Origin of the sequence: Hydrogenophaga sp. OTU3427 (genome assembly GCF_038440225.1) — a bacterium.
Taxonomy (GTDB): Bacteria; Pseudomonadota; Gammaproteobacteria; order Burkholderiales; family Burkholderiaceae_C; genus Hydrogenophaga.
Genome location: NZ_JASATI010000032.1, coordinates 1 through 53,676, shown reverse-complemented (window position 1 = coordinate 53,676; position 53,676 = coordinate 1). Strand labels below are relative to the sequence as shown.

General features: G+C 67.5%; 60 protein-coding genes and 1 tRNA gene. 45 read left to right on the top strand and 16 right to left on the bottom strand.

The annotated features are described in order from the left end of the window. On the top strand, positions 1 to 280 hold a 280-nt coding region (locus tag AAHB17_RS17310), incomplete at its 5' end, for an FIST C-terminal domain-containing protein (RefSeq protein ID WP_342131908.1). A gap of 39 nt (positions 281 to 319) precedes the next feature. Here AAHB17_RS17310 and AAHB17_RS17305 read toward each other — a convergent pair. Further along, entirely contained in the window at positions 320 to 598 is a 279-nt protein-coding gene (locus AAHB17_RS17305; RefSeq protein ID WP_342131906.1) for a cupin domain-containing protein, read from the bottom strand. 123 nt (positions 599 to 721) lie between these two features. On the opposite strand from AAHB17_RS17305, the gene AAHB17_RS17300 reads away from it, so the two are divergent. Then, positions 722 to 1,588, top strand: coding sequence for a transglutaminase-like domain-containing protein (locus tag AAHB17_RS17300; RefSeq protein ID WP_342131905.1), 867 nt, complete (start codon positions 722 to 724; stop codon positions 1,586 to 1,588). Between the two features lie 63 nt (positions 1,589 to 1,651). Then, entirely contained in the window at positions 1,652 to 2,134 is a 483-nt protein-coding gene (locus AAHB17_RS17295) for a Crp/Fnr family transcriptional regulator (RefSeq protein WP_342131904.1), read from the top strand. 3 nt (positions 2,135 to 2,137) lie between these two features. On the opposite strand, the gene AAHB17_RS17290 is transcribed toward AAHB17_RS17295, so the two are convergent. After that, positions 2,138 to 2,887: a metallophosphoesterase family protein gene (locus AAHB17_RS17290; protein ID WP_342131903.1), complete on the bottom strand. Its 750-nt coding sequence runs from the start codon at positions 2,885 to 2,887 to the stop codon at positions 2,138 to 2,140. A gap of 155 nt (positions 2,888 to 3,042) precedes the next feature. Between AAHB17_RS17290 and AAHB17_RS17285 the strand changes: the two genes are divergently transcribed. Beyond that, positions 3,043 to 4,128 (top strand): serine endopeptidase, encoded by a 1,086-nt coding sequence (locus AAHB17_RS17285; protein ID WP_342131901.1) that lies wholly within the window; start codon positions 3,043 to 3,045, stop codon positions 4,126 to 4,128. On the opposite strand, the gene AAHB17_RS17280 is transcribed toward AAHB17_RS17285, so the two are convergent. The 3 genes from AAHB17_RS17280 to queA are packed head-to-tail and all read right to left on the bottom strand — an operon-like array spanning position 4,044 to position 7,086. Further along, complete coding sequence (locus tag AAHB17_RS17280; RefSeq protein ID WP_342131900.1) at positions 4,044 to 4,856, bottom strand: ProQ/FINO family protein; 813 nt, start codon at positions 4,854 to 4,856, stop codon at positions 4,044 to 4,046. The two genes, AAHB17_RS17285 and AAHB17_RS17280, sit on opposite strands and share 85 nt — an antisense overlap. Positions 4,857 to 4,874: 18 nt before the next feature. Further along, entirely contained in the window at positions 4,875 to 6,047 is a 1,173-nt protein-coding gene (tgt, locus tag AAHB17_RS17275) for a tRNA guanosine(34) transglycosylase Tgt (RefSeq protein ID WP_342131899.1), read from the bottom strand. Beyond that, positions 6,034 to 7,086, bottom strand: a complete 1,053-nt coding sequence (queA, locus tag AAHB17_RS17270; protein ID WP_342131898.1) for a tRNA preQ1(34) S-adenosylmethionine ribosyltransferase-isomerase QueA — start codon at positions 7,084 to 7,086, stop codon at positions 6,034 to 6,036. Before queA ends, tgt begins: the two co-directional genes overlap by 14 nt. A 56-nt stretch (positions 7,087 to 7,142) precedes the next feature. Here queA and recG point away from each other — a divergent pair, with 56 nt between their 5' ends. Genes recG through ubiA form a run of 3 tightly spaced genes read left to right on the top strand, consistent with a single transcriptional unit; the run spans position 7,143 to position 11,060 of the window. Beyond that, positions 7,143 to 9,215, top strand: coding sequence for an ATP-dependent DNA helicase RecG (gene recG / locus AAHB17_RS17265; protein ID WP_342131896.1), 2,073 nt, complete (start codon positions 7,143 to 7,145; stop codon positions 9,213 to 9,215). 16 nt (positions 9,216 to 9,231) lie between these two features. Then, a complete protein-coding gene (locus AAHB17_RS17260; protein WP_342131895.1) occupies positions 9,232 to 10,197 on the top strand; it encodes a LysR substrate-binding domain-containing protein in 966 nt (321 codons plus the stop codon). Positions 10,198 to 10,202: 5 nt separating this feature from the next. Beyond that, positions 10,203 to 11,060 carry a 4-hydroxybenzoate octaprenyltransferase gene (gene ubiA, locus AAHB17_RS17255; RefSeq protein WP_342131894.1) on the top strand — a complete coding sequence of 286 codons (858 nt, stop codon included), beginning with the start codon at positions 10,203 to 10,205 and terminating at the stop codon, positions 11,058 to 11,060. A 3-nt stretch (positions 11,061 to 11,063) separates the two neighbouring features. On the opposite strand, the gene proC is transcribed toward ubiA, so the two are convergent. Further along, positions 11,064 to 11,891: a pyrroline-5-carboxylate reductase gene (proC, locus tag AAHB17_RS17250; protein ID WP_342131893.1), complete on the bottom strand. Its 828-nt coding sequence runs from the start codon at positions 11,889 to 11,891 to the stop codon at positions 11,064 to 11,066. A gap of 270 nt (positions 11,892 to 12,161) precedes the next feature. Between proC and rplN the strand changes: the two genes are divergently transcribed. From rplN to AAHB17_RS17100, 30 genes are all read left to right on the top strand, one after another. Then, positions 12,162 to 12,530, top strand: coding sequence for a 50S ribosomal protein L14 (gene rplN / locus AAHB17_RS17245; RefSeq protein WP_342131892.1), 369 nt, complete (start codon positions 12,162 to 12,164; stop codon positions 12,528 to 12,530). Between the two features lie 9 nt (positions 12,531 to 12,539). After that, the gene (rplX, locus tag AAHB17_RS17240) at positions 12,540 to 12,860 is read left to right on the top strand and encodes a 50S ribosomal protein L24 (RefSeq protein ID WP_342131891.1); all 321 of its coding nucleotides are present in this window, start codon (positions 12,540 to 12,542) and stop codon (positions 12,858 to 12,860) included. Between the two features lie 2 nt (positions 12,861 to 12,862). Continuing rightward, a complete protein-coding gene (gene rplE, locus AAHB17_RS17235; protein ID WP_342131890.1) occupies positions 12,863 to 13,402 on the top strand; it encodes a 50S ribosomal protein L5 in 540 nt (179 codons plus the stop codon). An 8-nt stretch (positions 13,403 to 13,410) separates the two neighbouring features. Next, complete coding sequence (gene rpsN / locus AAHB17_RS17230; protein ID WP_342131889.1) at positions 13,411 to 13,716, top strand: 30S ribosomal protein S14; 306 nt, start codon at positions 13,411 to 13,413, stop codon at positions 13,714 to 13,716. A gap of 18 nt (positions 13,717 to 13,734) precedes the next feature. Further along, positions 13,735 to 14,130: a 30S ribosomal protein S8 gene (gene rpsH / locus AAHB17_RS17225; protein ID WP_342131888.1), complete on the top strand. Its 396-nt coding sequence runs from the start codon at positions 13,735 to 13,737 to the stop codon at positions 14,128 to 14,130. A 24-nt stretch (positions 14,131 to 14,154) separates the two neighbouring features. Next, positions 14,155 to 14,688: a 50S ribosomal protein L6 gene (gene rplF, locus AAHB17_RS17220; protein WP_342131886.1), complete on the top strand. Its 534-nt coding sequence runs from the start codon at positions 14,155 to 14,157 to the stop codon at positions 14,686 to 14,688. Between the two features lie 12 nt (positions 14,689 to 14,700). Further along, complete coding sequence (gene rplR, locus AAHB17_RS17215; protein ID WP_342131885.1) at positions 14,701 to 15,066, top strand: 50S ribosomal protein L18; 366 nt, start codon at positions 14,701 to 14,703, stop codon at positions 15,064 to 15,066. 18 nt (positions 15,067 to 15,084) lie between these two features. Further along, positions 15,085 to 15,603, top strand: a complete 519-nt coding sequence (gene rpsE / locus AAHB17_RS17210; RefSeq protein WP_342131884.1) for a 30S ribosomal protein S5 — start codon at positions 15,085 to 15,087, stop codon at positions 15,601 to 15,603. 11 nt (positions 15,604 to 15,614) lie between these two features. Next, the gene (gene rpmD, locus AAHB17_RS17205; RefSeq protein WP_342131883.1) at positions 15,615 to 15,800 is read left to right on the top strand and encodes a 50S ribosomal protein L30; all 186 of its coding nucleotides are present in this window, start codon (positions 15,615 to 15,617) and stop codon (positions 15,798 to 15,800) included. Positions 15,801 to 15,815: 15 nt separating this feature from the next. Continuing rightward, positions 15,816 to 16,247 (top strand): 50S ribosomal protein L15, encoded by a 432-nt coding sequence (gene rplO / locus AAHB17_RS17200; protein ID WP_342131881.1) that lies wholly within the window; start codon positions 15,816 to 15,818, stop codon positions 16,245 to 16,247. Positions 16,248 to 16,282: 35 nt separating this feature from the next. Then, entirely contained in the window at positions 16,283 to 17,602 is a 1,320-nt protein-coding gene (secY, locus tag AAHB17_RS17195; protein ID WP_342131880.1) for a preprotein translocase subunit SecY, read from the top strand. Between the two features lie 2 nt (positions 17,603 to 17,604). Next, the gene (gene infA, locus AAHB17_RS17190) at positions 17,605 to 17,823 is read left to right on the top strand and encodes a translation initiation factor IF-1 (protein WP_342131879.1); all 219 of its coding nucleotides are present in this window, start codon (positions 17,605 to 17,607) and stop codon (positions 17,821 to 17,823) included. A gap of 28 nt (positions 17,824 to 17,851) precedes the next feature. Beyond that, entirely contained in the window at positions 17,852 to 17,965 is a 114-nt protein-coding gene (rpmJ, locus tag AAHB17_RS17185; RefSeq protein ID WP_013106894.1) for a 50S ribosomal protein L36, read from the top strand. Positions 17,966 to 17,985: 20 nt separating this feature from the next. Continuing rightward, on the top strand, positions 17,986 to 18,351 hold the full coding sequence (gene rpsM, locus AAHB17_RS17180; protein WP_342131867.1) for a 30S ribosomal protein S13: 366 nt from the start codon (positions 17,986 to 17,988) through the stop codon (positions 18,349 to 18,351). 18 nt (positions 18,352 to 18,369) lie between these two features. Next, positions 18,370 to 18,774 (top strand): 30S ribosomal protein S11, encoded by a 405-nt coding sequence (gene rpsK, locus AAHB17_RS17175; protein ID WP_342131865.1) that lies wholly within the window; start codon positions 18,370 to 18,372, stop codon positions 18,772 to 18,774. A gap of 132 nt (positions 18,775 to 18,906) precedes the next feature. Next, on the top strand, positions 18,907 to 19,530 hold the full coding sequence (gene rpsD, locus AAHB17_RS17170; RefSeq protein ID WP_342131863.1) for a 30S ribosomal protein S4: 624 nt from the start codon (positions 18,907 to 18,909) through the stop codon (positions 19,528 to 19,530). Between the two features lie 94 nt (positions 19,531 to 19,624). Continuing rightward, the gene (locus tag AAHB17_RS17165) at positions 19,625 to 20,611 is read left to right on the top strand and encodes a DNA-directed RNA polymerase subunit alpha (RefSeq protein ID WP_342131862.1); all 987 of its coding nucleotides are present in this window, start codon (positions 19,625 to 19,627) and stop codon (positions 20,609 to 20,611) included. Positions 20,612 to 20,696: 85 nt separating this feature from the next. After that, entirely contained in the window at positions 20,697 to 21,089 is a 393-nt protein-coding gene (gene rplQ / locus AAHB17_RS17160; protein WP_342131861.1) for a 50S ribosomal protein L17, read from the top strand. A 23-nt stretch (positions 21,090 to 21,112) separates the two neighbouring features. Further along, positions 21,113 to 21,189, top strand: a tRNA-Met gene (locus AAHB17_RS17155). A 96-nt stretch (positions 21,190 to 21,285) separates the two neighbouring features. Continuing rightward, the gene (gene yghU, locus AAHB17_RS17150; protein ID WP_342131860.1) at positions 21,286 to 22,170 is read left to right on the top strand and encodes a glutathione-dependent disulfide-bond oxidoreductase; all 885 of its coding nucleotides are present in this window, start codon (positions 21,286 to 21,288) and stop codon (positions 22,168 to 22,170) included. Further along, positions 22,167 to 22,799: a glutathione S-transferase family protein gene (locus AAHB17_RS17145; protein ID WP_342131859.1), complete on the top strand. Its 633-nt coding sequence runs from the start codon at positions 22,167 to 22,169 to the stop codon at positions 22,797 to 22,799. The genes yghU and AAHB17_RS17145 overlap by 4 nt, the downstream gene beginning before the upstream one ends. Before the next feature lie 378 nt (positions 22,800 to 23,177). Beyond that, on the top strand, positions 23,178 to 23,546 hold the full coding sequence (locus tag AAHB17_RS17140; RefSeq protein ID WP_342131858.1) for a glutaredoxin domain-containing protein: 369 nt from the start codon (positions 23,178 to 23,180) through the stop codon (positions 23,544 to 23,546). Then, positions 23,543 to 23,908 carry a hypothetical protein gene (locus tag AAHB17_RS17135; protein ID WP_342131857.1) on the top strand — a complete coding sequence of 122 codons (366 nt, stop codon included), beginning with the start codon at positions 23,543 to 23,545 and terminating at the stop codon, positions 23,906 to 23,908. The genes AAHB17_RS17140 and AAHB17_RS17135 overlap by 4 nt, the downstream gene beginning before the upstream one ends. Positions 23,909 to 23,952: 44 nt before the next feature. Next, entirely contained in the window at positions 23,953 to 26,190 is a 2,238-nt protein-coding gene (dinG, locus tag AAHB17_RS17130) for an ATP-dependent DNA helicase DinG (RefSeq protein WP_342131856.1), read from the top strand. Then, positions 26,171 to 27,064, top strand: a complete 894-nt coding sequence (locus tag AAHB17_RS17125) for a LysR family transcriptional regulator (RefSeq protein ID WP_342131855.1) — start codon at positions 26,171 to 26,173, stop codon at positions 27,062 to 27,064. The genes dinG and AAHB17_RS17125 overlap by 20 nt, the downstream gene beginning before the upstream one ends. A 107-nt stretch (positions 27,065 to 27,171) precedes the next feature. Continuing rightward, positions 27,172 to 28,170 carry a Bug family tripartite tricarboxylate transporter substrate binding protein gene (locus AAHB17_RS17120; RefSeq protein ID WP_342131854.1) on the top strand — a complete coding sequence of 333 codons (999 nt, stop codon included), beginning with the start codon at positions 27,172 to 27,174 and terminating at the stop codon, positions 28,168 to 28,170. Next, positions 28,167 to 29,135, top strand: coding sequence for a succinylglutamate desuccinylase/aspartoacylase domain-containing protein (locus tag AAHB17_RS17115; RefSeq protein WP_342131853.1), 969 nt, complete (start codon positions 28,167 to 28,169; stop codon positions 29,133 to 29,135). Before AAHB17_RS17120 ends, AAHB17_RS17115 begins: the two co-directional genes overlap by 4 nt. 72 nt (positions 29,136 to 29,207) lie before the next feature. Beyond that, positions 29,208 to 30,344 carry an MBL fold metallo-hydrolase gene (locus AAHB17_RS17110; RefSeq protein ID WP_342131852.1) on the top strand — a complete coding sequence of 379 codons (1,137 nt, stop codon included), beginning with the start codon at positions 29,208 to 29,210 and terminating at the stop codon, positions 30,342 to 30,344. Between the two features lie 225 nt (positions 30,345 to 30,569). After that, complete coding sequence (locus AAHB17_RS17105; protein WP_342131851.1) at positions 30,570 to 33,155, top strand: bifunctional diguanylate cyclase/phosphodiesterase; 2,586 nt, start codon at positions 30,570 to 30,572, stop codon at positions 33,153 to 33,155. Between the two features lie 19 nt (positions 33,156 to 33,174). Next, positions 33,175 to 33,999 carry a substrate-binding periplasmic protein gene (locus tag AAHB17_RS17100; protein ID WP_342131850.1) on the top strand — a complete coding sequence of 275 codons (825 nt, stop codon included), beginning with the start codon at positions 33,175 to 33,177 and terminating at the stop codon, positions 33,997 to 33,999. A 15-nt stretch (positions 34,000 to 34,014) separates the two neighbouring features. On the opposite strand, the gene AAHB17_RS17095 is transcribed toward AAHB17_RS17100, so the two are convergent. Beyond that, on the bottom strand, positions 34,015 to 34,902 hold the full coding sequence (locus AAHB17_RS17095) for a DUF6279 family lipoprotein (protein ID WP_342131848.1): 888 nt from the start codon (positions 34,900 to 34,902) through the stop codon (positions 34,015 to 34,017). Between AAHB17_RS17095 and glmU the strand changes: the two genes are divergently transcribed. Then, a complete protein-coding gene (glmU, locus tag AAHB17_RS17090; RefSeq protein ID WP_342131846.1) occupies positions 34,901 to 36,298 on the top strand; it encodes a bifunctional UDP-N-acetylglucosamine diphosphorylase/glucosamine-1-phosphate N-acetyltransferase GlmU in 1,398 nt (465 codons plus the stop codon). The genes AAHB17_RS17095 and glmU overlap by 2 nt on opposite strands. A 123-nt stretch (positions 36,299 to 36,421) precedes the next feature. Here glmU and AAHB17_RS17085 read toward each other — a convergent pair whose 3' ends face one another. Continuing rightward, positions 36,422 to 37,321, bottom strand: coding sequence for an EamA family transporter (locus AAHB17_RS17085; RefSeq protein ID WP_342131845.1), 900 nt, complete (start codon positions 37,319 to 37,321; stop codon positions 36,422 to 36,424). A 9-nt stretch (positions 37,322 to 37,330) separates the two neighbouring features. Beyond that, on the bottom strand, positions 37,331 to 37,825 hold the full coding sequence (locus tag AAHB17_RS17080) for an Lrp/AsnC family transcriptional regulator (RefSeq protein ID WP_342131844.1): 495 nt from the start codon (positions 37,823 to 37,825) through the stop codon (positions 37,331 to 37,333). A 139-nt stretch (positions 37,826 to 37,964) separates the two neighbouring features. On the opposite strand from AAHB17_RS17080, the gene glmS reads away from it, so the two are divergent. Further along, entirely contained in the window at positions 37,965 to 39,848 is a 1,884-nt protein-coding gene (gene glmS, locus AAHB17_RS17075) for a glutamine--fructose-6-phosphate transaminase (isomerizing) (RefSeq protein ID WP_342131842.1), read from the top strand. A gap of 15 nt (positions 39,849 to 39,863) precedes the next feature. On the opposite strand, the gene AAHB17_RS17070 is transcribed toward glmS, so the two are convergent. The 5 genes from AAHB17_RS17070 to AAHB17_RS17050 all read right to left on the bottom strand — a co-directional run bounded on the left by AAHB17_RS17070 (position 39,864) and on the right by AAHB17_RS17050 (position 44,847). Next, positions 39,864 to 40,238: a c-type cytochrome gene (locus tag AAHB17_RS17070; RefSeq protein WP_342131841.1), complete on the bottom strand. Its 375-nt coding sequence runs from the start codon at positions 40,236 to 40,238 to the stop codon at positions 39,864 to 39,866. Further along, positions 40,231 to 42,000, bottom strand: coding sequence for a GMC family oxidoreductase (locus AAHB17_RS17065; protein ID WP_342131840.1), 1,770 nt, complete (start codon positions 41,998 to 42,000; stop codon positions 40,231 to 40,233). Before AAHB17_RS17065 ends, AAHB17_RS17070 begins: the two co-directional genes overlap by 8 nt. A gap of 21 nt (positions 42,001 to 42,021) precedes the next feature. Continuing rightward, positions 42,022 to 42,738 (bottom strand): gluconate 2-dehydrogenase subunit 3 family protein, encoded by a 717-nt coding sequence (locus AAHB17_RS17060; protein ID WP_342131839.1) that lies wholly within the window; start codon positions 42,736 to 42,738, stop codon positions 42,022 to 42,024. Positions 42,739 to 42,879: 141 nt separating this feature from the next. Continuing rightward, on the bottom strand, positions 42,880 to 44,139 hold the full coding sequence (locus AAHB17_RS17055) for a DEAD/DEAH box helicase (protein ID WP_342131838.1): 1,260 nt from the start codon (positions 44,137 to 44,139) through the stop codon (positions 42,880 to 42,882). A gap of 60 nt (positions 44,140 to 44,199) precedes the next feature. Then, entirely contained in the window at positions 44,200 to 44,847 is a 648-nt protein-coding gene (locus AAHB17_RS17050) for an FMN-dependent NADH-azoreductase (RefSeq protein ID WP_342131837.1), read from the bottom strand. Positions 44,848 to 44,990: 143 nt separating this feature from the next. On the opposite strand from AAHB17_RS17050, the gene AAHB17_RS17045 reads away from it, so the two are divergent. Beyond that, complete coding sequence (locus AAHB17_RS17045; protein ID WP_342131836.1) at positions 44,991 to 45,902, top strand: LysR family transcriptional regulator; 912 nt, start codon at positions 44,991 to 44,993, stop codon at positions 45,900 to 45,902. A 21-nt stretch (positions 45,903 to 45,923) separates the two neighbouring features. On the opposite strand, the gene AAHB17_RS17040 is transcribed toward AAHB17_RS17045, so the two are convergent. Then, a complete protein-coding gene (locus AAHB17_RS17040) occupies positions 45,924 to 46,154 on the bottom strand; it encodes a glycine zipper 2TM domain-containing protein (protein ID WP_342131834.1) in 231 nt (76 codons plus the stop codon). A gap of 247 nt (positions 46,155 to 46,401) precedes the next feature. On the opposite strand from AAHB17_RS17040, the gene AAHB17_RS17035 reads away from it, so the two are divergent. Next, positions 46,402 to 46,533 (top strand): hypothetical protein, encoded by a 132-nt coding sequence (locus tag AAHB17_RS17035; protein ID WP_342131833.1) that lies wholly within the window; start codon positions 46,402 to 46,404, stop codon positions 46,531 to 46,533. Between the two features lie 6 nt (positions 46,534 to 46,539). Beyond that, the gene (locus AAHB17_RS17030; RefSeq protein WP_342131832.1) at positions 46,540 to 48,042 is read left to right on the top strand and encodes a methyl-accepting chemotaxis protein; all 1,503 of its coding nucleotides are present in this window, start codon (positions 46,540 to 46,542) and stop codon (positions 48,040 to 48,042) included. Here AAHB17_RS17030 and AAHB17_RS17025 read toward each other — a convergent pair. Beyond that, positions 48,000 to 49,058 (bottom strand): AraC family transcriptional regulator, encoded by a 1,059-nt coding sequence (locus tag AAHB17_RS17025; protein WP_342131830.1) that lies wholly within the window; start codon positions 49,056 to 49,058, stop codon positions 48,000 to 48,002. The genes AAHB17_RS17030 and AAHB17_RS17025 overlap by 43 nt on opposite strands. 233 nt (positions 49,059 to 49,291) lie before the next feature. Between AAHB17_RS17025 and AAHB17_RS17020 the strand changes: the two genes are divergently transcribed. The 3 genes from AAHB17_RS17020 to AAHB17_RS17010 form a co-directional block, all read left to right on the top strand. Further along, positions 49,292 to 49,786, top strand: coding sequence for a chemotaxis protein CheW (locus tag AAHB17_RS17020; RefSeq protein WP_342131828.1), 495 nt, complete (start codon positions 49,292 to 49,294; stop codon positions 49,784 to 49,786). A gap of 3 nt (positions 49,787 to 49,789) precedes the next feature. After that, a complete protein-coding gene (locus AAHB17_RS17015; protein WP_342131826.1) occupies positions 49,790 to 52,735 on the top strand; it encodes a bifunctional diguanylate cyclase/phosphodiesterase in 2,946 nt (981 codons plus the stop codon). Then, positions 52,732 to 53,676: Tar ligand binding domain-containing protein (locus tag AAHB17_RS17010; RefSeq protein WP_342131825.1), on the top strand; the 945-nt coding region annotated here is incomplete at its 3' end. The genes AAHB17_RS17015 and AAHB17_RS17010, both read left to right, overlap by 4 nt.

Here is a 53,676-nt window from a genome sequence, read left to right as displayed (position 1 = left end):
GGAGCTGCACCCCGAGGAATTGTCGGCCGCGGCGGCCGCGCGGGCCGGGGCCGCCGGCGCCGACGGCCCCCCGTCGGCGCCGCGCATGCGCGGCGCGGTCTACGTCAGCTGCGCGGGGCGGGGTGGCCCCCACTTTGGCGGCCCCAGCGCCGAGTTGCAGATCATCCGCCGCGCCCTGGGCGACGTGCCGCTGGTGGGGTTTTTTGCCGGCGGTGAAATCGCCCACCACCGGCTGTACGGCTACACCGGCGTGCTGACGGTGTTCACCGAGCCCGCCTGAGAGACCGGGGCGACGGGAGCATCGGCCGTTGCCGTGTTCTCAGCCGCGCCGCGCCACCCAGTAGCTGGCGCCCTGCGGGCCGTAGCGCTCGGCGTGGGGTTCGTCGCGCTCCAGGGCAAAGGTGTCGCCCGGGCGAAGGTGGCGGGTCTGGCCCGCCACGGTCAGCCACATCTCGCCCTGCGTCACCACCGCCCGCGCCGCAAACGGATGGGAGTGGGTTTCGAGCACGGTGTCGGGCGCCCAGTCGCGCACCAGCACCTCCTCAAAGCCTTGCGCCAGCCAACGTGTCTGGAATGCCTCAAAGGTTTCGGTGTTCATGGCGGCATTTTCGGCCCGCCGGTTCATCCCTGCCAGCCGCGCGGGCATGGCACTTGCAAGGACAGGCGCATACTCACTCTTTTACGCAAGGAGGGCAGGGGCGCATCGCGCCAGGCCCACACCATGATCCGCCTCGATTTGCGCATCGAGTTGAACTACGACATCGATGCCTTCGGTGCCGACTTCATTCTCAACATCCACCCCGCCCTCACCTCGCAGCAGCGGGTGGTGAGCGAAAACCTGTGGCTGAGCCAGCCGCTGACGCCGCTGCTGCAGACCGACCGCTGCACCGGCAACCGCCTGCTGCGCCTGCACGCCGGCCCCGGGCCGCTCAAGCTGGTCTACACCGCCCTGGTGGAGATCGACCACCACAGCGTGTTGCCCACCCAGCTGGGCGAGGTGCCGGTGGCGCAGCTTCCGCCCGAGGTGCTGGGCTACATCTACCCCAGCCGCTACTGCCAGTCCGACCGCCTGGGCCGCCTGTCCAACCAGGCCTTCGGCACGCTGTGGCAGGGCCACAGCCGGGTGCTGGCGGTGCAGCAGTGGGTGCAGCGCCACGTGACCTTCACCTCCAACACCACGAACGGCAACACCTCGGCGGTGGATACCCTGATCGAGCAGGTGGGCGTGTGCCGCGACTTCGCGCACCTCATGATCGCGTTGTTGCGTGCGCTCAACATCCCGGCGCGCATCGCCACCGGCACCGACTACGGCGCCGACCCGGCCCTGGGTCCACCCGATTTCCACGCCTACGTCGAGGTCTACCTGGGCGGGCGCTGGTTCATCTTCGACCCTTCGGGCACCGGCATTCCCATGGGCTTCATCCGCATCGGCACCGGGCGCGACGCCGCCGACGTCGCCTTTGCCACCATTTTTGGCGGCGTCAAGACGCAGGCGCCCGTCATCCGTGCCGTGCCCGCCGCGGGCAGCCCGGAGCCCCTGCACAGTGCCTACGCCTTGTCCACCGACGCCGGGCTGGTGCCGGCCTGAGCTGGGCCGGGCTTTCCTGGCCGGGGCAGCGGTGGCGCCCGGGTTTCGCGTACCATGACCGCCATGAAAGGCATGCTCGAGCGCTCGCGCCATCTGCCCGCGTACCCGTTTGCGGCGGGGGAGGTCGTGGTGCGCGAAGGCAGCCCGTCGGGCGGCATCTGGATCCTGGTCAGCGGTGCGCTGCAGGTGCGCAAGGGCGGTGAGCTGGTCAATGCGGTCAACCGCCCGGGCGCGATGATCGGCGAGATCTCGGTGCTGCTGAACAAGGCCTATGGCGCCACCGTCGAGGCCACGGCCCCCAGCCTGTTGCGCCACGCCGCGGATGGCCGCGCCTTCATCGCCAGCGATCCCGAGATCAGCCGCCTGGTGGCGGTGGGCCTGGCCGAGCGCCTCGATTTCGTGACCAGCTACCTGTCCGATCTCAAGCACCAGTATGGGGACGCGCCGGGCTTGATCATGGTGTCGGATGTGCTGAAGCAACTGGCCCAGCGCCAGGCCCCGCTGGCCCGACCGGGCTCCGCGCGCGATCCCGATCCCGACTACTGAGGATCAGAAAACGCTGCGCGCCGGCCTGGCCGCGTCGCGCAAGCTCAGGGTTTCCATGCCCATCATGGATTTCCAGACGGCATCTCCGGTGGCCAGGTCGATCTCGATGTGTGCCGGCACGGGGCCGATCTGGCGGCCAGCGTTGAAGACCCAGGTGTCGCCCAGCCTGTCGGCCCAGGCCCCATCGGGCTTGAACGGCGATTCGTGCACGTGGCCGGTGAGCACCATGTCGGGCCGGTGCTGGGCGATCCAGCCACCGACATCGGCATCCCCATAGTGGCGGCGGCCTGTCCAGCAGGTGGGCGAACCCAGGGGCGGCCAGTGGTAGATCCACACCCAGCGCGCGGGCCGGCGCCGCGCGTCGGTCTCCAGCTGGGCCTCCAGCGCCGCGCGGCCCAGTGGACCGTCCCACCAGGGGCACACCGTGACCAGGGTGTCGCCCAGCAGCAGCGAGTCGCCGTCGCTGGGCACCCCCGCCGCGCGCGCCTCGGCCAGCCACAGCGCGGCCTGTTCACCCCGCGCGTCGGGGCCGGTCAGGTCGTGGTTGCCCGAACTGATCACCACCCGGCCGGCCGCCTGCAACAGCGACAGGTAGCGCAGGATCACCACCGACTGCGCATCCAGCGACACCGGTGAACTGATGTCGAGCTGGTCCCCGGCCAGCACCACCAACTCAAAAGACGGCGCGACCCGAACCACCCAGTCGAGCTGCGGCAGGGTGTAGTGAAGATCGGAAACGAGCAGGATGCGCACGGTGCGGGCTCTGGATCGATGGACAGGTGCTTGTGTCGCGTGGGACCGGGTGGGGTGTCCTTGAGGTACGCCAGAATACCGTCAAAGCGCCGGCCTGGTGTCCCCCCTGGCCGGGCACCGTGTTGGTGCCAGCCTTTCCTTCAAGGACCCCGCCCATGAGCAAGACCCTGCGACTGTCGGAAAAGTGGTTTCACCGCGGCCTGTGGCTGGTGGCGCTGGTGTTCGCGTGGTTCCTCACCGGGCTGGGCAGCACCATCGTGGGCGACCTGCCGCGGGTGGAGCAGCGCCAGTCGCTCGAAGACTTCATGGACCCGCAGCGCACGCCCGCGCTCAAGGATGGCATCAAGGCGTCTGCCCGCGCCGCGAACGAGGCGCAGGCCGAGCTGGAGCAGGCCCAGCTGCGCCACCAGACCGCCCAGGCCAGCAACCGGGCCGCGCGCGAGACCTTCAACAACTGGCTGGCCACGCGCGGCGCGACCCAGCGTCCCGAGCAGGACGGTGAACTGATCCAGCGCACCCAGGCGCTGGACGCGATGCGCCAGGCCGAGCGCGAGGCCCTGGCGGCGGTGGAGCGTCAGCAGCAGGCCGCGTTGAACGCCCGCCAGGCGCAACAACGGGCGCAGGCCGAGCTGGCGACCCTGCAGGACCAGGCCCGCAGCGCCTACGCGGACGCGCAGCGCGCACAGGAACTGCGGGTCTTTGGCTACCGGCTGGCGCTCACCCTGCCGCTGTTGCTGGTCGCGGGCTGGCTGTTCGCCCGGCAACGCCAGAGTCGCTACTGGCCCTTTGTATGGGGGTTCATCCTCTTTGCGCTGGTGGCGTTTTTTGTCGAGCTGGTGCCTTACCTGCCCAGCTACGGTGGCTATGTGCGCTACATCGTGGGCATCGTGCTCACGGTGGTCGGCGGGCGTTACGCCATCCAGGCCCTGCAGCGTTACCTGGAACGCCAGAAGCTGGCCGAGGCCCAGCCCGCGCCGCTGCGCCAGCGCGAGATGGACTACGACCTGGCGCAGACGCGCATGGCCAAGAGCGTGTGCCCGGGCTGCGAACGCACGGTGGACATGAAGGACGGCAAGACCGACTTCTGCCCGCACTGCGGCCTGTGCCTGTTCGACCGCTGCGGGCAGTGCAGCACGCGCAAGAACGCGTTCGCGCGTTACTGCTTCTCGTGTGGGGCCTCGGCCGCCGCATCGGCGGCACCGGCGGATTCGGCGGTGGGTGCGGTGGCAACCGGCGCTTGAGCGTTGCGGCGCTCCAGCGCCCGCATGACGTCGCGCAGGGGCATGCCGTAGCTGCTGGCGAACTCGGCCTCGGACAGGCCGCTGGCCGCCAACGCGCGGCACAGGGCTTCATCGCGGGCGCTGCGGGCGGCCACGTCGGCCAGGGCCTCCAGCGTCAGCGCGTTGACCTGTTCGTCGCGGCCCAGCACCTTTTCGGCGTAGGCCTCGCGGCTCAGGCCCGACTGCTCGAAGGCCTGCGCCACGCGCTGCTGGAACTTGGGGCGCAGGTCCTCGGCCGTGCGGGTCTGGCGGCGGCGGAACACCTCCACCAACGCGTGGTGCACCTGCTCGGGCAGCAGGGCCTCCACCGGCTGGCCGCTCAGGTCGTGTCGCGGCGCGCCGCTGGCCACCACCGAGAGGTAGCGGGTGGAGCGGGTGTGCAGCGCCAGCGCCGCTTTCAGGCCGTCCTTGTCCAGCGCTTCGGGCTGGGCGGCCAGCAGGTCCTGGAAGATGCCGCGCTTGAGCGGGCGCAGCACCTCGCCAAAGAGCGCCGGGTAGAGCTCGGCCAGTTGGCCCAGCACCGGGTGCAGCGGCTGGGGCTTGGCGGCGGTGCCACGGGTGGGCGGGCCACCGGCCTGGGCGCGGCCACCTTGTGGGCCACGGGGGGGGCGGCCGCCCTGGGCTCGGGACCGGCGTGGGGGCTGCGGTGCTGCGCCTTCGGTGGCGGGTGTGTTGGGTTCTGTGGTCATGGGGTGGGGGGTGTGGGGTCAGATGCCGCGCGCGCGGTCGGTCTTGAACTGGGCGCGGAAGGCGCTGAACTGGCCGGCGTCCAGGGCTTCGCGCACCTCGCGCATGAGGTTGAGGTAGTAGTGCAGGTTGTGGACGGTGCTGAGCATGGGGCCCAGCATCTCGCCACAGCGTTCGAGGTGGTGCAGGTAGGCGCGGCTGAAGCCCTCGCGGCCGCCGTCGTTCCACGCCACGCCGCTGCCGCCGGCACAGGCGTGGCAGGTGCAGCTGGGGTCCAGCGGCTGCGGGTCGGTCTTGTGGCGGGCGTTGCGGATCTTGAGGTCGCCGTGGCGGGTGAAGATGGTGCCGTTGCGGGCGTTGCGGGTGGGCATCACGCAGTCGAACATGTCGACGCCGCAGGCCACGCCCTCGACCAGGTCCTCCGGCGTGCCCACGCCCATGAGGTAGCGTGGCTTGTGGGCCGGCAGGCGGTGTGGCGTGTGCGCCATGATCTGCAGCATCTGCGCCTTGGGCTCGCCCACGCTGACGCCGCCCACGGCGTAGCCGGGGAAGTCCATCTCCACCAGCGCCTCCAGCGACTCCTGGCGCAGGTGCTCGAACATGCCGCCCTGCACGATGCCGAACAGCGCGTTGGGGTTGCCCAGGCGCTCGAACTCGGCCTTGGAGCGAACCGCCCAGCGCCGGCTCATTTCCATGCTCTTGCGCGCCTCGGCCTCGGTGGTGAGGTGGCCGTTGGTCTCGTAGGGCGTGCACTCGTCGAGCTGCATCACGATGTCGGAGTTGAGCACCGTCTGGATCTGCATGCTGACCTCGGGCGACATGAAGAGCTTGTCGCCGTTGACGGGGCTGGCGAAGTGCACGCCTTCCTCGGTGATCTTGCGCATGGCCCCCAGCGACCAGACCTGGAAGCCGCCCGAGTCGGTCAGGATGGGCTTGTGCCACTGCTCGAAGCCGTGCAGGCCGCCAAAGCTCTTCATGATGTCCAGCCCGGGCCGCATCCACAGGTGGAAGGTGTTGCCCAGGATGATCTGCGCGCCCATCTCGTGCAGGCTGCGGGGCATCACGCCCTTGACCGTGCCGTAGGTGCCCACCGGCATGAAGATGGGCGTCTGCACCACGCCGTGGTTGAGCGTGAGCGCGCCACGCCGGGCGTGGCTGTCGGGGTCGGTGGTGAGCAGGTCAAATTGCAGCATCGGGGTTCCTGGTCAGCAGCATGGCGTCGCCGTAGCTGAAGAAGCGGTAGTTCTGGTCGATGGCGTGGCGGTACAGCGCCATGATGTGGTCAAAGCCCGCGAAGGCGCTGACCAGCATCATCAGCGTGCTCTTGGGCAGGTGGAAGTTGGTGACCAGCACGTCGATCACCTGGAAGCGGAAGCCGGGCGTGATGAAGATCTGGGTGTCGCCCTCGGCCTGGCCAAAGGCGGCCCAGCTCTCCAGCGTGCGCACGGTGGTGGTGCCCACGCCCACCACCCGGCCGCCGCGCGCGCGGCAGTCGGCAATGGCCTGTTGCGTTTCGGCCGGCACGCGGTACCACTCGGCGTGCATGGTGTGCTCGGCGATGTGCTCGGTCTTGACCGGCTGGAAGGTGCCAGCGCCGACGTGCAGGGTGACTTCCGCCGTGGCGATGCCCCGCGCCTTCAGATCCGCCAGCACCGCGGCGTCGAAGTGCAGGGCGGCCGTGGGCGCGGCCACCGCGCCCGGGTGCTTGGCGAACACCGTCTGGTAGCGGCGCTCGTCCTCGGCGTCGTCGGCGTGGGTGATGTAGGGCGGCAGCGGCACGTGGCCGTGGGCCGCCATCAGGGCGTGGGGCTCGTCCGAGAACCTGAAACGGAACAGCTGGCCGTGTTCGTCGGGCCAGCGGCCGGTCAAGGTCGCCTGGAAGCCGCCCACCATGTGCAGCACGTCGCCCACGCGGGGCTTTTTGCTGACCTTCATGTGGGCCACCACCTCGTGGTCCTGCAGCACCCGTTCGACCAGCAGCTCCAGCTTGCCGCCGGTGGCCTTTTCGCCGAACAGCCGGGCCTTGATGACCTGGGTGTTGTTGAAGACCACCAGGTCGCCGGCCCGCAGCAGGCCGGGGAGGTCGCGAAAGCCGCGGTCCAGCGGCGTGGCGCCGGTGCCGTCGAGCAGGCGCGAGGCGCTGCGTTCGGGCGCGGGGTGCTGGGCAATGAGTTCGGGGGGGAGAGCGAAATCGAAGTCGCTCACGGAGAAATGACGAGGCGCAGCGGACATGGGCTTGAGGGCCGGACGGACCCGTTCCAAGAAATTCGGGAAGGCACAATTGTCCCATGGCCGATGCCCCCACCGCTTCCCCACCCCCGTCGCCGGCCCAGAAGGCCATGCGCAAGCTGGGGCTGGTGCGCGACATCGACCTGGCCCTGCACTTGCCGCTGCGCTACGAGGACGAGACCCGCATCGTGCGGCTGGCCGACGCGCGCGAGGGCGACACCGCCCAGATCGAGGGCACGGTGGTCGACAGCGAGGTGACGTTTCGGCCGCGCAAGCAGCTGCTGGTCAAGCTCGACGATGGCAGCGACGTCTGCACCCTGCGTTTTTTCAGCTTCTACCCTTCGCACCAGAAGGCGCTGGCGGTGGGCGCGCGCATCCGCGCCCGGGGCGAGCTGCGCGGCGGCTTTCTGGGCTGGACCATGATGCACCCGAGTTTTCGGGTCGCGGGCGGCGAACTGCCCAACGCCCTGACGCCGGTCTACCCCACCAGCGCCCAGCTGCCCCAGGCCTACCTGCGCAAGGCCGTGCTCAGCGGCCTGCGCCGGGCGGATTTGTCCGAGACCTTGCCACCCGACGCCCTGCGCGACCTGCCCGGGCGCGAAACACGCGGCTGGACGCTGCGCGACGCCTTGCAGTATTTGCACCACCCCACGTCCGACGTGTCCCTGGCCGCGCTGGAGGACCAGAGCCACCCGGCCTGGCAGCGCCTCAAGGCCGAGGAGCTGCTGGCGCAGCAGCTCTCGCAGCTGACCGCCAAACGCGCCCGCGATGCCCTGCGTGCGCCGCCCCTGAGCACCCGCCCCGGCGGCCTGCACGAGCGGCTGCTGGCCGCCTTGCCCTTTGCACTTACGGGCGCCCAGCGCCGCGTGGGCGAGGAAATAGCCCACGACCTGGCCCGGGCCGTGCCCATGCACCGCCTGCTGCAGGGCGACGTGGGCTCGGGCAAGACGGTGGTGTCGGCCCTGGCCGCCGCCATCGCCATCGACAGCGGCTGGCAGTGCGCGCTGATGGCGCCGACCGAAATCCTGGCCGAGCAGCACTTCGCCAAGCTGGTGGGCTGGCTGGAGCCGCTGGGCATCACCGTGGCCTGGCTCACCGGCAGCCAGAAGACCAAACAGAAGCGCGAGATGCTGGCGCAGGTGGAAAGCGGCGCCGCGCAGCTGGTGGTGGGCACCCACGCGGTGATCCAGGACAAGGTGAAGTTCAAGAACCTGGCGCTGGCCGTCATCGATGAGCAGCACCGGTTTGGGGTGGCGCAGCGCTTGGCGCTGCGGGAAAAGATGTCAGAGGGTGGCCAAGAACCTCACATGTTGATGATGTCGGCCACGCCCATCCCTCGCACCCTGGCCATGAGCTACTACGCCGACCTGGACGTGTCCACCATCGACGAACTGCCGCCCGGGCGCACGCCCATCGTCACCAAGCTGCTCAGCGACAGCCGGCGCGATGAACTCATTGAGCGCATCGCCGGGCAGCTGGCGCAGGGCCGGCAGGTGTATTGGGTCTGCCCGCTGATCGAGGAAAGCGAGGCGCTGGACCTGAGCAACGCCACCGCCACCCATGCCGAACTCAGCGACAGCCTTCCGGGCGTCATGGTCGGCTTGCTGCACTCGCGCATGCCGGTGGCCGAGAAGAAGGCGGTGATGGCGCTGTTCACCGAAGGTGTGATGGGTGTGCTGGTCAGCACCACGGTGATCGAGGTCGGGGTGGACGTGCCCAACGCCTCGCTGATGGTCATCGAACACGCCGAGCGTTTTGGCCTGAGCCAGCTGCACCAGCTGCGCGGGCGGGTGGGGCGGGGCGCGGCGGCTTCGGCCTGTGTGCTGCTCTACAGCACGCCCGATGGCGGGCGCCTGGGCGAAACCGCGCGCGAACGCCTGCGCGCCATGGCCGACACCCACGACGGCTTCGAAATCGCCCGGCGCGACCTGGAGATCCGGGGGCCGGGCGAGTTCCTGGGGGCGCGCCAGTCGGGCGCGCCGCTGCTGCGTTTTGCCGACCTGGCCACCGACACCCACCTGCTGGAATGGGCGCGGGCCTGGGCGCCCCTCATGCTGGATCGGCACGCCGGTCTGGCGCAGCGGCACACGGAGCGCTGGTTGGGTGGAAAATCCGACTATCTGAAGGCGTAGCCTGATAGGCGGAAACATGACACTGACCGAACTCAAGTACATCGTGGCGGTGGCACGTGAAAAACACTTCGGCCACGCGGCCGAGGCCTGCCATGTCTCGCAGCCGACGCTGAGCGTGGCGATCAAGAAGCTGGAGGAAGAGCTGGAGGTCAAGCTGTTCGAGCGCAACGCCAGCGAGGTGGCGGTGACGCCGCTGGGCGAGGAGATCGTGCGCCAGGCACAGACGGTGCTGGAGCAGGCGGCGTCCATCCGCGAAATCGCCAAACGGGGCAAGGACCCGCTGTCCGGCCCGCTCAAGCTGGGCGTGATCTACACCATCGGCCCCTACCTGCTGCCCGACCTGGTGCGCCAGGTGATCGAGCGCACGCCGCAGATGCCGCTGATGCTGCAGGAGAATTTCACGGTCAAGCTGCTGGAGCAGCTGCGCCTGGGCGAGATCGACGCCGCCATCCTGGCCGAGCCCTTTCCAGACACCAACCTGGCGCTGGCCCCGCTCTACGACGAGCCGTTTTTTGCGGCGGTGCCGGTGTCGCACCCGCTGGCGCAACAAAGCCATGTGACCGCCGAGGGCCTGAAGCAGGAAACCATGCTGCTGCTGGGCAATGGCCACTGTTTCCGCGACCACGTGCTGGAGGTCTGCCCCGAGTTCGCCCGCTTCTCCAACGAGGCCGAGGGCATACGCAAGAGTTTCGAGGGCTCATCGCTGGAAACCATCAAGCACATGGTCGCCGCCGGCATGGGCATCACCCTGGTGCCGCGCCTGTCGGTGCCGCGGTCGGCCCTGTGTGCCGATGGCTCGCAGACGCAGGGCCAGGATTTTGGCGACTCGGCCTATGTGCGCTACCTGCCCTTCGAAGGCGAGGCGCCCACGCGCCGCGTGGTGCTGGCCTGGCGGCGCAGCTTCACCCGCTACGAAGCCATCGCCGCGCTGCGCAACGCCATCTACGGCTGCGAGCTGCCTGGGGTCCACCGCCTTTCCTGAACGACATGTTGAACCGACTGCCTCTGTACCTGGACCTGATCCGCTGGAACCGCCCCGCCGGCTGGCTGTTGCTGCTCTGGCCCACCCTGGCCGCCTTGTGGGTGGCCGCGGGCGGGTTTCCGGGCTGGCACCTGTTGCTGGTCTTCACCCTGGGCACCATCCTCATGCGCAGCGCCGGTTGCTGCGTCAACGACGTGGCCGACCGGGAGTTCGACCGGCACGTCAAGCGCACGGCCCAGCGCCCGGTGACCAGTGGCCGGGTGGGCGTGAAGGAAGCGCTGGGGGTGGGGGCGGTGCTGGCCCTGCTGGCCTTTGGCCTGGTGCTGACCACCAACGCGGCCGCCATCGCCTGGTCCTTCGCCGCCCTGGCGGTGACGCTGGTCTACCCCTACGCCAAGCGTTTTGTGTCCATGCCCCAGGCCGTGCTGGGCGTGGCTTTCAGTTTTGGCATCCCCATGGCCTTTGCCGCCACGCAGGGCGAGACGCCGGCCCTGGCCTGGGGCCTGCTGCTGGGCAACCTGTTCTGGGTGCTGGCCTACGACACCGAGTACGCCATGGTCGACCGCGACGACGACCTCAAGATCGGCATGAAGACCTCGGCCATCACCCTGGGCCGCGCCGATGTCGCCGCCATCACGGGCTTTTATCTGATCTACCTCGCCATCTGGGCCTGGCTGCTGGCACCGCGTGCAGGGGGCTGGCCGTTGTGGGCGGGTCTGCTGGTGGCCCTGGGCCAAGTGGCCTGGCACGTCACGCTGATCAAGGACCGCAGCCGCGAAGGCTGTTTCAAGGCCTTCCGGCTCAACCACTGGCTGGGCTTGTCGGTCTTTGCCGGCGTGGCGCTGGCTTACACACTGGCGTGAGCCTCAGCCGCCAAACTCGTCGCCCAGCGCCTTGGCGCGCTGCTGCGCGGCGTGCATGGCCGCCACGAACGCGGCCTTGACGCCGGCCGTTTCCATGGACGTGAGTGCCGCGTAGGTGGTGCCGCCCTTGGAAGTGACGCGTTCGCGCAACACTTCGGGGGGCTCGTCGGACGCCTGGGCCAGGGCCGAGGCGCCGACAAAGGTGCCGATCGCCAGTGTCTGGGCGGTGGCGGCGTCCAGCCCCATCTGGAGGCCGGCCTCGCGCATGGCCTCCAGGAAATAGAACACATAGGCCGGGCCCGAGCCCGAGAGGGCGGTGACGGTGTCCAGGTCGCTTTCCTGCCGCAGCCACACATGGGCGCCGGTGGTGGCCACCACGGCCTCCACCTGGGCGCGGTCGGCGGCGCTGGCGCCGGGGCGGGCGTAGAGGCCGGTCATGCCCTGGCCCACCAGGGCCGGGGTGTTGGGCATGGCGCGAACGATGCGGTCGGTGCCCAGCCAGGCGGCCATGCTGTCGCTGCGAATACCGGCCGCCACGCTCAGGTGCAGGGCCCCGGCGGTGTGGGCGGCGCAGGCCAGGGCGGCGTCCTTGAAGGTCTGGGGCTTGACCGCCCAGACCACCAGCGCGGCGCGGGCGAGCTCGGCGCCAGCGGCCTCCAGCACGGTGACACCGGGAAACTGGGCGCGCAGCTTGTCACGCTGTGGGGCGTAGGGCTCGACCACGTCGATCAGCGTGGCCGGCAGCCCCTGCTTGAGCAGGCCGCCGATGATGGCGCTGGCCATGTTGCCGCCGCCGATGAAGGCCAGGGGAGAGGAGGAAGTCACGGTCATGGGGGGGGGTCTGTGAGAGAGGGGGTTGCGGGTGGCGGCATTGTCGCCGTTGCACATTTTCTGCACAGCCGCTTGACAGAGTCTCGCGGCGCTGCAATAATCACAGGCTTCGTTCTAAAAAACCGAAGTTTTCTGCCCACCGAAGCGCGTCGGGCCTTGTGGATTTCAGGATGTTTCCTGGAGTGCATGGGCTGACAAGCAACGACGGGCCCAAGACTGATCGCCTGCGGCCGTGGTGGCTGCCGGGATTCAAGTTGGGACTTAAATCAAATGATTCAAACGCAATCTCGACTCGATGTTGCCGACAACACGGGTGCCAAGTCCGTGATGTGCATCAAGGTGCTGGGCGGCTCCAAGCGTCGCTACGCCAGCGTGGGCGACATCATCAAAGTGAGCATCAAAGAAGCCGCTCCGCGTGGCCGCGTCAAAAAAGGCGAGGTCTACAGCGCTGTGGTGGTGCGCACCGCCAAGGGCATCCGTCGCAGCGACGGCGCCCTGATCAAGTTTGATGGCAACGCCGCTGTGTTGCTGAACGCCAAGCTGGAGCCCATCGGCACCCGCATCTTCGGCCCCGTGACGCGTGAACTGCGTACCGAGAAGTTCATGAAGATCGTGTCGCTGGCCCCTGAGGTTCTCTGAGGAATCGCCATGAACAAGATTCGTAAAGGTGATGAAGTCATCGTGATCGCGGGCCGCGACAAAGGCAAGCGTGGCAAGGTTGTCCTGCGCTCCGATGAAGAGCGTCTGGTCGTTGAAGGTGTGAACCTGGTCAAGAAGCACGCCAAGCCGAACCCCATGAAGGGCATCGCCGGCGGCATCATCGACAAGACCATGCCCATCCACCAGTCCAACGTGGCCATTTACAACCCGGCAGCCGGCAAGGCCGACCGCGTGGGTGTCAAGGTTCTGGCAGACGGCAAGAAAGTGCGCGTCTACAAGTCCAGTGGCGAAGAAATCAAGGTGGCTTGAACATGGCACGCTTTCAACAAATCTACCGCGAGAAAATCGCCCCCAGCCTGGTCGAGAAGTTCGGCTACAAATCGGTCATGGAGGTGCCCCGCATCACCAAGATCACGCTCAACATGGGTGTGAGCGAGGCCGTGGCTGACAAGAAGGTCATGGAACACGCCGTGGGCGACCTGACCAAGATCGCTGGCCAGAAGCCCGTGGTCACCAAGGCCCGCAAGGCCATCGCCGGCTTCAAGATCCGTGAACAGCAAGCCATCGGCTGCATGGTCACGCTGCGCGGCGCCAAGATGTACGAATTCCTGGACCGTTTTGTCACCGTGGCCCTGCCCCGCGTGCGCGACTTCCGTGGTATTTCGGGCAAGGCTTTTGACGGCCGTGGCAACTACAACATCGGCGTCAAAGAGCAGATCATCTTCCCCGAAGTCGAGTACGACAAGATTGATGCCCTGCGTGGCCTCAACATCAGCATCACGACGACCGCCAAGTCTGACGACGAGTGCAAGGCACTGCTGGCTGGTTTCCGTTTCCCGTTCAAGAACTGAGGTGGCCTGTGGCAAAACAAGCTCTACTCCAGCGTGAACTCAAGCGCGAAAAACTCGCCGCTCAGTTCGCCAAGAAATACACGGAACTCAAGGCCGTGTCCAAGGATGCCAAGCGTTCGGACGAAGAGCGCGACGCTGCTCGTCTGGCGCTGCAAAAGCTGCCCCGCAACGCCATGCCGACCCGCCAGCGCAACCGCTGCGAAATCACCGGCCGCCCGCGTGGCACCTTCTCTCAATTTGGTCTGGGTCGCACCAAGATCCGCGAAATGGCGTTTGCCGGCGAGATCCCGGGCGTCATCAAGGCCAGCTGGTAAGCCGTAGGAGAACATCAAATGAGCATGAGTGATCCTATCGCCGATATGCTGACCCGCATCCGCAACGCCCAGATGGTGGCGAAGGAAGCGGTGGTCATGCCCGCCTCGAAGGTCAAGACCGCCATCGCGCAGGTCCTGAAGGACGAAGGCTACATCGACGGCTTCCAAGTCAAGTCCGACGGTGGCAAGAGCGAACTCCACATCGCCCTCAAGTACTACGCCGGTCGCCCGGTGATCGAGCGCATCGAGCGCGTGAGCCGCCCTGGCCTGCGCGTGTACAAGGGCCGTGACGCAATCCCTCAGGTCATGAACGGCCTGGGTGTGGCGATCGTCACGACGCCGAAGGGCGTGATGACCGACCGCAAGGCCCGTGCCAATGGCGTGGGTGGCGAAGTTCTGTGTTACGTCGCCTGACGCGGGCATTGAGGAGTTGTTGAAATGTCTCGTGTAGGAAAATTGGCTGTGGCGGTTCCGCAAGGTGTGGAAGTTGCCCTGAATGCCAACACAATCAGCGTCAAGGGTGCCCTCGGTACCCTGGAAATGAACGGCAGCGTGCTGGTCAAGGTCGAGAACAACGCCGGTGCGTTGTCCTTTGCCCCCGTGAACGATTCCCGTGAAGCCAACGCCATGTCGGGCACCGTGCGTCAGCTCGTGAACAACATGGTTCAAGGCGTGAGCAAGGGCTTCGAAAAGAAGCTGAGCCTGATCGGCGTGGGCTACAAGGCCCAGGCACAAGGCACCAAGCTCAACCTGACGGTGGGTTACTCCCACCCGGTGGTGATGGACATGCCTGCCGGCATCAAGGTCGAAACCCCGACCCCGACCGAAGTGGTGATCAAGGGCGCTGACCGTCAGCGCGTGGGTCAGATTGCTTCGGAAGTTCGCGCCGTCCGCCCGCCCGAGCCCTACAAGGGCAAGGGCATCCGCTATGCGGATGAGAAGGTCGCGATCAAGGAAACGAAGAAGAAGTAAGGACCACAGATCATGTTGACCAAAAAAGAGCAACGTCTGCGTCGGGCCCGTCAAACGCGTGTGCGCATTGCACAGCAGGGCGCCGTGCGCCTGACCGTGAACCGCACCAACCTGCACATCTACGCCAGCGTCATCTCTGCCGACGGCTCCAAGGTGCTGGCTTCGGCATCGACGGCGGAAGCCGAGGTGCGTGCGCAGATCGGTACGTCTGGCAAGGGTGGCAACACCGCCGCCGCCCAGGTCATCGGCAAGCGCATTGCCGAAAAAGCCAAGGCGGCCGGTGTCGAGAAAGTCGCTTTCGACCGTTCGGGCTTCGCCTACCACGGCCGAGTCAAGGCCCTGGCAGACGCCGCGCGTGAAGCCGGCCTGCAGTTCTGATCAGACGGGATAAACGAAATGGCTAAATTTACGGCTAACGTTAAGAACGAAGCGAACGACGACGGCTTGCGCGAGAAGATGATCGCGATCAACCGCGTGACCAAAGTGGTCAAGGGCGGTCGCATCCTCGGTTTCGCAGCACTGACCGTGGTCGGCGACGGCGACGGCAAAGTGGGCATGGGCAAGGGCAAGGCGCGTGAAGTGCCGGTGGCCGTGCAGAAGGCCATGGAACAGGCCCGCCGCAACATGATCAAGGTCGCGCTCAAGAACGGTTCGCTGCAGCACGCTGTGCACGGCGAGCACGGCGCCTCCAACGTCATGATGCTGCCCGCATCCAAGGGTACCGGCATCATCGCTGGTGGTCCGATGCGCGCTGTGTTCGAAGTGCTGGGCATCACCGACGTCGTGGCCAAGAGCCATGGCTCGAGCAACCCCTACAACCTGGTGCGCGCCACGCTGGACGCACTGAAGCAATCCACGACTCCCGCCGAAGTGGCTGCCAAGCGCGGCAAGTCGGTGGAAGACATCCTGGGTTGATTGGAGCTGACATGACCCAAACCACCACCACCGTCAAAGTCCAGCTGGTTCGCAGCCCCATCGGCTGCAAGGAATCGCACCGCGCCACCGTGCGCGGTCTGGGCCTGCGCAAACTCAACAGCACCAGCGAGCTGCAAGACACGCCCGCAGTGCGCGGCATGATCAACAAGATCAGCTACCTGGTCAAAGTGCTCTAAGCAGGACTGTAGAACATGGAACTCAATACCATCAAACCGGCCGAAGGCGCCAAGCACGCCAAGCGTCGCGTGGGCCGTGGCATCGGTTCGGGCCTGGGCAAGACCGCAGGTCGTGGCCACAAGGGCCAGAAGTCGCGTGCTGGCGGCTACCACAAAGTGGGCTTCGAAGGCGGTCAGATGCCTCTGCAGCGCCGCTTGCCCAAGCGTGGCTTCAAGTCGCAGACCATCAAGTTCAACGCCGACATCACCCTGACCGACCTCAATGGTCTGACGGTGGCCGAAGTTGACCTGGTTGTGCTGAAGCAAGCCGGCCTGGTTGGCGAACTGATCCGCAAGGTCAAGGTCGTCAAGACCGGCGAGCTGACCCGTGCCGTGACCCTGAAGAACATCGGCGCCACCGCCGGCGCTCGTCAGGCCATCGAAGCCGCTGGCGGCAGCGTGGCCTGAATCCTCCGAACCGCTCAACGAAACGGAATCACTCAGTGGCAAGCGGAGCAGCAACACTGGCCAAGACAGGCAAGTTCGGCGATCTGAAGCGCCGGCTTGTGTTCCTGGTGCTGGCCTTGGTGGTCTATCGCATCGGCGCGCACATTCCCGTGCCCGGCATCGATCCTGCGCAACTTGAGCAATTGTTCAAGGGGCAGCAGGGCGGCATCCTGAGCTTGTTCAACATGTTCTCGGGTGGCGCGTTGTCGCGTTTCACGGTGTTCGCGCTGGGCATCATGCCCTACATCTCCGCGTCCATCATCATGCAGCTCATGACCTACGTGATCCCCACGTTTGAGCAGCTGAAGAAGGAAGGCGAAGCCGGGCGCCGCAAGATCACGCAGTACACCCGTTTCGGTACGCTGGGGCTGGCCATCTTCCAGGCGCTGGGCATTGCCATGGCACTGGAAGGGCAGGCCGGTCTGGTGATGAGCCCCGGTTTTGGCTTCCGCTTCATCGCGGTGGTCAGCCTGGTGGCCGGCACCATGTTCCTGATGTGGCTGGGCGAGCAGATCACCGAGCGCGGTTTGGGCAATGGCATTTCGATCCTGATCTTCGCCGGCATTGCCGCCGGTCTGCCGAACGCCGTGGGCGGTCTGCTGGAGCTGGTGCGCACCGGTGCGATGAACATCCTGGTGGCGATCCTGATCGTGGCCCTGGTGGTTCTCGTGACCTACTTCGTCGTTTTCGTCGAACGTGGTCAACGCAAGATCCTGGTGAACTACGCGCGCCGTCAGGTGGGCAACAAGGTCTACGGCGGTCAGTCGTCGCACCTGCCGCTCAAGCTGAACATGGCCGGCGTGGTGCCTCCGATCTTCGCATCGAGCATCATCCTGCTGCCCACCACGGTGGTGAGCTGGGTGAGCACCGGTGACGGTACGCGCTGGTTGCGTGACATCGCAGCGATGCTGTCGCCGGGCCAGCCGATCTACGTCAGCCTGTACGCCGCCGCCATCGTCTTCTTCTGCTTCTTCTACACGGCGCTGGTATTCAACAGCCGCGAGACCGCAGACAACCTGAAGAAGAGCGGTGCGTTCATTCCGGGCATCCGTCCGGGTGACCAGACGGCGCGCTACATCGACAAGATCCTCGTGCGTCTGACGCTGGCCGGCGCGGTGTACATCACCCTGGTGTGCCTGCTGCCCGAGTTCCTGATCCTGCAGTACAAGGTGCCGTTCTACTTCGGTGGCACGTCGCTGCTGATCATCGTGGTTGTGACCATGGACTTCATGGCCCAGGTGCAGAACTACATGATGTCGCAACAGTACGAGTCGCTGCTGAAGAAGGCGAATTTCAAGGCGGCACCGGGAGCCTGAGCGTGTCGAAGGATGATGTGATCGAGATGCAGGGTGAGGTCATTGAGAACCTCCCCAATGCGACCTTTCGCGTGAAGTTGGAAAACGGCCATGTCGTCCTTGGCCACATTTCGGGAAAGATGCGCATGCACTACATCCGCATCCTTCCCGGCGACAAGGTGAAGGTCGAATTGACTCCGTACGATCTGAGTCGGGCCCGCATCGTGTTTCGAGCGAAGTAACGTTTTTTCGAATTTTTAGGAGAGAGCAATGAGAGTTTCGGCGTCGGTCAAGAAAATGTGCCGCAACTGCAAGATCATTCGGCGCAAGGGCGTGGTGCGGGTCATCTGCACCGATCCCCGTCACAAGCAGCGCCAAGGCTGATTGAGTTTTAGAGGACCACCATGGCACGTATTGCAGGTATCAACATTCCGCCGCACAAGCACGCCGAAATCGGCCTGACGGCGATCTTTGGCATCGGTCGCACCCGCGCTCGCAAGATCTGCGAAGCCTGCGGCGTCGACTACGCCAAGAAAATCAAGGATCTGACCGACGCGGAACTCGAAAAAGTCCGTGACCAGGTGGGTCTGTTCACGATCGAGGGCGACCTCCGCCGTGAAACCACCATGAACATCAAGCGTTTGATGGACATTGGTTGCTACCGTGGCTTCCGTCATCGCCGTGGCCTGCCGGTCCGCGGCCAGCGCACCAAGACCAACGCACGCACCCGCAAGGGTCCGCGCAAGGCCGCGCAGTCGCTGAAGAAGTAACCGGTTCGAAGGACATATATGGCTAAGTCTCCCAACAGCGCCGCATCCGCCCGCGTCCGCAAGAAGGTTCGCAAGAACATCGCGGACGGTATCGCGCACGTGCACGCATCGTTCAACAACACCATCATCACCATCACCGACCGCCAGGGCAACGCACTGTCGTGGGCTTCGTCGGGTGGTCAGGGCTTCAAGGGTTCGCGCAAGTCGACGCCCTTCGCAGCCCAGGTGGCTTCCGAAGTCGCTGGCCGCGCCGCCATCGAACAGGGCATCAAGAACCTCGACGTCGAGATCAAGGGCCCCGGTCCTGGCCGCGAGTCGTCGGTGCGCGCCCTGGGCGCATTGGGCATCCGCATCGTGTCGATTTCTGACGTGACGCCGGTCCCGCACAACGGCTGCCGCCCCCAGAAGCGTCGCCGCATCTGATTTCTCTTTTTGCTCATCTCCGTCGGTTGCCAGCGGAAACGCCGGCAACCCTTTTTCATTAAGCCCACCGCCAAGCTGAATTCTTCGGCATGGCTCCTGCGGTAGACCCGCAGCAGACTCAAGGACACCACCGTGGCACGTTACCTCGGCCCCAAGGCCAAACTCTCCCGCCGTGAAGGCACCGACCTGTTGCTCAAGAGCGCCCGCCGCTCCATCAGCGACAAGGCCAAGTTCGACAGCAAGCCCGGCCAGCACGGCCGCACCTCGGGCCAGCGCACCTCCGATTTCGGCGTGCAGCTGCGCGAGAAGCAGAAGGTCAAGCGCACCTACGGCGTGCTCGAGCGCCAGTTCCGTCGCTACTTCGCCGAAGCCGACCGCCGCCGTGGCAACACCGGTGCCAACCTGCTGTTCCTGCTGGAATCGCGCCTGGACAACGTCGTCTTCCGCATGGGTTTTGCCTCCACCCGCGCCGAAGCCCGTCAGATCGTGTCGCACAAGGCGATCGAAGTGAACGGCAAGAGCGTCAACATCCCGTCGTACTCGGTCAAGGCCGGTGACGTGATCGCTGTGCGCGAGAAGTCCAAGAAGCAGGCCCGCGTGATCGAGGCGCTGGAGCTGGCCAAGCAGATCGGCTTCCCCGCATGGGTCGAAGTGTCGGTCGACAAGGCCGAAGGCGTCTTCAAGAAGACCCCGGACCGCGACGAATTCGCCTCCGACATCAACGAGTCGCTGGTCGTCGAACTTTACTCGCGTTAATCCCCGCTCCCGGTGGCGGCCGTGCCGCCGCCGGGGTTCTGTGCTCCATCGGCCTTATCGGTGTAACGAGCCGAGGGTATTGAAGGAAGTCTGAATGCTGAACAATTTGCTGAAACCCAAGTCCATCAACGTCGAGCAGGTCGGTGTCAACCGCGCCAAGGTCACTCTGGAGCCTTTTGAGCGTGGCTATGGCCATACGCTGGGCAACGCCCTGCGCCGCGTGCTGCTGTCGTCGATGACGGGTCACGCACCGACCGAAGTCACCATCGCTGGCGTGGTGCACGAGTACTCGTCCATCGATGGCGTGCAGGAAGACGTGGTCAACATCCTGCTCAACCTCAAGGGCGTGGTGTTCAAGTTGCACAACCGCGACGAAGTCACGCTGAGCCTGCGCAAGGACGGCGAAGGCCAGGTCACCGCGGCCGACATCCAGACGCCGCACGACGTCGAGATCGTCAACCCCGAGCACCTGATCGCCACCTTGTCGGCCGGCGCCAAGCTGGACATGCAGATCAAGGTCGAAAAAGGCCGTGGTTATGTGCCCGGCAACCTGCGCCGTGGCGATGAGGCGTCGCGCTCCATCGGCCGCATCGTGCTGGACGCTTCGTTCTCGCCCATCAAGCGCGTGAGCTACACCGTCGAGAGCGCCCGCGTCGAGCAGCGCACCGACTTGGACAAGCTGGTGCTGGAGATCGAGACCAACGGCGCCATCGGCCCCGAAGAAGCCGTGCGCGCGTCGGCCAAGATCCTGGTCGAGCAGCTGGCCGTGTTCGCACAGCTGGAAGGCGTGGACCTGGCAGGCTTCGATGCCCCGGCCCAGAGCCGTTCGCAGCAGTTCGATCCGATCCTGCTGCGCCCGGTCGACGAGCTCGAGCTCACCGTGCGTTCCGCCAACTGCCTCAAGGCAGAGAACATCTACTACATCGGTGACCTGATCCAGCGCACCGAGAACGAGCTGCTCAAGACCCCCAACCTGGGTCGCAAGTCGCTCAACGAAATCAAGGAAGTGCTGGCCTCGCGTGGTCTCACGCTGGGCATGAAGCTCGAGAACTGGCCGCCGGCCGGCCTCGACAAGCACTGATTTAGAATACTGGGTTCCCCGTAAAAAAACGACGTCCAGCGGTACCTGATCCGGCCGCTGCAATTCAAATCGAAAGGATACAACTATGCGTCACGGACACGGCCTTCGCAAACTCAACCGCACCAGCGAGCACCGCCTCGCCATGCTGCGCAACATGATGAACTCGCTGCTCACGCACGAAGTCATCAAGACCACGGTCCCCAAGGCCAAGGAACTGCGCCGCGTGGTCGAGCCCATGATCACCCTGGCCAAGGTGCCCACCGTCGCCAACCGCCGCCTGGCCTTCGACCGCCTGCGCGACCGCGATGTGGTCGTCAAGCTGTTCAACGAACTGGGCCCGCGTTTCGCCGCGCGTCCGGGCGGCTACACCCGCATTCTGAAGATGGGTTTCCGTGTGGGCGACAATGCCCCCATGGCCCTGGTCGAGCTGGTGGACCGCGCTGAAGAAAAAGCAGCTGACGCGTCCGCAGCCGAATAAATAGGTTATACTTTAAGGCTTGTCGCGCGGTGGAGCAGCCTGGTAGCTCGTTGGGCTCATAACCCAAAGGTCGCAAGTTCAAATCTTGCCCGCGCAACCACTTTTCATAGGCTCCAGCCTTTAGCAAACGCCCACTTTATGTGGGCGTTTTGCTTGGGTGACCTGGTCTTTTCCCGAACTGGGCAACAATCACCGCATGAGTGACTTGCCGCCCTACACGCCGCCCAGGGTCTGGGTTCCAAACCCCAGCAACGGCGGCCGTTTCGCCCACATCAACCGCGCCACGGCTGGCGCCACACACGACCACGCCCTGCCCGTGGGGCGCCATCCATTGCAGCTGTACTCGCTGGGCACGCCCAATGGCGTCAAGGTCACCGTGATGCTGGAGGAGTTGTTGGCTGCGGGTCATGTGGGAGCGGAGTACGACGCCTGGCTCATCCGCATTCACCAGGGTGAACAGTTCGGCAGCGGTTTTGTGGCGGCCAATCCCAATTCCAAGATCCCGGCGCTGGTGGACCGCAGCGGCGCGCAGCCCGTGAGGGTGTTCGAGTCCGGGGCCATCCTGCTCTACCTGGCAGAGAAGTTCGGGGCCTTTGTGCCCGCCGCGCCGGCCGCGCGTGCCGAATGCCTCTCGTGGCTGTTCTGGCAGATGGGCAGCGCACCGTTCCTGGGCGGGGGCTTCGGGCATTTCTATGCCTATGCGCCGACCAAGATCGAATACGCCATCGACCGCTACGCGATGGAGGTCAAACGCCAGCTCGACGTGCTGGACCAGCGTCTGGCTCAGAGTGCCTACCTGGCGGGCGACGACTACAGCATCGCCGACATGGCGGTCTGGCCCTGGTACGGCACCCTGGTCAAGGGGCAGTTGTACGAGGCCGGTGAGTTTCTGCAGGTGCAGGATTACACCCACGTGCTGCGCTGGACCAACGAGATTGCCCGGCGGCCGGCGGTCAGGCGTGGACGCATGGTCAACCGCACCTCGGGCCAGCCGGCCAGCCAGCTGCACGAGCGCCACGATGCCAGCGACTTCGACACCCGCACCCAGGACAAGCTGCTGCCCCAGGAGCCCGCGCCATGATCACGCTCTACGACTGCGCCACCGCGCCCAGTCCGCGCCGTGCCCGCATCCTGCTGGCTGAAAAAGGCGTGGCCCACGACACGGTGTGGGTGGACCTGGCCCGGGGCGAGCAACTGGGCGCGGCCTTTCGGGCCATCAACCCGCAGTGCACCGTGCCGGCCCTGCGCACCGATGATGGCCTGGTGCTGACCGACAACGCCGCCATCACCGCCTACGCCGAAGCGGCCTGGCCGGAGCCGCCCCTGCTGGGCCGCACGCCGGCCGAAGCGGCAGAGATCGCCAGCTGGAACTGGCGCATGGAATTTGAAGGACTGCTGGCGGTCGCCGAGACCTTGCGCAACGGCAGCCCGGCCATGGCGCGGCGGGCCTTGCCCGGGCCGGTGGACTACGACCAGATTCCCGAACTGGCGCAACGCGGCCTGGCCCGCGTGCAGCGGTTCCTGGTGTTGTTGAACGAGCGGCTGGCGGGCCGCGACTTTGTGGCCACCGAGCGCTTCAGCGTGGTGGACATCACCGCCGTGGTGGCGGTCGATTTCGCCCGCATTGTGCGGGTCAGGCCCGACGAGCGGCACCCGCACCTCTTGCGTTGGCGGGCATCGATGGCGCAGCGGCCATCGATGGCCTTGTGACGCGCAGCGCGCGGACCGACTCAGGAGCCGCGCAGACCCGGCTGCTGCCGTTCGCGGGTGACTTCGGCCAGGACTTCGGCGATCAGGTTGAGGGTGTGTTGCAGGTAGCTCATGGCTTCTCCAATCAAGGGTTGAATCACGGCAGCGAGGCTTGTGGCCACACCACCGCCGGGGCCGCCCACCGAGGGGGTGGTCGGCGCATTTAGGGTAAACCCTAGGTCGAACTGTAGCTGTCCGGCGCCGCTTGGGTGAAAAATCTAAGTAATAACCCTTACTTTTGTGGGCCAAGCCCCAGACACCGGGCGTGGCCGGTGGTGACCCATGCCGGACGGCGCTTGCCGCTACAGTCTCGGGTGACGCTGTTTCCTGGAGCCCCCCTTGGCCCGCCCCATCCTCGACGAAGCCCACATCCACCCGGCGATACGCGCCACCCTCGCCACCCACCAGCAGGCGCTTGTGCAGCAGGTCCAGGGCCTGGTGGCCCAACACCCGCTGGTGGTGGTGGGCATGGCCGGCAACCCCTTTGTGCGGCGCGCGCGCCAGGCCTTGGGCGGGGCCGGTCTGGGCCACGAATACCTGGAGATCGGCAGCTACATCTCGCAGTGGCGCCGCCGAAATGCGCTCAAGATGTGGACCGGCTGGCCCACTTTTCCCATGGTGTTCGTGCGCGGCACGCTGGTGGGCGGCGCACAGGATCTGCAGCGCCTGATCGCCTCCGGCGAACTCGCTCGCCTGCTGGCCGCATGAAGCCGACCCTGCACAGCCCGGCGGAGCGCTGGGCCTGCGATGCCGGCAGCGAGAGCGTCGCGGTGCTCGATATCCCCGGCGCGCTGGACCGCCAGCGCGTGTTCGACCTCGACGTGAGCCTGACCGTGCGCGTGCCGCCCGACGCCGCGGGTGCCTGGCACGAGCTGGTGGTGGAGGTCGATGGCCGGCGCCAGTGGGCGCGGCGCATTCCCAGCCACAATCCGGGGCAGACCGACGGCCTCGACTACCACTGCCGACTGACGCTGGAGGCCGGTCCGGCACTGCGGGTGCGGGCCGTGGGCGCCACCCGCGGCTGCAGCGTGCTGCGTCTGTTGGTGGAGGCGCAGGAAGAGCGCCAATAATCGCCCTCCTTGCCCGTCGCGCCGCGCGCCTTCCGCTGTTGCCCATGCCCCATCCGATCGAAACCCTGGCCTTTGACGCCTTCGAGCAGTTTGTCCAGGCCCATTCCGGCTTCCGCCCCCGGCCCGGCCAGGTGGCGATGGCGCGCGCGGTCGCCAAGACCCTCAGTTCGGGCGACCTGGGCAAAGGCGACGGCCTGCCCCAACGCGCCATCGCGGTCATCCAGGCCGGCACCGGCGTGGGCAAGAGCGTGGCCTACAGCGTGCCGGCCATCGTCTGCGCCCTGGAGCGTCAGACACGGGTGCTGATTTCCACCGGCACCGTTTCCTTGCAGGAGCAGCTGGTCAACAAGGACCTGCCCATGATCGCCGACGCGCTGCTGGCCGCAGGCATCGTCGAGCGCCCGGTGCGCGTGGTGCTGGCCAAGGGCCGGGGCCGCTACCTCTGCCCGCTCAAGCTCAACCGCCTGATTGGCGTGGGCGACAGCAGCGGCTCCGACCTCGACCTGGAGGCCGACCTGTTTGCCGCCGAGGCGACCGAGCGTGGTGCCGCCGCGCCGGTACGCGGTGGCAATGGCCCAGGGGTGGTCGAACTGGGCCAGTTGCGCGACATCGCCGCCCAACTGGCGGCCGGCCATTGGGCCGGGGACAACGACAGCCTGGCGACCCCGCCCGAGGGCCGCCTCTGGGGCATGGTGGCGGCCGACCGCCACAGCTGCACCAACCGGCGTTGCCCCCATTTCCACGAATGCCCCTACTTCAAGGCCCGCAAGCGCGTGGCCGAGGCCGACGTCATCGTGGTCAACCACGACCTGCTGCTGAGCTCCGTCAGCACCCGGCTCCTGCCGGACCTGAGCGACAGCCTGGTGGTGTTTGACGAGGGGCACAACCTGCCCGAGGTGGCGGCCGGCCAGTTTGCCGCCGTGATGGACCTGACGCGCCAGAAATGGGTGGGCCAACTGGCCTCGCGGCTGGAGAAGGCCTGCCGCATCCTCAAGCTGCGCGACGCCGAGCACGTGGCCGAGCTGTGCCGGCCCATCCACATGACGCTGCAAAGCCTTTACGCGCAGGCGGTCGAGCGGGTGGACCTGAAGGCGAACCCAGGCACGGAGGTGAGCATTCGTTTCGAGAACGGTGTGTTGCCTGAGGGCTTCCGCGAAGCTCTGGCCCGCCTGGACGCCCACGGCCGCACGCTCAGCGAGCTGATGGCGCGCGTGTCCAGCGAGATGACCCTGGTGATCAAGGAGGAGGACGGCGGCGTGTTGTCGCCCACCGACCGCCAGCGCATCAAGGACCTCTACGGCGCCATCGGCGTGTTGGCGCCGCGTGTCACCCAGTGTGTGGAGGCGGCCACGCTGGCGCTGGAGGCCGGCCCCGTGCCCAAGGCCCTGTGGCTGTTGGCGCGCGAGCACAACGGCTTTGTGGAGGTGGCCTTTCACGCCTCGCCGCTGCACCCCGGGCCGCTGCTGCTGCAGCACATCTGGTCGCGCGCGCGCAGCGTGGTGGTGACCTCGGCCACGCTGCAGAGCTGTGGCAGCTTCGACTTCTTTCTGCACGAATCCGGCCTCGGCGCGCTGGAGGAAACCCAGGCGCTGGCGGTGCCGACGCCCTTCGACTACGCGCGACAGGGCCGGCTGGTGGTGCGCGCCACCGCCAGCGACCCCAAGCAGCGCGACGCCTTCGAGCGCGAGTCCAACGCCCTGCTGGTCGCCGACCTGAAACACGTGCGCCGGGGCGCGCTGGTGCTGTTCGCCTCGCGCGCCCACATGAACGCGGCGCTGGCCGCGCTGCCCAGCGCGCTCAAGGACCAGGTGCTGGTGCAGGGCCAGCTCTCGCGCACCCGGTTGCTGGAGCAGCACCGCCAGCGGGTGGACGCGGGGCAGGCCTCCATCGTCTTCGGGCTGCAGAGTTTCGGCGAAGGCCTGGACCTGCCGGGCGCCTACTGCGAATGGCTGTTCATCGCCAAGCTGCCGTTTGCGCCGCCCACCGACCCGCTGGGCGAGGCGCGGGCCGAATGGCTCAAGTCCACCGGCAAGGACGCCTTCGGCCTGCTGGTCGTGCCCCAGACCTCCATGCGCCTGTGCCAGTGGGCCGGCCGCGCCATCCGGACCGAAGACGATCAGGCCACCATCGTCTGCTACGACAAGCGCCTGACCGGCACCGCCTACGGCCGCCGCATCCTGGCCGGCCTGCCGCCATTTGGGTTGGTCGACAGCATCGAGCAGGCGCTGAGCCACCCGTCCCTGGCCACCGTGCCCAGCCCGCATGGATCTGAAGTGGTTTGAAGACCTGAGCGCGCTGGCGCGCACCGGCAGCCTGTCGCGGGCCGCCGCGCTGCGCCACGTCACCCACCCCGCCTTTGGCCGGCGCCTGCGCGCGCTGGAGGCCTGGGCCGGTGTGGGCCTGATCGACCGCAGCAGCAAGCCGGTGCGGCTCACCGCCGCCGGGCAGCGCCTGCTGGCCCAGGGCGAGGAAAGCCTGCGCGGCCTGATGGACCTGCGCGAGGACCTGCGCAGCGCCGACACCGAGCGGCACCGCGTCCTGACCCTGGCCACCGGGCGCACGCTGGCGCGCACCTGGATGGCCGACTGGTTGCTGGCCATCGGGCGGCTGGCCCAGCCGGCGCTGGTGCGTGTGCGCACCGGGGCCCTGGCCGACACGCTGAACTGGCTGGAGCAGGGCGAGGCCGACATGCTGGTGGTCTACCACCACCCATCGATCGCCGAACGGCCGCAGGGGCGTGGTTTTATGCAGAAGACGCTGCAACACGACCGCCTGGTGCCGTTGGCGCGCCGGCAGCTGCATGCGCCGGCCCGCAGCGCCCGCGCCGCCGCACTGCCCATGCCCTACCTGGCCTACGCGCCCAGCCTGGCCCTGTCGGGCCTGGTGCGCGATCACCTGCAGCAGCAACCGGCGCCGGTGCGCTTGAACAAGGTGCTGGAGTGCGATTCGGCCGACGCGCTGCTGGAGTACGCCATCAAGGGCCTGGGCGTGTGCTGGTTGCCCTGGTCCCTGGCGTCGCAGGCCTGCCAGCAGGGGCAACTGGCGCCTTGCTGGGACCGCGCCATGGAAATCCCTTTCGAGGTGAGGCTGGTGCGCCTGCGCCGCCGCCTGAGTGAGACCGCCGAGGTCGTGTGGGCCGGCACACCAGGCGTCTGACACATCGGTTGTGCCCAATCGGCACATGTTTGTGCTCAAAAAGCACCGAGATTGGGCCGACAGTTCCCACAATCGGGGCTTCCCACCGGATCGCCCATGGAGCGTACATGACCCGAACCCCTTTCAAAAGCGCGGCGCACGCGCTGACCCACCTGGCCCTGGCGGCCCTGGCGTGGAGCGCGGCCAGCGGCGGCGCCCTGGCCCAGACCGACACCTACCCGTCCCGACCCATCACCGTGGTGGTGGGTTACCCGCCCGGGGGCAGCACCGACCTGACCGGCCGTGTGGTCGCCACCGAGCTGGGCAAGGCGCTGGGGGCCACCGTGGTGGTGGAGAACATCGGTGGCGCCGGTGGCGCGATCGGCGCGCAAAAAGTGCTTGCTGCCGCGCCCGACGGCTACACCCTGCTGGTGGGCGCCAACAACGAGGTGGCCATCAACCGCCTGGTCTCGCCCACCGTCAAATACCAGTGGCAGGACTTCACGCCCATCGGCCTGATCGCTTCCCAGCCCATGGTGCTGGTGGCCTCGCAGAAGACCGGCGTCAAGAGCACCGACGAATTCATCAAGCTGGTCAAGTCCAGCCCGGGTCGTTTCAGCTACGGCAGTTCGGGCGTGGGCACGGCCCTGCACCTGGCCGGTGAAATGGTCAAGGAGCAGTCCGGCCTGTTCATGACCCACATCCCCTACCGGGGCGTGGCGCCGCTGACCAACGACCTGCTGGGCAGCAACGTCGAATTCGGTGTCTTCGTGCTGTCCAGCGGCCTGCCCCACATCCGCAGCGGCAAGGTGGTGGCCCTGGGCACCACCGAGAAGAAGCGTTCGCAGGTCACGCCCGACATCCCCGCGCTGGCCGAACACCCGGCACTCAAGAACACCGACATCAGCTCCTGGTTCGTGCTCATGGGGCCGGGCAAGCTGCCCGAGCCGGTGCTGGCCAAACTCAAGAAGGCCCTGGCCGAGGCGCTGCAGTCGCCCGATCTGCGCAAGAAGCTGGAGGCCTCGGGCTCGTCCATCGCGCCGCTCAACGTGGAGATGAACCGCTTCCTGCGCGAGGAAACCGCCAAGTACCAGAAGATCGTTGACTTTGCCAAGATCCGCGAATGAACACGCTGACGTTTGAATTGCAGCGGCCCGAACTCGGGGCCTGGCGTGTCGGCAACACCGGTGTGGAAGGCGTGTGGCACTTCGATTCCGGCCAGCCCGGTCGCCACGTGATGGTCAGCGCCCTGGTGCACGGCAACGAGCTGTGTGGCGCCTGGGCCATCCAGGGCCTGCTCGAGGCCGGTGTGCGCCCCGCGCAGGGCCGGCTCACGCTGGTGCTGGCCAACCTGGCCGCCTTCGACCGTTTCGACCCGGCCCACCACGACGCCTCGCGCTTCGTCGACGAGGACCTGAACCGCCAGTGGCTGCCCGAGCGCATCGCCGCCGGCAACACCCAGGAGCGGCGCCGGGCTGCCGAGCTGCGGCCCTGGGTCGAGCAGGCCGACTGGCTGCTCGACATCCACTCCATGCACGAGCGCGGCGAGCCGCTGCTGCTGACCGGCCTGCAGCCGCGCAACCAGGTCCTGGCGCGCCGGCTGGCCAACCCGGCGCACATCGTGGTGGACGCAGGCCACCAGGACGGTGTGCGCATGCGCGACTTCGGCCGTTTCGGCTGGCCCGACACCCAGGCGCCCGACACCGCCTCGCTGCTGGTCGAGTGTGGCTTCCATGGCGACCCACGCAGCCGCGCGGTGGCGCAGGACATGTGCGCGCGTTTCCTCGCGGCCTCTGGTGTGTTGCCGCAGGCCACGGTGGATGCGACCTTGCCCGGCTGGGCCCTGCCGACCGCCGATCGCCAGTGGGCGCTGGAGGTCACAGGTCCGGTGGTCGCGCGCAGCGCGGGTTTCCGTTTCAACCAGCCCTTCCAGGGCCTGGAGTGCATCGCGCAGGCAGGCACCGTGATCGGCGACAACGACGGCGAGCCCGTCACCACGCCCTACGACGACTGCGTGCTGGTGATGCCCTCGGTGCGCCAGGCGCGCGCCGGCGTCACGGTGGTGCGTTTCGCCCGCCGCCGACCGCTTTGAACCGACCGCTCTGACCCGGGCGCTGTCCGTCCCGGGACGGACAGCCGCGCGGCGCCACGGCACAATGGGCGCATGACCGATCGTCCCTCCCCCGACGGCCGTCCCGACGAGCCCGTTTCCGACGCCGCCTCGGCCGCTGCCGCATTGACCTACCCCTGTGGCGAGCCACCGGCCCCCGGCGAGGTGCGCGAGGTGGCGCCCGGCGTCTTGTGGCTGCGCATGCCGCTGCCCTTCACGCTCAACCACATCAACCTGTGGGCCCTGGCCGACGAGGACGAACAAGGCCCGGGCTGGGCCATCGTCGACACCGGCACCAAAACCCCCGAAACCCTGGCGGCCTGGCGGCAGCTGATCGCGCCCGACGGGCCGCTGGCCGCCACGCCCCAGGGCGCGCGCATCACCCGCGTGATGTGCACCCACATGCACCCCGACCACGTGGGCATGGCCGGCTGGCTGACACGCAAGTTCCAGTGCCGGCTGTGGATGACCCGCCTCGAGTACCTGACCTGCCGGACCCTGGTGGCCGACACCGGCCGCGAGGCGCCCGAGGAGGCCATCCGCTTCTACCGTCAGACCGGCTGGAGCGAAGAGGCGCTGGACGTCTACCGCACCCGTTTCGGTGGCTACAGCAAATACATGCACGCCATGCCCGACGGCTTTCGCCGCCTGAGCGAAGGCGAGACCCTGCGCATCGGCGCCCACGACTGGCGCGTGGTCGTCGGCCGTGGCCACTCGCCCGAGCACGCGTGTTTCGTCTGCGAGGACCTGGGCGTGATGATCTCGGGCGATCAGGTGCTGCCCCGCATCTCGTCCAACGTCAGCGTGTTCCCCACCGAGCCCGACGCCAACCCGCTGGGCGAATGGATAGAAAGCATCGCCCGGCTGCGCGCCACGCTGAGCGATGGGCTGCTGGTGCTGCCCGCGCACGGCGAGCCCTTCCGTGGCCTGCACGCGCGGCTGGACCGTCTGGCCCATGGGCACGACCGTGGCCTGGAGCGCCTGCGCCGCAGCCTGGCCGAGTCGCCCAAGCGGGCCATCGATGTCTTTGGCGCCCTGTTCGCCCGTCCCATCGGCAGCACCGGCGACCTGCTGGGCATGGCCACGGGCGAGAGCCTGGCCCACCTCAACGGCCTGCTCGCGCTGGGCGAGGCGGTGTGCGAGACCGATGCCGACGGCGTGCGCTGGTACCGCCTGCGCGCCGCCGTGTAAGGCGTCCCCGCAGGCGTGCCCTGGCCGGCAATGGTTTGCAATTCGTCGGAAAGATTGCAAAAGCACTGTTAATTTTTTGGGCGCGCCTCTAAAATTCGCGAACCAAAATAAAAAGGTCAGGGAGTTGTCATGAACCACACACAGTGCCATGGTCCGGGGGCGCACGCCCCATCGGCGGCCACATCCTTCTTTGAATTGAGCACGTGAACCTGCGGGAGTGTTCACATGTTCGACCAACCTCTTCATGGGGTGACGGGGTCGTGGCTGCAGCGCGCGCGTTGGTGGTTCCACGTTGACCCTGTCTCGCCAGGCTGGGCACCTGCCCGCCGCCCGCCCGCCGATGCCCTGACGGCGTCGGCACCACCCACGGGTGCCACCGCCGCCACCCCGGCGACCCCCCGGTTCGCGATCCGCCAGCGCCTGGCGCGCCGTCTGGTGCTGCTCATCGTGCTCGCCAGCTCCTGCATCACGCTGCTCATCACCGGTGTGCAGTTGGCGATGGAGTACCGGCACCTGCGAAGCTCCATCGACCACAGCTTCGACCGCATCGAGCCCTTTGTGCCTGGCATCACCAAACAGCTGTGGGAGCTCAACGTCGAGCATCTGCAGCTCAGCGCCCAGGCCTTGGGCAGCCAGTCCAACCTCAAGCGCATCCGCGTGCGCGACCACGCGGGCGTGGTGCTGGCCGAGGCCGCCGAGGGGCAGGCCAGCCACAACATGCTGCGCCGCGTGTTCGACCTGCGCCACGAGGTGCAGGGCGCGAACCGCTCCATCGGCACGCTGGAGGTGTACGCCAGCCTGGACGATGTCTACGACAAGCTGCTGCACGACGCCGTGGTGATGCTGCTGAGCAACTTCCTCAAGACCTTGCTGATGGTGGTCATCATGCTGGCCGTCCTGCAGAAGTACGTGGCCTCGCGCCTGGGCGTGGTGGTCCGCAACATCGGCGGCATGGTGAAGGACAGGTGGCCCGAGGCCCAAAGCCGGGGCGCGATCAAGCCGGTGTTCGACGACGAGGTCGACATGCTGGACCACGTGGCGAAATTCGCCCACGATGAAATCCAGTCGCTGGTGGCGCAGCTGCGCTCGCTCAACGATGCCCTGCAAGGGCAGCTGGCCGATCAGCAGAACCACTTGCGCACGATGTCCATGCTGGAGGAGGTCGTGGTCGAGCTGGACGCCCGGCGCCACATCGTCAAGGCGTCTGACGGTTGGCAGCGGTTCTTGCCCGGCGTGGGCGACATCCTGGGCAAGGACATCGCATCCCTGCTGCTGCGCGAGGAGGACACCGCGCGCCTGCTGGACATCGTGCGCAGCTTCGATGGTGGTGAAGAAGGCGTGCAGACGCTGCGTTTCCTCTTCAGCGACAACGTGCGCCAGCACGCCTGGATCGAATTCCGCGTGCTGCCTCGCCACGACCTGCTGGGCCAGGTGGTGGGGTATGTGGGCGTCCTGCAGGATGTCACCAAGAACCAGGACTTCGACATCACCATCGCGCACATGGCGTTGCACGATCCGTTGACCTCGCTGCCCAACCGCTCGCTGCTGGGCGATCGCCTCAAGATCGCGCTCAAGTCCTGCCGGAACAAGCAGCAGCGGCTGGCGCTGGTGTCGGTGGACATCGACAACTTCAAGAGCGTCAACGACGCCCATGGGCACAAGGCCGGCGACAAACTGCTGATCGAGTTCAGCAAGCGCCTCAAGGCCCATGCACATGGCGACGAAACCGTGGCCCGCTGGGGCGGCGACGAGTTCACACTGCTGCTGCCCCACGTTGCCTCCACCACCGACCTGGCGGCCCGGGTGGAAAACCTGCACCAGTGCCTCAAGCGCGACTATGGGCTGATGGACGAGCACATCACGCTGACCACCAGCGTGGGCGTGGCGCTGTACCCCGACGATGGCGCCACGCCGGACGATCTGATGCTGGCGGCCGAGCAGGCCAAGGGCGTGGCCAAATCACAGGGCCGCAACCAGATCATGTGGGCCGAGGAGCTGCGTGGCCGCCAGGAGCAGCGCCACCACGCGCGGGTGCGCCAGCGCCTGATGAAGGCGGTGGAGCGGGGCGACATCGAAGCCTGGATGCAGCCCATCGTGCGCAGCGGCACGCGCGAATGCGACATGGTCGAGGTGCTCGCCCGCTGGCACGACGAGGAGCTGGGGTGGGTCAGCCCCGCGGTCTTCATCCCCCTGGCCGAGGAGGCCGGCCTGATCCATGAGCTGGGGCACTCGATCTGGGAGCAGGCGGTCGCCCAACTGGGGCGGTGGCGGGCCCGTGGCATGGACATCAAGGCCTCGATCAATGTCTCGAGCCGGCAGCTCTACCGCCAGGACTTCACCGCGCAGCTGCTGGCCTCGCTGGCGGTCCACGGCGTGCCGCCGGCGGCCCTGGTGCTGGAGATCACCGAAAGCGTGGCCTTGCTGGACGTGGACGACGCGTCCCAGCGGCTGGCCGAACTCAGCCAGGCCGGCTTCCAGTTGGCGCTGGACGACTTCGGCACCGGCTATGCGTCCTTGTCCCAACTGCACGACATGCCACTGCGCGAGTTGAAGATCGACATCTCCTTCGTGCGCCGCATCCACACGCCCATCGGCGCCTCGATGATCGACACCATCATCAAGATCGCCGAGGTCATGGGGCTGGACACCATCGCCGAAGGGGTGGAGTCGTGTGACATCGCGGACGCCTTGGAGCGGCTGGGCGTCACCCGCCTGCAGGGCTATTGTTTTGGTCGGCCGATGGCGGCCGCGGATTTCGAGCGTTGGTACGCCGAGCACCGCCCGCTTCAGGCCGCGGCACCGTCAGCTTGATCAGGGTGAGGGGCATGCCATGACAGAACACGACAACCTGGGCGGGTGCCGTCCGAGCGGCGGTGGGTTCCGAGCCTGGGCGCCGCGGTGGCTCACGGGCTGGCTGCTGGTGCTGGCCGGTGGGCTGGCGCAGGCACAGATGCCGGCGCCGGTGGCGCCGCGTCCCACCTTGCGCATCGTCGGGCTGGAGGTGCCGCCGCTGATCACGGCCGGCCCCGCGGGTGTGCAGGGCCTGGTGGTGGAGATCGTCACCGCCGCCGTGCGGCAGGCCGGCTACGAGCCGCGCATCGACATCATGCCCTGGGCGCGTGCCTACGCCGAGGTGCGTGACCAGCGTGTCGATGCCCTCATTCCCACCATCCGCTCACCCCAGCGCGAAGCGGAACTGGCCTTTGGCGACCAACCCATTTTTGTCTCGGAGCAAAGCCTGTTCTTCCGCAACGACGCGGCGGTGCGCTGGCGTGGCGACGTCACCGCCATCCACGGGCTGGACCTCATCAAGCTGGCCGGTGCGCTGACCGCCGCCCAACTGGACCAGGCCATCGCCAACCGGCAGGTGACGGTGCACGAGGCCGCCAACTACGCGCTGGTGATGCGTATGCTGGCGGGTGGGCGCGGGCAGGTGGCGATGGCGCCCAAGCTCATCGGCCAGCACGCGCTGCGGGTCACGGGCAACAGCCACCTGATCCAGGCGGCGGAACCGCCGCTGGCCTACCAGCCCTTCTACCTCGCGTTCAACCAGGCCCCGCACCTGGCGCCCGCGCGCCAGGCGCTGGACCAGGCCCTGGCCCGCATGTGGGCCGATGGCACGGTGCAGCGGATCGTGGCGTCCCACAAGCCCTGAAGCCGTGGGCTGGCATCAGTCCTGCCGCGCCAGCAGCAGCATGTCGTCCCGGTAGCCGCGCAGCGCCTTGGCTGCCGCTTCGCGCTGAACGGGGCTGGTGCTGTTGTGCAGGGCCGCGAACTGGGCGCAGCCCTCGCGTATCCATTGGCGCGACAGCGCGCGGTAGTCGGCCTGGGGTGATTCGACGCTGCGCCCCATCACCGCCTGCACCAGCGCCTGGGCCTGCGCGGGCGCCGCACGCACGCTGCCGACGGTGGCCAGGATGTCCGCCTGTCGGCGTTCGCGTTCGGCCAGCACACGCCGGGCATCGAAGTTGCCGCGCCCCATCTGCTCGCGCAGTTGGCGGCGCTGTTCCGTGTCGAGCCGGCCGTAGAACATCTCCATGCGCTCGGTCATGCGCTTGACCCGCAGGTCCAGGCCCTGCCGCGGCGCATCGATGTACTCGTCCTGGAACTTCTGGTTGTCCTTGGCGTATTGCCGCTTCAGGTGCGTCAACTGGTCTGGCGACAAGGTCTGTGCCAGCGCCGCCAGCGGCGCCACGCTGCGCGGCAGGGTTTCCAGCAGCAGGCCGCGCGCCAGCTCAAACTGTTCGCAGGCTTGGTCGGGGCCGATGTCGCGCAGCGCCAGCGCCTCCCAGCTGCGCAGCAGCTCGGCGTAACGCGGCAGGGCCTGGCGGCGGTGCCATTGGTGGAGCTGATCGAGGTCGGCGCGCACCTGCACGCTCTGGGCGTCCTGCAGGTCCACCAGCCCGTCCAGCCACCAGTAGGCCAGGCCGCTCGCGCGGTTGTAACCCAGCGTGGCCATGCTGCAGGCCTGCAGCAGCAGGGTCAGCACCAGCGCGCCGATAATCCGAAGCGACAAGCCCGGCGCACCGGTTCGGGCGGCATCGATTGGAGTGTTCATGAGCCAGCGTGTGGATGTGGTGGTGATGGCGGCCGGCAAGGGCACGCGCATGAAAAGCGCCTTGCCCAAAGTGTTGCACCGTTTGGGCGGGCGCGCGCTGGCCGTGCACGTGCTCGACTGTGCCGCGCGGTTATCGGCGCGCCAGGCGGTGGTCATCACCGGCCACGGCGCCGACCAGGTGGAGCCCGCACTGGCCCAGGCCGTGCCCGATCTGCCGCTGCGCTTTGTGCGCCAGGAGCCGCAGCTCGGCACCGGGCACGCGGTGTTGCAGGCCGTGCCGCTGCTGGCCGATGACGGCGTCACCCTGGTGCTGTCGGGCGACGTGCCGCTGACCCAGCCCGACACCCTGAGTGCCCTGCTGGACACCTGTGATGGCCAGCACCTGGCCCTGCTGACGCTGGACATGCCCGACCCGACCGGTTACGGCCGCATCGTGCGCAACGCGGGGGGTGATGTCACCGCCATCGTCGAACACAAGGACGCCAGCGAAGCCCAGCGCGCCATCGGCGAGATCTACAGCGGCATCATGGCCGTGCCCACGCGCCTGCTGCGCGGCTGGCTGGCGCGCCTGGACAACAAGAATGCCCAGGGCGAGTACTACCTGACCGACGTGGTGAAGTTTGCCGTGGCCGACGGCCGAGGCGTCAAGGCCCACCGCATCGACGACGCCGTGCAGGTGGCCGGCGTCAACAGCCCGGCGCAGCTGGCCGAGCTGGAGCGCGCCTTCCAGCGCCGGCTGGCCGACCGCTTCATGTCGGACGGCGTGCGCCTGGCCGATCCGGCGCGTTTCGACGTGCGCGGCGAGCTGGTCTGTGGCGGCGACGTGGAGATCGACGTCAACTGCGTGTTCGAAGGCCGGGTGGTGCTGGGCGAGCGCGTGCGCATCGGCGCCCACTGCGTGATCGCCAACGCGGTGATCGAGGCCGGCGCCGTGATCCACCCCTTCACCCACATCGACGGCGAGAAGGCCGGCGTCACCGTGGGGCCGGGTGCGCTGGTGGGGCCGTTTGCGCGGCTGCGCCCCGGCGCGCGGCTGGGGGCCGAGGTGCACATCGGCAACTTCGTGGAAGTGAAAAACAGCAGCCTGGCCGCCGGCGCCAAGGCCAACCACCTGGCCTACCTGGGCGACGCAACCGTGGGCGAACGCGTCAACTTTGGCGCCGGCAGCATCACCGCCAACTACGACGGCGCCCACAAACACCGCACCGTGATCGAGGCCGACGTCCACGTGGGCAGCAACTGCGTGCTGGTGGCGCCGGTCACGCTGGGCGCTGGCGGCACCGTGGGCGGCGGCTCCACCATCACCAAGGACACGCCCCCCGGCGCCCTGAGCGTGGCGCGCGGCAAGCAGGTCAGCATCGCCAACTGGCAACGCCCTACGAAGAAGGCCGGCTGATTTTTTGTTTGCGTCTCCGGCGCGTGGTCCGGTGGCGCCTTGTGACCCCGCCGGGGACACCGTGGGCCCGGCTCGGCCGGCCCGCAGGTGTCGCCCCCTGGGGGCGCGAAGCGGCGCGGGGGGTTATTTGCCCCTGGCCAGCCAGACAATGCCCGACAGCACCACGGCGCCGCCCAGCAGCTGGACGGGCGCCAGGGTCTGGCCCAGGATCAGCCAGCCCAGCAGCAGCGATGCCACGGGCTCGATGTTCATCACCGGTGCGTTCTCGGCCATGTTCAGGCGCGGCAAGCTCAGAAACAACACGCTGAAGGCGACGCCGTAGAGCAGCATCAGGCAGACCAGGCCCAGCCAACCCGGCGTGCCCTGCGGCCAGCTCATGCCGCCGGGCACCAGGCCCGCCGCACCGGCCAGTGCCATGCTGCTGAACACGATGGCCATGGTCATGAAGCTGCGCACGGGGCCACGCAAGGCCTTGAGCTTGTGGTCGGTGAGCCACAGGGCGAACGCGAACACGGTGGCGGCCACCATGGCAAAACCCACGCCGGCCCACCAGCGGGGATCGCTGCCATCCACCCCGGCCAGGCGGGTGGGCAGGTCCAGAACCAGCACCAGGCCCACCAGGCACACGGCCATGATGGCGGCGGTGCGCTTGCTGGGTGGTGGCCCGCCCAGTACCCAGGTGATGAGCGCGAGCAGGATGGGAAAGGTGTTGCCGATCAGCAGCGCCAGCGCCACCGGGATGCGCGCCACGGCCGAATACAGGCAGAGGCTTTGCACGGCGATCAGAAGGCCCAGCAGCAGTTGCCAGCGCGCGGTGCCGGGCGGCAGCCGCAGCGATTCGCGCTGCCACCACACCAGGCCGGCCAGGACCAGCAGGGTGGCGCCCGAACGGCACAGGATGGCCAGCAGCAGACCGGCGCCGTGGTCGAAGGCGAAACGCGCGGCGACGTGGTTGGCGGCGAAGGCGCAGGCCACGCCCATGATGATGGCGATGGCGACGTGGCGGGGAAACAGGGCGGGCATGCGGAAGACTCAGTGGGGGGATCGGTTCAGTGGCAGGCTGGGCGCGAACTTGGCCCGCTTGACGCTGAAGAAGGCCTTGACGTTGCGCACGTTGGCGTCGGCGGTGAACAGCCGCTGGGTCAGCGCCAAGTAGGCCGGCATGTCGGCGCAGTGCAGCACCAGCATGAAATCGGGGCCTGGGCTCACGCGGTAACACTGCTGCACGGCGTCATCGGCCACCACGCGGGCCTCGAAGCGGTCCAGCGCCTCGCTGCTCTGCTGGTCCAGGCTGATCTCGACCAGGGCGGTCAGGCCATGGCCCAGGACGGGGGCCAGGCGGTCGGGGTTGAGCAGGGCGATGTCGCGCTCGATCACCCCCAGCTCGCGCAGGCGCTTGATGCGGCGCAGGCTGGTGGGCGGCGACACCTTGGCCAGCTCAGCCAAAGCATTGTTGCAGCGCGAAGCGTCCCGCTGCAGCAGGTCCAGCAGGCGCAGGTCGGTGTCGTCAAGGTCCAATGATTCCATAAACTCTATTTAAATGGAATAAAAATACACCAACCTATGATAATGAAATAAACCATCAAAAACAAGTAAAAATAGTTAAATAATTTCCTTTTGACTTGCCTAACATCTGGGCACTTCGAACACCGGCAAGGCTTTCAACATGTGTGGCATCGTCGGCGCGGTCTCCGCGCACAACATCGTTCCGGTCCTCGTGCAAGGCCTGCAACGCCTCGAATACCGGGGCTACGACTCCTGCGGCGTGGCCGTGCACACGGGCGGTGGTCTGCAGCGCAGCCGCAGCACCGCGCGCGTGGCCGAACTGCAGGCCCAGGTGGCACGTGAGGCCCTGGCCGCCGGCACCGGCATCGCCCACACCCGCTGGGCCACCCATGGCGCACCGGTGGTGCACAACGCCCATCCCCACTTCAGCCACGGCCCCGGCGACGCCGAGGCCCGCCCCGCCCGAGTGGCCCTGGTGCACAACGGCATCATCGAAAACCACGAGGCCTTGCGCGCCGAGCTGCAGGCCAAGGGCTACGTGTTCACCAGCCAGACCGACACCGAGGTCATCGCCCACTTGGTGGATGCGCTTTACGACGGTGACTTGGCGCAGGCGGTGTTGGCCGCCGTGGCGCGGCTGCACGGCGCCTACGCGGTGGCCGTGTTTCACAAGGACGAACCGCAGCGCGTGGTGGGCGCCCGTGCCGGTTCGCCGCTGGTGCTGGGCGTGGGGGCCGACGGTTCACACTACCTGGCCAGCGACGCCATGGCCCTGGTCGGCGTGACCGACCAGATCGTCTACCTGGAAGAAGGCGACGTTGCCGACCTGCAGCTGGGCCGCCACTGGATCACCAACATGCAGGGCCGTCCCTACACGCCCGAGCAGCGCCCGGTGAAGACCGTGCGCGCCCACAGCGGCGCGGCCGAGCTGGGCCCATACCGGCACTACATGCAGAAGGAAATCTTCGAGCAGCCGCGCGCCATCGCCGACACGCTCCAGGGCGTGGCCGGCATCGCCCCCGAGCTGTTCGACGGCATCGGTCCCGACGGGCAGCCGGGCGAAGCCGCCTGGCGGGTGTTCAAGGACATCGACCGCGTGCTCATCCTGGCCTGCGGCACCAGCTACTACAGCGGCTGCGTGGCCAAGTACTGGCTCGAAGGCATAGCCGGCGTGCCCACCCAGGTGGAGGTGGCCAGCGAATACCGCTACCGCACCAGCGTGCCCGAGCCGCGCACCCTGGTCGTCACCATCAGCCAGAGCGGCGAGACCGCCGACACCCTGGCCGCCCTGCGCCACGCACAAAGCCTGGGCCTCACGCAGACGCTGACCGTGTGCAACGTGGCCACCAGCGCCATGGTGCGCGAGTGCAAGCTGGCCTACATCACCCGCGCCGGGGTCGAGATCGGTGTGGCCAGCACCAAGGCCTTCACCACCCAGCTCGCCGGGCTGTTCCTGCTGACCCTGGCGCTGGCCCAGGCCAAGGGCCGCCTCACCGAGGCACAGGAGGCCGAGCACCTGCGCGCCATGCGCCACCTGCCCGTGGCCCTGCAGGCCGTGCTGGCGCTGGAGCCGCAGCTGGTGGGCTGGGCCGAACAGTTCGCGCGCAAGGAGAACGCGCTGTTCCTGGGCCGTGGCCTGCACTATCCCATCGCCCTCGAAGGCGCGCTCAAGCTCAAGGAAATCAGCTACATCCACGCCGAGGCCTACCCCGCCGGTGAACTCAAACACGGCCCCCTGGCCCTGGTCACCAGTGAGATGCCCGTCGTCACCGTCGCCCCCAATGACACCCTGCTTGAAAAGCTCAAGAGCAACATGCAGGAAGTGCGCGCGCGCGGCGGTGTGTTGTACGTTCTGGCCGACGCCGACACCCACATCCAGAGCAGCGAAGGCCTGCACGTCATCCGCATGCCCGAACACTACGGCCAGCTCAGCCCCCTGCTGCACGTGGTGCCGCTGCAACTGCTGGCTTACCACACCGCGCTGGCGCGTGGAACGGACGTGGACAAGCCGAGGAACCTGGCGAAAAGCGTGACCGTGGAATGAGCTGGGCGTGATCGCTCAGGGCTGCCCACCCACCCTGACCAGAAACGCCACCAACTCGTCGAGCTCGGCGTTGTTGTCCGTGCCCGAGTAGGGCATGCGGTTGCCGGGCATCAGGGCTTGTGGGTTCTTGAGGAAGTCGCGCAGGCTGGCGGCGTCCCAGACCACGCTGCTGCGTTTCATCGGGCCGGAATAGCGAAAGCCTTCGACCGAACCCGCGCGCCGCTGGATCAGCTGGTGCAGGCTGGGGCCGTTGAGGTGTTCGCCGGCCTTGAAGCTGTGGCAGGCCACGCAGGTTTCGAAGGCTTTGGGCGCTGCCGCCACCTGGGCCTGCGCGGCCAGGGGCAGGCAGGCCAGGGCGGCCCAGTGTCCGAGGTGTTTCCACTTACGCATCGACCAGTTTCCCGGGTTTCTTGACATAGACGTTCTTGATGATGTCGGCCGCGAAGTAGGCGAGGGCGCCCACCGGACCGGTCGGGTTGTAGGCCGAGTTGTGCGGGAACAGCGATGCCCCCGTGATGAACAGGTTGTCCACGCCCCAGACCTGGCCGTATTTGTTGGTCACCGACGTGGCGGGGTTGGTGCCCATGATCGTGCCGCCGGTGTTGTGTGTGCTCTGGTAGGGCACGGAATTCCAGCTGTTGCGGGTGGTGGCCCGGATCAGCTTGGCGGGTTTCATCGACTCGGCCAGCTCGTTGATGACCTGGGCCGCGTGGGCCGAGGTCTTCTTCTCGTTGTCCTTGTATTCGAAGGTCATGCGCACCAGGGGCTGGCCGAAGCGGTTGGTGTAGGTGGGGTCGAGGTCGAGGAAGTTGCCCCGGTTGGGCATGACACTGCCGCTGGCGCCTATGCCCATGGCCCGCTCGTACCACTTGGCGGTTTCCGCCTTCCACTGGCTGCCCCAGGCCGGTGTGCCGGGGGGCAGCGGGCGGTACTGGATGGGGCGGCCGCCGAACATGCCGGCGCCGATGGTGGAGCCGCCGATGAAGCCGTGGGGCGCTCGGTCGAAGTCCCAGTTGGCGAAGAAGTCGTCGATGGTCATGCCGATGCCACCGGTGGCGAAGTAGGGGTGGAACAGCTTGTCCTCGAAGAACAGCGTCGCGCCCGCGCCCGTCTGGTAGCAGTAGTTCTTGCCCAGCAGGCCCTTGCCGGTCTGCGGGTTGTAGATCTCGCCGATGCCCGAGACCATCATCAGGTGCACGTTGTTGATGGCGTAGGCACACAGCACCACCACGCTGGCCGGCTGGAAGTATTCCTCGCCCGTCACGATGTGGGTGTAGACCACGCCGGTGGCCTTGCGGCCCGAGGCGTCGCGCAGCACCTTGGTCACCCAGGCGTGGGTGCGCAGCTCGAAGGTCGGCTGCTTCTGCGCGGCCGGCAGCACCGTCATGTGGGCGCCGCCCTTGGCGTTGGCCTCGCAGCCAAATCGCTCGCAGTGGCCGCAGTACTGGCATTCGCCGAACTTGGCGCCGTCGGGGTTGGTGTAGGCGCGCGAGGCGTTGGCGGTCGGGCGCGGAAAGGCGTTGTAGCCCTTGGCCGTGGCGGCGGCTTCGAACAGTTCCCCGGCCAGGCTTTTCTCCAGCGGCGGCAGGGGGTACTCGTCGGATCGGGGGGCCTCGTGCAGGTTGCCCGTCTTGTCCTTGCGGCCGCGGATGTTGCCGGCCTTGCCGGAGATGCCCGCGACTTTTTCGAACTTGTCGTAATAGGGCTCAAGCTCCTCGTAGCTCACGCCCCAGTCCTGGATGCCCATGTCCTCTGGGATGAATTTCTTGCCGTACTTTTCCTCGTACATGCTGCGGATCTTGAGGTCCGTGTTGTTCCAGCGCCAGGTGTGACCGTTCCAGTGCGTGCTGGCACCGCCCACCCCCGTGCCCATGAGGTAAGAGCCCAGCCGGCGGTAGGGCAGGGCGGTTTCGGTGGCGTGGTTGCGTATGGTCTCGGTCTGGTCGTTGGGGTCGACCATCATGCTGTGCCGTTGCGCCAGGGCCAGTTCGTCGCGCATGCGCGGCACGGTGAAATCATCGGCCGGGTTGCGTGGACCGCCACGTTCGAGGCAGACGACCCGCAGGCCGGCCTCCGAGAGTTCCTTGCCCAGAATGCCGCCGGTCCAGCCAGCGCCCACGAGCACCACATCGACTTCCTTGAGGTTTTTCATGTTGTGTCCTTGTGGCGGTGCTCAGCTCATGTCGGCGATGCTGGTCGGCTCGACCTGGTAGGGCCGGTTCTTGAAGCGGACGATGTTCTGCCGGTTGTTGGTGGACACGCCGGGGTAGCCGATCATCTTCCAGCCCATCTTGTTGCGGTTGCCGCCGTAGACCGGGTCGGAGAACATGCCTTCGACGAACAGCTGGTAGAGGTGGGCGAAGTAGGTGTTGGCGGGCACCTCGTTGGGCAGCGTGATGCGGTTGGCCTGCAGGCCCTGCAGCACCGCGTCCTTGTCGGCGGGGCTCAGGCTTTCGAAAGCTTTCCCGTATTGCTTGGCGCAGTAAAGGACCAGGCCTTCGGTGCCCGCGCGGAACAGCTGCGCCGGCGTCAGGCCCAGCTGGTAACCCTGGTTGGCCGTGCCCTTGATGAACGGGCCCTTGAGGTAGAGGCGGGCGCCCTGGCCCCACTCGCCCGCGAGCGCCTGGTCAAAGTAGATGTGCAGGCCCATGTCCATGCCGTTGGGGCTGTGGCTGTCGGCCGGGCACATGTGGTTGACCAGCGCCTCCACAAAACCCTGTTCGGAGGGCAGCAGCCAGCGGTAGCCCACGGGGGCCGGTGCGGCGGAAGCGGTTGCCGCCACCTGTGCCTGCGCGCCTTGTGGCACGGCCAGCGCGGCGGCCGATGCGGCACCGGCGGCGGAACGAAGCAAGAAGGTGCGGCGCCGGTTGTCCTGCGGGGGGCGGTCCATGCGTGTGTCTCCAGGTGTTGTCGTGGGGCTCGGATCGACTGTATGTCGTTCCTTATTCGAGCTCCACGATTCCGCATTTGGGAACACCCAAAGCGCCTGGGCCACACCCCCTCGCGGGGTCGCCGAGGAGCCGTTCCTGGGTCAGCCCTGGCCGGTGCCGCGTGCGGCGGCGGCCGCGCGCAGTTTGTCTTTTTTGCTCGGGCGTGTGCCCTTGATGCCGCCGTTGCCCGGGGCGGGTGGTGGGGGTGTTTCGGTGGGTTCGAAGCCGGGCAGCGTCTCCAGCGGCAGGCTCATGCCCTGGCGCTTCTGGATCAGTTGCCAGTGCGCCAGGCTGGCGGCGGTGACGAAGCTCACGGCCAGGCCTTCCACGCCCGCGCGCCCGGTGCGGCCGATGCGGTGCACGTGGTCCACGGCCGAGCGGGGCAGGTCGTAGTTGACCACCACCGGCATGGCCTCGATGTCGATGCCACGCGCGGCCAGGTCGGTGGTCACGACCACGTTCCAGCGGTGTTCCTTGAACTCCTCCAGCACCTCCTGCCGCGCGCCCTGGCTCAGGCCGCCGTGGAAGGGCGTGGCGTAGCAGTCGCCCCGGTTGAGCTTGCCCGCCACCGTGGTGGCGGCGTGCTGGGTGGCCACGAAGACCAGCACCCGTGGCCAGCCCTCGGTCTCGATCAGGTGGCGCAGCAGCTGGGTGCGGCGCGTGGTGTCGACCTGGATGGCGCGCTGCGTCACCAGCGGTGCGACGTTGTCGTCGGCCGGCACGTCGATGCGCTGCGGCAGGCGCAGCAGGCCGGCGGCCAGGGCCTGCACGGCGTCGGGGAAGGTGGCCGAGAAAAACAGGTTTTGCCGGGGTGTGGGCAGCAGGGCCAGCACACGCTGCAGCTCATCGGCGAAGCCCAGGTCCAGCAGGCGGTCGGCCTCGTCCAGCACCAGGGTCTGCACCCGGTCCAGCTTGAGCGCGTTGTGCTGCACCACGTCCAGCAGGCGGCCGGGCGTGGCCACCACCACGTCGGCGCCGCCACGCAGGGCCATCAGCTGCGGGTTGATGGAGACGCCGCCAAACAGCACCGCGACACGCGGGCGCTCGGGCGCCCGCTGCGCCATGTGCTGGGCCAGGCTGCGCACCACCTCGCCCACCTGGGCGGCCAGTTCGCGTGTGGGCACCAGCACCAACGCGCGCGTGCGCCGGGGCGATTGCGGGGGCAACTGAACGAAGGCCTGCAGCAGCGGCAGCACGTAGCTGGCTGTCTTGCCCGAACCGGTCTGGGCGGTGGCCAGCAGGTCGGCGCCGGTCAGCGCGGCCGGGATGGCCAGGGTCTGGATGGGGGTGGGCGCGACAAAGCCCAGCGCCTGCGCGGCGTGGGCCAGGGTGGGCGCGAGGCCCAGGGAGAGAAAAGGCATGGAATGGTCCGGGTAGCGCTGCAGTGTAGCGGCGCGCCCCGGACCACGGCCCGTGGGGCTTCAGGCCACCGCGCGGGCGGCGGCTTCGTTGGCCGCCGTGGCGGTGTGGGCCTTGATGTCCACCTGGGCGGCGCTCAGGGCCTGGGTGCGGGCGGCGTCGCCCATGGCCAGACCTTCGGCGCGCACGAAGCGCACGTCGGTGATGCCGAAGAAGCCGAACACCACCTGCAGGTAGCTTTCCTGGTGTTCCATCGCCCGGCCGCCTTCGCTGGTGGAGTAGGCGCCGCCACGGGTGGAGGCCACGATCACCGTCTTGCCGCCGGCCAGGCCCACGGGGCCCTTGTCGGTGTACTTGAAGGTGCGGCCGACCTGGGCCACGCGGTCGATCCAGGCCTTGAGCTGGCTGGGGACGGAGAAGTTGTAGAGCGGTGCGCCGACCACGATCACGTCGGCGGCGAGGAACTGGGACACCAGGGCCTCGGAGACCGCGTTCTCGCGTTGCTGCGCCTCGCTCAGGTCGGCGCCGGCCGGCAGGCGAAAGCCCAACGATTCGGCCGACAGGTGGGTGGGGGCGTCGACGGCCAGATCCAGGTACTCGACCTGGGTGCCGGGGTGGCTGGCCACCCACTGCGCCACGGTGTCGGCGGTCAGTTGACGGGAAACGGAGTTGGCGCCCAGCACGCTGGCGTCGATGTGAAGCAGTTTCATGGCGTGATCCTTGGTTGGTGCTGCGAGGTGCAGCGATGGATCAATTGTGGCGATGGATGCAATTTTCGATAAGTCGGTCAAAATGCAATACATCGTTCCATCAGTAGGACAGTTAACTAAATACAAACCCTGGGAACAGCGCGATGCAGGACCTGAACGACCTGATGTATTTCGCCGAGGTGGTGGACCGCGGGGGCTTTGCCGCCGCCGGCCGGGCGCTGGGCATCCCGAAGTCGCGGCTGTCGCGCCGGGTGGCCGAACTGGAGACGCGGCTGGGGGTGCGCCTGCTGCAGCGCAGCACCCGCAAGCTCTCGCTCACCGCCGTCGGCGAGCAGTACCACCGCCATTGCGTGGCCATGCGGGACAACGCGCTGGCCGCCGACGAGGCCGTGGCCCATGCGCAGACCGAACCGCGCGGCACCGTGCGGGTCGCCTGTCCGGTGACCCTGGCGCAAACCACGGTGGGCCCCATCCTGCCGCAGTTCCTGGCGCGCTATCCGCTGGTCACGGTGGACATGCAGGTGAGCAACCGCGCGGTCGACCTGATCGAGGAGGGTTTCGACGTCGCGTTGCGGGTGCGCCAGACCCTGGACGACAGCGGCAGCCTGGTGGTGAAGAATTTCGGCGCCACGCAGGCGCTGCTGGTGGCCGGGCCGGCGCAGCTGGCGCGCCAGGGCACGCCACGCAGCGTGGCCGACCTGCACGGCATGGACACGGTCGCCATGTCGGCCCCTGGGGGACGGGCCGTGTGGCATTTGCTGGGCCCCGATGGGGCCACCCATGTCCTGGAACACCGGCCGCGCTGTGTGGCCGACGATTTGCTGACCCTGTTGTGCGCGGCACGGGCCGGCACCGGTGTGGCGGTGCTGCCCGATTACATGTGCCTGCCCGACCTGCAGGCCGGCCGGTTGGTGCAGCTGCTGCCGGGCTGGGCGCCACGGCAGGGCATCTTTCATGCTGTGTTTCCGTCACGGCGTGGTCTGGTGCCGGCGGTGCGCAAGTTCCTCGACTTTCTGGGCGAGCACATCGAGCCGGGTGGCCGGCCCAAGGATTGACTTCTGTCCCTGAACCGGTGCTCAGCGGCCGCCGCGGCCGCTGTCGGCGCCGTGGCCGATGACGCCGCCGATGGCCGCACCGCCCAGGGTGCCCAGGGTGCTGCCGCCGGTCAGGATGGAGCCACCGATGGCGCCGACGCCGGCGCCGATGGCGGCGTTCTGCTGGCGGCGGGAGAGGTTGGAGCAGCCCGACAAGGTGGACAGCAGTGCAAGGGCCGTGATGGCGGTGATGAGGCGGAGGTGGTGTTTCATGGCGTGTGGGTGGTGAAGCCGGGGCGCCACAGACGGTGCAAGCCCCGTGTGCGGCGATTGTCACGGATGGGGGGCGTGCAACTGTGTGAATGTGTTTCTTGTGTAGACCTTTGTGTGCGCAATCTGTTCGGGTTGGACGTTTTTTACATTTGTGCCGCTGCGTTCACGCCGATGCCGCCGGTGGCATGATGGGTTGAACCCCAAAACGGGGGCGTGCCACCACGCCGAATCCACCATGGAGAGCCCCATGAACCGAACCTCGTTGGCGCAGCGCCTGACCCTGACCAGTGGCGCCCTGATCGCCTTGTTGCTGGTGGCCGCCGGCATCGTGTGGCTGATGATGGCGAGGTTGTCGGTCGCGGCCGACCGCATCAACTAGACCAACGTGCCCCAGCTCATGCTGATCGGTGAACTGGAGCTGAACGTGACCCGCACCGCCCTGCAACTGCGCCACGCCATCCTGGCGCGCAACGTCGAGGAACTGAGCACCGCGCTGACCGACGTGGCGGCCAAGAAGACGCTGCTGCGCGACCGGCTCGACAAGTTTGGCCAGGGCATGGTCGACGAGGACGGGCGCAAGGCCTTCGCGCCGCTGCCGGCCCTGATGGACGAATTCTGGAAGCAGGGCGAGGCCAACGCCGCCCTCATCGAGGCGGGCAAGAAGGACGAGGCCTTTGCCTTCCTGGTCGACAAGACCATCCCGGCGAGCAACCGCTTGCTCACGCCGCTGGGCACGGAGAAAAAGCGCCAGGGCGAGCGGCTGGCCCTGCGCATCGACGAGATCCAGAATCTGGCCGACATGAGCCGCAACACCGTGATCGCCGCGGTGCTGCTGGTGGCGCTGGGCCTGGTGGGCCTGTCCTTCTACCTGCGCCGTGTCACGCGCCAGCTGGGCGCCGATCCCGGTGAACTCAAGCGCGTGGCCGATGCCGTGGCCGGTGGCGACCTGGCGGTGTCCATGGCCCTGCGCCCGGGCGATACGGGCAGCACCTTGGCGGCCCTGGGCACCATGACTGCGCGCCTGGCCGCATCGGTGAGCGCCGTGCGCCAGGGCGCCGAGCGCGTGGCCAGCGCCAGCGCCGAGATCGCCTCGGGCAACGGCGACCTGTCCGGCCGCACCGAACAGCAGGCCAGCGCGCTGGAGCAGACGGCGGCGTCCATGGAGCAGTTGGCCACCACGGTCAACCAGAACGCGGAAAACGCCCGCGCCGCCAGCGGCCTGGCGCAGTCGGCGTCCAGCCTGGCCGTCCAGGGCGGCGAGGTGGTGGACCAGGTGGTCAGCACCATGCTGGCCATCTCGGACAGCAGCAAGCAGATCGCCGACATCATCGGCACCATCGACGGCATCGCCTTCCAGACCAACATCCTGGCGCTGAACGCGGCGGTGGAGGCCGCTCGCGCGGGTGAACAGGGCCGGGGTTTCGCGGTGGTGGCCGGCGAGGTGCGCAGCCTGGCCCAGCGCAGCGCCGAGGCGGCCAAGCAGATCAAGGGTCTGATCACGACCAGCGCCGACCGCGTGGCACAGGGCAACCGGCTGGTGGATCAGGCCGGTGGCACCATGGGCGAGATCGTGTCGGCCATCCGGCGCGTGACCACCCTCATGGAGGACATCAGCGCCGCCAGCGCCGAGCAAAGCGCCGGTGTGAGTCAGGTGGGTTCGGCGGTGACACAGATGGACCAGGCCACGCAGCGGAACGCGGCCCTGGTGGAGGAGATCGCGGCCGCGGCGGCCGGCCTGCAGTCTCAGGCGGCCGAACTGGTGCATGCGGTCTCGGTGTTCCGGCTGGACGCCTCCCATGGCGCCACGCCGGGCGCGCCGCCGCGCCGGGGCGCCCAGGCGGCGGCCTACGACGGCGTCACGTCCTTGCGGCTGTCGGCACCCGCCTGAGCGGTGCGCTCGGGCTCGGCTGGCATGTTGCGGAATGCGTTGGGGGTCATGCCCAGCCAGCGCTTGAACGAGCGGCCGAAGTTGGATTCGCTGGTGTAGCCCAGGCGGTAGGCGATTTCGCTCACCGACTGGCCGCCCTGGCGCAGTTGGCGCATGGCGCGCTGCTTGCGCACGTCTTCCAGCAGCCGCCGGTAGCTGCTGCCTTCTTTTTGCAGCCGGCGCACCAGCGTGCTGCGCGACATCCCCAGCTGCGCGGCCAGTTGCGCCTCGCCCGGCCAGTCGCCCTCGCTGTAGAGCAGGGTGTGGTGCAAGGTTTCACTCAGTGTGGCCACCTGTGACAAGCGTTTGACCTGCAGATCGCAGAGCTGCCAGGCGTCGCTGAAGAGCGAACGCGACGCTGTGTGGCAGGGCCTGTCCAGCAGGCTGGCGGGCAGCCAGAAGGCCATGCGGTTGGCGCCAAAGCGCACGGTGCCGGCCAGCGCGTGGTACGCATGGCGCCAGGGCGGCGGCTGCCAGGGCAGCTCCAGGTGCACGCTGTCGAGCGTGCTGCCCGAGAGTGCGGAGAAGATGCGGCTCAGCGTGCCCGCCAGGTGGTCCATGGTGAAGGCCTTGATGTCGCCCAGCGGGAAACGCGGGGCGCAGACCACCCAGGCGCCACGGTCCTCGAAACGCACCAGGTCCTCGGTGACACCGGTGCGCAGGTTGCTGAAATGGTTGAACGCCAGCAGTGCATCGCGCAGGTGGGCGCTGGACGCCATCAGCAGCCCCAGGCTGCCGTGGTCCGAGAGCTGGGTGGAGCGGCCTTGCTCCAGCGCCAGCGTCGGGCGCCCGATGGCCGCCTGGCAGGCCAGGATCACCAGCCGCCCTTCGTCGAAGGAGAGAAAGCTCTCGCGGCCCTGCAGCTCGGCCCAGGCCATGCCGGTGCGGCGCAGCAAGGTGGCCGGGTCATGCCCTTCGTCGCTGGCCCGCTGGCAGAGCTTGCGCAGGTAGGCCGGGTGAAAACAGGCGCGTTTCACGGCGAGCCACCGGTGTCCTGCCACGCGGCCGTGGCCGCGCAGGTATTCAATTTGCTCCAGGAGGCCTGGAATTTATGGACACACCATGGCATTTGATATTCATTTTGACGCAAATTGTTTGTCTATTTGTCGCCCTGCTTGTAACGTATGAAGCAAACAACAGCGCTGATGCCCAAAAGGCGCACACTGCGGCACATCGCCCGCCGGGGAGCGTCGACCCACATGCAACGCCCATGAACACACAAACCACGGCCGCCCCGCAAGCCAGTGCGGGTGAGTACCTCAGTTTCCGCCTGGGGCGCGAGGAATACGGCATTCCCATCCTCACCGTGCAGGAAATCCGCGGCTACCAGGAACCGACACGCATCGCCAATTCACCGCCGTTCATGAAAGGCGTGGTCAACCTGCGCGGTGTCATCGTGCCCATCGTGGACCTGCGCATCAAGTTCGCGCAGGAGCCCAGCTACAACGAGATCACCGCCACCATCGTGCTCAACATCGGCAAGCGCGTGATCGGCATCGTGGTCGACTCGGTGTCGGACGTCATCGCCCTGACGGCCGAGCAGATCAAGCCGCCGCCCCAGCTGGCCAGCGGCATCGACACCGCCTATGTGACCGGCATCGCCACGCTGACGCAGGGCGATGTGCAGCGCATGCTGATCCTGGTCGACATCGAACGCCTGATGTCCAGCGATGAACTGGGTTTGCTGGAAGCCGTTGCCACCTGATCCATGACCGCCGAAGCCGCCCCGCGGACCCCGTCCACCCTGGCCCGGCAGCGCCAATGGGCAGCGGGCGTCTGCCTGGGCTCGGTGTTGCTGCTGGTGCTGGTGTTGATGATGCCGCCGGTGCCCCTGTTCGTCTCCCGGCAGGGCGACCTGCTGTCGGTGCACCTGCTGCTGGAGCTGTTTTCGGTGGTGATCTCGATGATGGTGGTGTCCATGGCCTGGCACACCCTCAGCGGATCGGGCGCGGGCATGTCCAACGTGCTGGTGTTCGGCTTCACCGTGGTGGCCGGCGCCGACCTGCTGCATGCGCTGACGTACGCCGGCATGCCCTCGCTGATCACCGACAGCAGCACGCCCAAGGCGATCTTCTTCTGGCTGATGGGCCGCAGCTTCGAGGTGCTGGCGGTGTGGCTGGTGGCCCTGCAGGTGCGTTTGAGCGGTTCACGTGTGTTGTGGCTGACCTGGGGCCTGCTCGTCAACCTGGGGCTGTTCGTTTTCGGCACCTTTCTCCTGGAGGGCTTCCCCGCCACGTTTGTGCCCGGCATCGGCGTGACCCCGTTCAAGGCGGTGTTCGAGTACGTGCTGTGCGGCGCCAACCTGGCGGCGGCGGCGGTCCTGTTCGGGCTCGGTCAACGCCGCGCCGACACCCGTTTCCTGTGGCTGGGCGCGGCCGCCTTTGTCATGGGCGTGGGTGAACTGTGCTTCACCAGCTACGTCACGCCGTCGGACTTCCTCAATGTGGTTGGCCATGTGTTCAAGATCGCGGCCTTTGCCTTCATCTACCGTGCCACCTTCCTGGCCGGCGTGCACGAACCCTACCAGCGTCTGAGCGACGCCGAACAGCGCCTGCGGCGCCAGCAGACGGAGCTGGAGACCATGTTGCGCAACGTGCCGGTGGGCGTGTCGCGCCTGGATTCGCAACTGCACTACCGCTACGTGAACTCGTCGCAGGCTCACCACATCGGCCTGCCGGTGGACGAAATCGTCGGCCACCACATCGACGACGTGCTGTCGCCCGATCTGCAGGCGCTCGTGCGGCCCCATGTCCAGCGGGCCTTGAGCGGGCAACGCAGCGAGTTCGAGGTGAACACCGTCAACCGACAGGACCAGCCGGTCAGCGTCGCCACGCTCATGGTGCCCGACCGGGACGAGAACGGCCACATCGTCGGCGCCCTGTCCATCATCAGCGACACCTCCGAGCTCAAGCGCAGCAACCAGCGCCTGACCGAGTCGCTGCGTGAAGTGTCCGAACTCAAGGCAGCGCTGGACGCCCACGCGATCGTGGCGGTGACCGACGCGCGGGGCATCATCACGCGGGTCAACGACAAGTTCTGCGCCATCTCGCAGTACCCCCGCAGCGAACTGATCGGCAAGACCCACCGCATCATCAATTCGGGGCACCACCCGTCGGGCTTCTTCGGTGACCTCTGGCGCACCATTTCGCGCGGCCAGGTGTGGAATGGCGAAATCTGCAACCGGGCCAAGGACGGCTCCCTCTACTGGGTCTACACCACCATCGTGCCTTTTGTGGGTGCCGACGGCATACCGGTCCAGTACATCGCCATCCGCGCCGACATCACCGAGCGCAAGAAGGCCGAGGACGAGGCGCAGCGCATGGCCTTCTTTGACGCCCTCACCGGCCTGGCCAACCGCCGCCTGATGAACGAGCGCCTCAAGCTCGCCTTGCTGGCGTCGGCCCGCAGCGGGCAGTTCGGAGCGCTGGTGCTGATGGACCTGGACAATTTCAAGGAGGTCAACGACACCCTCGGGCACGACCAGGGCGACGAGCTGCTGCGCCAGGTGGCCCGGCGCATCGCGGGCTGTGTGCGCCAGACCGACACCGTCGCGCGCCTCGGCGGGGACGAATTCGTGCTGGTGCTCGGCGAGCTGGGCACCGAGTTGTCCGCCGCCACCGCCATGGCCGGCGACCTGGGTGACAAGGTCCGGCAGGCCTTGTCCGAGCGCTACCACTTCAACGGGCTCAGCGTGGACGCCACCTCCAGCGTCGGTCTGGTCATGTTCCGCGGCGACGACGAGCCGCTGGACGAGCTGCTCAAGCAGGCCGACATGGCGCTGTACCGTGCCAAGGCCGCCGGGCGCGACCGCCAGGTCTTTTTCGATCCGGCCTTGCAGGCCGAGGTCAATGCCCGCGCCCGCCTGCTGGCCGACCTGCGCCAGGCCATCGAGTCCCAGGGTCTGCGGGTGTTCTACCAGCCGGTGGTGGATGCCGATCGTGTGTGTGTTGGCGTCGAAGCCCTGGTGCGCTGGCCCCATCCGCAGCGCGGCATGGTGTCGCCGGCCCAGTTCATCCCGCTGGCCGAACAGACCGGACTGATCGAAGCCATCGGCCGTTGGGTGCTGGAGCAAGCTTGCCAACAGCTGGTGGCCTGGGCCGCTCACCCGCAGCGCTCGGGCTGGACGGTGGCGGTCAACGTCAGCGCGCGCGAATTCCGCCGCCTGGATTTTGTCGATCAGGTGCGCCGTGTGCTGGAGCGAACCGGGGCCGACCCGCACAAGCTGCGCCTGGAGCTGACCGAAAGCATGCTGCACAGCGACCTGGAGGAAACCGTCCAGAAAATGGTCGCCCTGCAGGTGCTGGGCGTGCGTTTCTCGCTCGACGATTTCGGCACCGGCTATTCGTCGCTGGGCTACCTCAAGCGTCTGCCGCTGGACCAGCTCAAGATCGACCAGAGTTTCGTGCGCGACGTGCTGGTCGATCCCAACGGCGCCGCGATCGCGCGCACCGTCCTGTCGCTGGCCCAGAGCCTGGACCTCGGCGTCGTGGCCGAAGGCGTCGAGACCCAGGCCCAGATGGACTTCCTCGTGGCCCATGGCTGCCCGGCCTTCCAGGGCTACCTGTTCAGCCGGCCGGTGCCGGTCGACGAACTGGCCGACCGCCCTCGTGCATCGTTCCCCACCCCGCCCGTTCTCACCCAGGAGCCATCATGAACCACCTCAAGATATCCACCCGGCTGCTGATCCTGATCGGCGTCCTCTCGGCTTTGCTGGTCGCCATCGGTGCGATAGGCCTGTTCGGCATGAGCACGACCAACGCCGCCTTCAACTCGGTGTACGTGGACCGCATGATCCCGGTGGGGCAACTGGCCGACGTGCAGCGCCTGGTGCTGCGCAACCGCATGGTCATCACCGAATCGCTGGTCGATTCGCGTCCCGAGAGCGTGGCCGACGACTTCAAGGCCATTGCCGCCAACGTCAAGGAGATCGACGGTGTGTGGGCCGCCTACATGGCCACCCGGCTCACCCCCGAGGAGGCGCAGTTGGCCAAGGCGTTCGAGGCGTCGCGCGTGCAGTTTCTGGACGGGGTGCTGCGGCCCATGCAGGAGGCCTTGCGCAAGCAGGACGTGGAGACCGCGAAGCGGCTGCACCAGGAGAAGATGGACACGCTGTACGACGCCGTGCGCAACAACATCTCGGCCTTGGTCAAGCTGCAGTTTGACGAAGGCAAAAAGGAGTTCAACGCGGCGGTGGAGCGCTACGAGACGATCCGGACGGCCTCCATCGCCGCCATCGTGCTGGGCATTGCGTTTGCGGTGGTCTTCGGCTGGATGCTGGTGCGTGGCATCTCGCGTGCCCTGGGTGAGGCCATCGACACCGCCAGCGCCGTGGCCGAGGGCAACCTCACGCGCAACATCACCACTTCCGGCAAGGACGAGGTGGCCCTGCTGCTCCAGGCCCTGTCCCACATGCAGGATGGTTTGCGCCGCGTGGTCGGCGCCGTGCGCCAGGGTTCGGAGGCCGTGTCCACCGCCAGCAGCGAGATCGCCGAAGGCAACCAGGACCTGAGCGCGCGCACCGAGGCCCAGGCCAGCGCGCTGGAGGAAACGGCCGCGTCGATGGAGGAACTCAGCTCCACCGTCAAGCAGAACGCG

Excerpts from the sequence above, each read along its gene's own strand:
- rpmJ (WP_013106894.1), top strand. The coding sequence starts at position 17,852 with ATGAGAGTTTCGGCGTCGGTCAAGAAAATGTGCCGCAACTGCAAGATC.
- recG (WP_342131896.1), top strand. The coding sequence starts at position 7,143 with ATGGCCGATGCCCCCACCGCTTCCCCACCCCCGTCGCCGGCCCAGAAG.
- rpmD (WP_342131883.1), top strand. The coding sequence starts at position 15,615 with ATGACCCAAACCACCACCACCGTCAAAGTCCAGCTGGTTCGCAGCCCC.
- AAHB17_RS17080 (WP_342131844.1), bottom strand. The coding sequence starts at position 37,825 with ATGGAATCATTGGACCTTGACGACACCGACCTGCGCCTGCTGGACCTG.
- AAHB17_RS17110 (WP_342131852.1), top strand. The coding sequence starts at position 29,208 with ATGACCGATCGTCCCTCCCCCGACGGCCGTCCCGACGAGCCCGTTTCC.
- AAHB17_RS17020 (WP_342131828.1), top strand. The coding sequence starts at position 49,292 with ATGAACACACAAACCACGGCCGCCCCGCAAGCCAGTGCGGGTGAGTAC.
- AAHB17_RS17095 (WP_342131848.1), bottom strand. The coding sequence starts at position 34,902 with ATGAACACTCCAATCGATGCCGCCCGAACCGGTGCGCCGGGCTTGTCG.
- AAHB17_RS17035 (WP_342131833.1), top strand. The coding sequence starts at position 46,402 with ATGAACCGAACCTCGTTGGCGCAGCGCCTGACCCTGACCAGTGGCGCC.
- rpsK (WP_342131865.1), top strand. The coding sequence starts at position 18,370 with ATGGCTAAGTCTCCCAACAGCGCCGCATCCGCCCGCGTCCGCAAGAAG.
- yghU (WP_342131860.1), top strand. The coding sequence starts at position 21,286 with ATGAGTGACTTGCCGCCCTACACGCCGCCCAGGGTCTGGGTTCCAAAC.
- glmS (WP_342131842.1), top strand. The coding sequence starts at position 37,965 with ATGTGTGGCATCGTCGGCGCGGTCTCCGCGCACAACATCGTTCCGGTC.
- AAHB17_RS17085 (WP_342131845.1), bottom strand. The coding sequence starts at position 37,321 with ATGCCCGCCCTGTTTCCCCGCCACGTCGCCATCGCCATCATCATGGGC.
- rplF (WP_342131886.1), top strand. The coding sequence starts at position 14,155 with ATGTCTCGTGTAGGAAAATTGGCTGTGGCGGTTCCGCAAGGTGTGGAA.
- AAHB17_RS17285 (WP_342131901.1), top strand. The coding sequence starts at position 3,043 with ATGAGCAAGACCCTGCGACTGTCGGAAAAGTGGTTTCACCGCGGCCTG.
- AAHB17_RS17045 (WP_342131836.1), top strand. The coding sequence starts at position 44,991 with ATGCAGGACCTGAACGACCTGATGTATTTCGCCGAGGTGGTGGACCGC.
- rplR (WP_342131885.1), top strand. The coding sequence starts at position 14,701 with ATGTTGACCAAAAAAGAGCAACGTCTGCGTCGGGCCCGTCAAACGCGT.
- AAHB17_RS17135 (WP_342131857.1), top strand. The coding sequence starts at position 23,543 with ATGAAGCCGACCCTGCACAGCCCGGCGGAGCGCTGGGCCTGCGATGCC.
- rpsH (WP_342131888.1), top strand. The coding sequence starts at position 13,735 with ATGAGCATGAGTGATCCTATCGCCGATATGCTGACCCGCATCCGCAAC.
- rplQ (WP_342131861.1), top strand. The coding sequence starts at position 20,697 with ATGCGTCACGGACACGGCCTTCGCAAACTCAACCGCACCAGCGAGCAC.
- AAHB17_RS17105 (WP_342131851.1), top strand. The coding sequence starts at position 30,570 with ATGTTCGACCAACCTCTTCATGGGGTGACGGGGTCGTGGCTGCAGCGC.
- AAHB17_RS17040 (WP_342131834.1), bottom strand. The coding sequence starts at position 46,154 with ATGAAACACCACCTCCGCCTCATCACCGCCATCACGGCCCTTGCACTG.
- AAHB17_RS17125 (WP_342131855.1), top strand. The coding sequence starts at position 26,171 with ATGGATCTGAAGTGGTTTGAAGACCTGAGCGCGCTGGCGCGCACCGGC.
- AAHB17_RS17060 (WP_342131839.1), bottom strand. The coding sequence starts at position 42,738 with ATGGACCGCCCCCCGCAGGACAACCGGCGCCGCACCTTCTTGCTTCGT.
- AAHB17_RS17120 (WP_342131854.1), top strand. The coding sequence starts at position 27,172 with ATGACCCGAACCCCTTTCAAAAGCGCGGCGCACGCGCTGACCCACCTG.
- rpsM (WP_342131867.1), top strand. The coding sequence starts at position 17,986 with ATGGCACGTATTGCAGGTATCAACATTCCGCCGCACAAGCACGCCGAA.
- rpsE (WP_342131884.1), top strand. The coding sequence starts at position 15,085 with ATGGCTAAATTTACGGCTAACGTTAAGAACGAAGCGAACGACGACGGC.
- AAHB17_RS17050 (WP_342131837.1), bottom strand. The coding sequence starts at position 44,847 with ATGAAACTGCTTCACATCGACGCCAGCGTGCTGGGCGCCAACTCCGTT.
- AAHB17_RS17295 (WP_342131904.1), top strand. The coding sequence starts at position 1,652 with ATGAAAGGCATGCTCGAGCGCTCGCGCCATCTGCCCGCGTACCCGTTT.
- AAHB17_RS17165 (WP_342131862.1), top strand. The coding sequence starts at position 19,625 with ATGCTGAACAATTTGCTGAAACCCAAGTCCATCAACGTCGAGCAGGTC.
- rplX (WP_342131891.1), top strand. The coding sequence starts at position 12,540 with ATGAACAAGATTCGTAAAGGTGATGAAGTCATCGTGATCGCGGGCCGC.
- queA (WP_342131898.1), bottom strand. The coding sequence starts at position 7,086 with ATGTCCGCTGCGCCTCGTCATTTCTCCGTGAGCGACTTCGATTTCGCT.
- glmU (WP_342131846.1), top strand. The coding sequence starts at position 34,901 with ATGAGCCAGCGTGTGGATGTGGTGGTGATGGCGGCCGGCAAGGGCACG.
- rplE (WP_342131890.1), top strand. The coding sequence starts at position 12,863 with ATGGCACGCTTTCAACAAATCTACCGCGAGAAAATCGCCCCCAGCCTG.
- AAHB17_RS17300 (WP_342131905.1), top strand. The coding sequence starts at position 722 with ATGATCCGCCTCGATTTGCGCATCGAGTTGAACTACGACATCGATGCC.
- AAHB17_RS17070 (WP_342131841.1), bottom strand. The coding sequence starts at position 40,238 with ATGCGTAAGTGGAAACACCTCGGACACTGGGCCGCCCTGGCCTGCCTG.
- AAHB17_RS17055 (WP_342131838.1), bottom strand. The coding sequence starts at position 44,139 with ATGCCTTTTCTCTCCCTGGGCCTCGCGCCCACCCTGGCCCACGCCGCG.
- rplO (WP_342131881.1), top strand. The coding sequence starts at position 15,816 with ATGGAACTCAATACCATCAAACCGGCCGAAGGCGCCAAGCACGCCAAG.
- rplN (WP_342131892.1), top strand. The coding sequence starts at position 12,162 with ATGATTCAAACGCAATCTCGACTCGATGTTGCCGACAACACGGGTGCC.
- tgt (WP_342131899.1), bottom strand. The coding sequence starts at position 6,047 with ATGCTGCAATTTGACCTGCTCACCACCGACCCCGACAGCCACGCCCGG.
- AAHB17_RS17145 (WP_342131859.1), top strand. The coding sequence starts at position 22,167 with ATGATCACGCTCTACGACTGCGCCACCGCGCCCAGTCCGCGCCGTGCC.
- AAHB17_RS17305 (WP_342131906.1), bottom strand. The coding sequence starts at position 598 with ATGAACACCGAAACCTTTGAGGCATTCCAGACACGTTGGCTGGCGCAA.
- ubiA (WP_342131894.1), top strand. The coding sequence starts at position 10,203 with ATGTTGAACCGACTGCCTCTGTACCTGGACCTGATCCGCTGGAACCGC.
- AAHB17_RS17015 (WP_342131826.1), top strand. The coding sequence starts at position 49,790 with ATGACCGCCGAAGCCGCCCCGCGGACCCCGTCCACCCTGGCCCGGCAG.
- AAHB17_RS17065 (WP_342131840.1), bottom strand. The coding sequence starts at position 42,000 with ATGAAAAACCTCAAGGAAGTCGATGTGGTGCTCGTGGGCGCTGGCTGG.
- AAHB17_RS17260 (WP_342131895.1), top strand. The coding sequence starts at position 9,232 with ATGACACTGACCGAACTCAAGTACATCGTGGCGGTGGCACGTGAAAAA.
- AAHB17_RS17280 (WP_342131900.1), bottom strand. The coding sequence starts at position 4,856 with ATGACCACAGAACCCAACACACCCGCCACCGAAGGCGCAGCACCGCAG.
- AAHB17_RS17100 (WP_342131850.1), top strand. The coding sequence starts at position 33,175 with ATGACAGAACACGACAACCTGGGCGGGTGCCGTCCGAGCGGCGGTGGG.
- AAHB17_RS17115 (WP_342131853.1), top strand. The coding sequence starts at position 28,167 with ATGAACACGCTGACGTTTGAATTGCAGCGGCCCGAACTCGGGGCCTGG.
- proC (WP_342131893.1), bottom strand. The coding sequence starts at position 11,891 with ATGACCGTGACTTCCTCCTCTCCCCTGGCCTTCATCGGCGGCGGCAAC.
- dinG (WP_342131856.1), top strand. The coding sequence starts at position 23,953 with ATGCCCCATCCGATCGAAACCCTGGCCTTTGACGCCTTCGAGCAGTTT.